General features: G+C 40.5%; 45 protein-coding genes and 1 tRNA gene (1 of these 46 running past the window's edge). 24 read left to right on the forward strand and 22 right to left on the reverse strand.

Translation table 11 applies throughout. The features are described 5' to 3' along the window. From ACM0OT_RS15910 to ACM0OT_RS15930, 5 genes are all read left to right on the forward strand, one after another. On the forward strand, positions 1 to 1,339 hold a 1,339-nt coding region (locus ACM0OT_RS15910), incomplete at its 5' end, for an NAD(P)/FAD-dependent oxidoreductase (protein ID WP_414565338.1). A gap of 58 nt (positions 1,340 to 1,397) precedes the next feature. Then, positions 1,398 to 1,937 carry a DoxX family protein gene (locus ACM0OT_RS15915; protein WP_414565339.1) on the forward strand — a complete coding sequence of 180 codons (540 nt, stop codon included), beginning with the start codon at positions 1,398 to 1,400 and terminating at the stop codon, positions 1,935 to 1,937. Between the two features lie 115 nt (positions 1,938 to 2,052). After that, positions 2,053 to 3,237, forward strand: a complete 1,185-nt coding sequence (locus ACM0OT_RS15920) for an esterase-like activity of phytase family protein (RefSeq protein WP_414565341.1) — start codon at positions 2,053 to 2,055, stop codon at positions 3,235 to 3,237. Between the two features lie 391 nt (positions 3,238 to 3,628). Then, on the forward strand, positions 3,629 to 5,224 hold the full coding sequence (locus ACM0OT_RS15925; protein ID WP_414565342.1) for a serine/threonine protein kinase: 1,596 nt from the start codon (positions 3,629 to 3,631) through the stop codon (positions 5,222 to 5,224). 156 nt (positions 5,225 to 5,380) lie between these two features. Next, positions 5,381 to 6,907, forward strand: coding sequence for a serine/threonine protein kinase (locus tag ACM0OT_RS15930; protein WP_414565343.1), 1,527 nt, complete (start codon positions 5,381 to 5,383; stop codon positions 6,905 to 6,907). A gap of 5 nt (positions 6,908 to 6,912) precedes the next feature. On the opposite strand, the gene ACM0OT_RS15935 is transcribed toward ACM0OT_RS15930, so the two are convergent. From ACM0OT_RS15935 to ACM0OT_RS15945, 3 genes are all read right to left on the reverse strand, one after another. Beyond that, positions 6,913 to 9,267: a hypothetical protein gene (locus ACM0OT_RS15935; RefSeq protein ID WP_414565344.1), complete on the reverse strand. Its 2,355-nt coding sequence runs from the start codon at positions 9,265 to 9,267 to the stop codon at positions 6,913 to 6,915. Positions 9,268 to 9,545: 278 nt separating this feature from the next. Further along, entirely contained in the window at positions 9,546 to 9,968 is a 423-nt protein-coding gene (locus tag ACM0OT_RS15940) for a hypothetical protein (protein WP_414565345.1), read from the reverse strand. A 1,090-nt stretch (positions 9,969 to 11,058) separates the two neighbouring features. Further along, positions 11,059 to 14,922: a DUF2157 domain-containing protein gene (locus ACM0OT_RS15945; protein ID WP_414565346.1), complete on the reverse strand. Its 3,864-nt coding sequence runs from the start codon at positions 14,920 to 14,922 to the stop codon at positions 11,059 to 11,061. 200 nt (positions 14,923 to 15,122) lie between these two features. Here ACM0OT_RS15945 and ACM0OT_RS15950 point away from each other — a divergent pair, with 200 nt between their 5' ends. Both ACM0OT_RS15950 and ACM0OT_RS15955 read left to right on the forward strand, forming a co-directional pair. Next, positions 15,123 to 16,388, forward strand: coding sequence for a FecR domain-containing protein (locus tag ACM0OT_RS15950; protein WP_414565347.1), 1,266 nt, complete (start codon positions 15,123 to 15,125; stop codon positions 16,386 to 16,388). 42 nt (positions 16,389 to 16,430) lie between these two features. Further along, entirely contained in the window at positions 16,431 to 18,086 is a 1,656-nt protein-coding gene (locus tag ACM0OT_RS15955; RefSeq protein ID WP_414565348.1) for an iron uptake porin, read from the forward strand. A gap of 219 nt (positions 18,087 to 18,305) precedes the next feature. On the opposite strand, the gene ACM0OT_RS15960 is transcribed toward ACM0OT_RS15955, so the two are convergent. Further along, positions 18,306 to 23,408, reverse strand: a complete 5,103-nt coding sequence (locus ACM0OT_RS15960; protein ID WP_414565349.1) for an eIF2A-related protein — start codon at positions 23,406 to 23,408, stop codon at positions 18,306 to 18,308. A 279-nt stretch (positions 23,409 to 23,687) separates the two neighbouring features. Between ACM0OT_RS15960 and ACM0OT_RS15965 the strand changes: the two genes are divergently transcribed. After that, complete coding sequence (locus tag ACM0OT_RS15965) at positions 23,688 to 24,881, forward strand: glycosyltransferase family 4 protein (protein ID WP_414565350.1); 1,194 nt, start codon at positions 23,688 to 23,690, stop codon at positions 24,879 to 24,881. A 162-nt stretch (positions 24,882 to 25,043) separates the two neighbouring features. After that, complete coding sequence (locus ACM0OT_RS15970) at positions 25,044 to 26,075, forward strand: cyanophycinase (protein WP_414565351.1); 1,032 nt, start codon at positions 25,044 to 25,046, stop codon at positions 26,073 to 26,075. Positions 26,076 to 26,120: 45 nt separating this feature from the next. Here ACM0OT_RS15970 and ACM0OT_RS15975 read toward each other — a convergent pair whose 3' ends face one another. Next, positions 26,121 to 27,287: a cysteine desulfurase family protein gene (locus tag ACM0OT_RS15975; RefSeq protein WP_414565353.1), complete on the reverse strand. Its 1,167-nt coding sequence runs from the start codon at positions 27,285 to 27,287 to the stop codon at positions 26,121 to 26,123. 240 nt (positions 27,288 to 27,527) lie between these two features. Here ACM0OT_RS15975 and pabB point away from each other — a divergent pair, with 240 nt between their 5' ends. After that, a complete protein-coding gene (pabB, locus tag ACM0OT_RS15980; RefSeq protein WP_414565518.1) occupies positions 27,528 to 29,684 on the forward strand; it encodes an aminodeoxychorismate synthase component I in 2,157 nt (718 codons plus the stop codon). On the opposite strand, the gene bcp is transcribed toward pabB, so the two are convergent. Beyond that, a complete protein-coding gene (gene bcp / locus ACM0OT_RS15985; RefSeq protein ID WP_414565354.1) occupies positions 29,624 to 30,121 on the reverse strand; it encodes a thioredoxin-dependent thiol peroxidase in 498 nt (165 codons plus the stop codon). The genes pabB and bcp overlap by 61 nt on opposite strands. 437 nt (positions 30,122 to 30,558) lie before the next feature. On the opposite strand from bcp, the gene ACM0OT_RS15990 reads away from it, so the two are divergent. The 9 genes from ACM0OT_RS15990 (at position 30,559) to ACM0OT_RS16030 (ending at position 37,993) form a co-directional block, all read left to right on the forward strand. After that, positions 30,559 to 30,837: a hypothetical protein gene (locus tag ACM0OT_RS15990; protein WP_414565355.1), complete on the forward strand. Its 279-nt coding sequence runs from the start codon at positions 30,559 to 30,561 to the stop codon at positions 30,835 to 30,837. A gap of 396 nt (positions 30,838 to 31,233) precedes the next feature. Beyond that, positions 31,234 to 31,461 carry a hypothetical protein gene (locus ACM0OT_RS15995; protein ID WP_414565356.1) on the forward strand — a complete coding sequence of 76 codons (228 nt, stop codon included), beginning with the start codon at positions 31,234 to 31,236 and terminating at the stop codon, positions 31,459 to 31,461. Beyond that, positions 31,451 to 31,867 carry a putative toxin-antitoxin system toxin component, PIN family gene (locus tag ACM0OT_RS16000; protein WP_414565357.1) on the forward strand — a complete coding sequence of 139 codons (417 nt, stop codon included), beginning with the start codon at positions 31,451 to 31,453 and terminating at the stop codon, positions 31,865 to 31,867. The genes ACM0OT_RS15995 and ACM0OT_RS16000 overlap by 11 nt, the downstream gene beginning before the upstream one ends. A 175-nt stretch (positions 31,868 to 32,042) precedes the next feature. Beyond that, positions 32,043 to 34,295 (forward strand): CHASE2 domain-containing protein, encoded by a 2,253-nt coding sequence (locus tag ACM0OT_RS16005; RefSeq protein ID WP_414565358.1) that lies wholly within the window; start codon positions 32,043 to 32,045, stop codon positions 34,293 to 34,295. 111 nt (positions 34,296 to 34,406) lie between these two features. Then, positions 34,407 to 35,435 (forward strand): VOC family protein, encoded by a 1,029-nt coding sequence (locus tag ACM0OT_RS16010; RefSeq protein ID WP_414565359.1) that lies wholly within the window; start codon positions 34,407 to 34,409, stop codon positions 35,433 to 35,435. Between the two features lie 110 nt (positions 35,436 to 35,545). Next, complete coding sequence (locus ACM0OT_RS16015; protein WP_414565360.1) at positions 35,546 to 36,088, forward strand: hypothetical protein; 543 nt, start codon at positions 35,546 to 35,548, stop codon at positions 36,086 to 36,088. A 360-nt stretch (positions 36,089 to 36,448) separates the two neighbouring features. Then, positions 36,449 to 37,192, forward strand: coding sequence for a hypothetical protein (locus tag ACM0OT_RS16020; protein WP_414565361.1), 744 nt, complete (start codon positions 36,449 to 36,451; stop codon positions 37,190 to 37,192). A 128-nt stretch (positions 37,193 to 37,320) separates the two neighbouring features. Beyond that, on the forward strand, positions 37,321 to 37,635 hold the full coding sequence (locus ACM0OT_RS16025) for a hypothetical protein (RefSeq protein ID WP_414565362.1): 315 nt from the start codon (positions 37,321 to 37,323) through the stop codon (positions 37,633 to 37,635). Continuing rightward, entirely contained in the window at positions 37,625 to 37,993 is a 369-nt protein-coding gene (locus tag ACM0OT_RS16030) for a pentapeptide repeat-containing protein (protein ID WP_414544390.1), read from the forward strand. The genes ACM0OT_RS16025 and ACM0OT_RS16030 overlap by 11 nt, the downstream gene beginning before the upstream one ends. 41 nt (positions 37,994 to 38,034) lie before the next feature. Here ACM0OT_RS16030 and ACM0OT_RS16035 read toward each other — a convergent pair whose 3' ends face one another. Continuing rightward, on the reverse strand, positions 38,035 to 38,850 hold the full coding sequence (locus tag ACM0OT_RS16035) for a DUF1838 domain-containing protein (RefSeq protein ID WP_414565363.1): 816 nt from the start codon (positions 38,848 to 38,850) through the stop codon (positions 38,035 to 38,037). A gap of 203 nt (positions 38,851 to 39,053) precedes the next feature. Beyond that, positions 39,054 to 39,126: transfer RNA gene (locus ACM0OT_RS16040), tRNA-Glu, on the reverse strand. 417 nt (positions 39,127 to 39,543) lie between these two features. On the opposite strand from ACM0OT_RS16040, the gene ACM0OT_RS16045 reads away from it, so the two are divergent. Next, positions 39,544 to 41,463 (forward strand): cation:proton antiporter, encoded by a 1,920-nt coding sequence (locus ACM0OT_RS16045; protein ID WP_414565364.1) that lies wholly within the window; start codon positions 39,544 to 39,546, stop codon positions 41,461 to 41,463. On the opposite strand, the gene ACM0OT_RS16050 is transcribed toward ACM0OT_RS16045, so the two are convergent. Then, positions 41,430 to 42,074 carry a cytochrome b N-terminal domain-containing protein gene (locus ACM0OT_RS16050; RefSeq protein ID WP_414565366.1) on the reverse strand — a complete coding sequence of 215 codons (645 nt, stop codon included), beginning with the start codon at positions 42,072 to 42,074 and terminating at the stop codon, positions 41,430 to 41,432. The two genes, ACM0OT_RS16045 and ACM0OT_RS16050, sit on opposite strands and share 34 nt — an antisense overlap. Before the next feature lie 100 nt (positions 42,075 to 42,174). After that, positions 42,175 to 42,870, reverse strand: coding sequence for an esterase/lipase family protein (locus tag ACM0OT_RS16055; protein WP_414565367.1), 696 nt, complete (start codon positions 42,868 to 42,870; stop codon positions 42,175 to 42,177). Positions 42,871 to 43,382: 512 nt separating this feature from the next. On the opposite strand from ACM0OT_RS16055, the gene ACM0OT_RS16060 reads away from it, so the two are divergent. Beyond that, positions 43,383 to 44,783: a hypothetical protein gene (locus ACM0OT_RS16060; RefSeq protein WP_414565368.1), complete on the forward strand. Its 1,401-nt coding sequence runs from the start codon at positions 43,383 to 43,385 to the stop codon at positions 44,781 to 44,783. A 110-nt stretch (positions 44,784 to 44,893) separates the two neighbouring features. Here the strand turns inward: ACM0OT_RS16060 and petJ are convergent, their stop codons facing one another. The 5 genes from petJ to mnmE all read right to left on the reverse strand — a co-directional run bounded on the left by petJ (position 44,894) and on the right by mnmE (position 49,588). Continuing rightward, a complete protein-coding gene (gene petJ, locus ACM0OT_RS16065) occupies positions 44,894 to 45,232 on the reverse strand; it encodes a cytochrome c6 PetJ (RefSeq protein WP_414565520.1) in 339 nt (112 codons plus the stop codon). Between the two features lie 41 nt (positions 45,233 to 45,273). After that, positions 45,274 to 46,668 (reverse strand): TldD/PmbA family protein, encoded by a 1,395-nt coding sequence (locus ACM0OT_RS16070; protein ID WP_414565369.1) that lies wholly within the window; start codon positions 46,666 to 46,668, stop codon positions 45,274 to 45,276. Positions 46,669 to 46,746: 78 nt separating this feature from the next. Then, entirely contained in the window at positions 46,747 to 47,076 is a 330-nt protein-coding gene (locus ACM0OT_RS16075; protein ID WP_414565370.1) for a hypothetical protein, read from the reverse strand. Positions 47,077 to 47,249: 173 nt separating this feature from the next. After that, a complete protein-coding gene (locus ACM0OT_RS16080; RefSeq protein WP_414565371.1) occupies positions 47,250 to 48,020 on the reverse strand; it encodes an SDR family NAD(P)-dependent oxidoreductase in 771 nt (256 codons plus the stop codon). Between the two features lie 176 nt (positions 48,021 to 48,196). Further along, on the reverse strand, positions 48,197 to 49,588 hold the full coding sequence (mnmE, locus tag ACM0OT_RS16085) for a tRNA uridine-5-carboxymethylaminomethyl(34) synthesis GTPase MnmE (protein ID WP_414565372.1): 1,392 nt from the start codon (positions 49,586 to 49,588) through the stop codon (positions 48,197 to 48,199). A gap of 154 nt (positions 49,589 to 49,742) precedes the next feature. On the opposite strand from mnmE, the gene ACM0OT_RS16090 reads away from it, so the two are divergent. Next, positions 49,743 to 49,943 carry a hypothetical protein gene (locus ACM0OT_RS16090; protein WP_414546107.1) on the forward strand — a complete coding sequence of 67 codons (201 nt, stop codon included), beginning with the start codon at positions 49,743 to 49,745 and terminating at the stop codon, positions 49,941 to 49,943. Positions 49,944 to 50,008: 65 nt separating this feature from the next. On the opposite strand, the gene ACM0OT_RS16095 is transcribed toward ACM0OT_RS16090, so the two are convergent. Beyond that, positions 50,009 to 50,647 carry a glutathione S-transferase family protein gene (locus ACM0OT_RS16095; RefSeq protein ID WP_414565373.1) on the reverse strand — a complete coding sequence of 213 codons (639 nt, stop codon included), beginning with the start codon at positions 50,645 to 50,647 and terminating at the stop codon, positions 50,009 to 50,011. Between the two features lie 29 nt (positions 50,648 to 50,676). On the opposite strand from ACM0OT_RS16095, the gene ACM0OT_RS16100 reads away from it, so the two are divergent. Next, positions 50,677 to 50,952 (forward strand): hypothetical protein, encoded by a 276-nt coding sequence (locus tag ACM0OT_RS16100; protein WP_414565375.1) that lies wholly within the window; start codon positions 50,677 to 50,679, stop codon positions 50,950 to 50,952. Positions 50,953 to 51,163: 211 nt separating this feature from the next. On the opposite strand, the gene ACM0OT_RS16105 is transcribed toward ACM0OT_RS16100, so the two are convergent. From ACM0OT_RS16105 to ACM0OT_RS16125, 5 genes are all read right to left on the reverse strand, one after another. Continuing rightward, a complete protein-coding gene (locus ACM0OT_RS16105) occupies positions 51,164 to 52,144 on the reverse strand; it encodes an aldo/keto reductase (protein ID WP_414565376.1) in 981 nt (326 codons plus the stop codon). Positions 52,145 to 52,149: 5 nt separating this feature from the next. Continuing rightward, positions 52,150 to 53,079, reverse strand: a complete 930-nt coding sequence (locus tag ACM0OT_RS16110; protein ID WP_414565377.1) for an alpha/beta fold hydrolase — start codon at positions 53,077 to 53,079, stop codon at positions 52,150 to 52,152. Positions 53,080 to 53,108: 29 nt separating this feature from the next. Continuing rightward, positions 53,109 to 53,933: an SDR family oxidoreductase gene (locus ACM0OT_RS16115; RefSeq protein ID WP_414565378.1), complete on the reverse strand. Its 825-nt coding sequence runs from the start codon at positions 53,931 to 53,933 to the stop codon at positions 53,109 to 53,111. Between the two features lie 85 nt (positions 53,934 to 54,018). Continuing rightward, positions 54,019 to 54,693, reverse strand: coding sequence for a pentapeptide repeat-containing protein (locus ACM0OT_RS16120; protein WP_414565379.1), 675 nt, complete (start codon positions 54,691 to 54,693; stop codon positions 54,019 to 54,021). 465 nt (positions 54,694 to 55,158) lie between these two features. Next, on the reverse strand, positions 55,159 to 55,653 hold the full coding sequence (locus ACM0OT_RS16125; RefSeq protein WP_414546114.1) for a hypothetical protein: 495 nt from the start codon (positions 55,651 to 55,653) through the stop codon (positions 55,159 to 55,161). Between the two features lie 730 nt (positions 55,654 to 56,383). Here ACM0OT_RS16125 and aroF point away from each other — a divergent pair. Next, positions 56,384 to 57,256 carry a 3-deoxy-7-phosphoheptulonate synthase gene (gene aroF, locus ACM0OT_RS16130; RefSeq protein ID WP_414565381.1) on the forward strand — a complete coding sequence of 291 codons (873 nt, stop codon included), beginning with the start codon at positions 56,384 to 56,386 and terminating at the stop codon, positions 57,254 to 57,256. Positions 57,257 to 57,418: 162 nt separating this feature from the next. Here the strand turns inward: aroF and ACM0OT_RS16135 are convergent, their stop codons facing one another. Then, on the reverse strand, positions 57,419 to 57,671 hold the 3' end of the coding sequence (locus tag ACM0OT_RS16135) for a cation:proton antiporter (protein ID WP_414565382.1). Its footprint extends 1,829 nt past the window's final position; 253 of the gene's 2,082 nt are visible here — the last part of the coding sequence; the start codon falls outside the window, past its right edge; it ends in the stop codon at positions 57,419 to 57,421.

Below are 57,671 nucleotides of genomic sequence, written 5' to 3' on the forward strand. Positions count from 1 at the left end.
GATGGTTGTTTTACTGAAGCTCCGGTTTCAGCGAAGCAAGCCGGAGTACTTCACTATCTGTAATCACGCAAACTTCATGAAAAGTCCCCGCATTGTCATTGTTGGTGCTGGATTTGGTGGATTACAAGCTGCCCAATCTTTAGCTAATTCTGGAGCAGACGTATTATTAATTGATCGTCATAATTATCACACTTTTGTCCCTCTGCTGTATCAGGTTGCTACAAGTCAATTGGAACCAGAGTATATTGCTTATCCTATCCGCACGATTTTGCGGCGATTTTCTGGGAAACGACACAACGGTAAGCCCAAAGTCCAGTTTTGCATGGCTGAGGTGGAGAGAATTGATTTTACCGCGCAAATTGTGAAAACAGATCATGCAGCGATCGCTTATGATTTTTTGGTAATGGCTACTGGCTGTCAAGCTCAGTTTTTGGAGGTTCCTGGAGCCGCAGAATATGCTTTTGCTCTGAAAACTTTAAAACAGGCGGTGGCATTACGCAACCAAATTATCTCTTGTTTTGAACGCGCTAGCAAGGAAAAAAATCGATTGCGGCAAGAACAACTACTCACATTTGTGATTGTCGGCGGTGGTGCTACTGGTGTAGAAATGGCGGGAGCCTTAGTAGAAATGTTCCGAGGTAAGTTACGCCAAGATTATCCCACACTAGATATAGAACAAGTGAGACTGTTTTTAGTGCAATCAGGCGATCGCTTATTAACGGAATTTCCCCAAAAATTAGGAGTTTATACTTATAAAAAGTTACGCCAGTTGGGAGTAAAAATTTACTTACAAACCAAAGTCAGCGAAGTCACCCCAGGATCGGTGCATTTGCAAAACCATGAAGTGATTCCCAGTGCTACCGTAATTTGGACAGCAGGTTTAGAAGCCAACTCACCGGAAACATCTGAAGAACTAGCCACCGCTAAAAAAGGTAAATTGGTAGTTCATCCCACCCTGCAAGTGTTAGAGCAACCCCATGTTTATGCTATTGGGGATTTAGCTTATTTAGAGCAAAATGGTAAACCACTATCTGGGGTAGCACCAGAAGCACTGCAACAAGGCGTTGCGGTGGCGCGCAATATTCAAAAGCAGCTACAAGGTAAAGCACCAAAACCCTTTAGCTATTTCAACAAAGGCCGATTAGCAATTATTGGCTGTCACTCTGGTGTCGGCAAAATTGGCAATTTCACATTTACAGGCTTTTTAGCTTGGTTGATGTGGCTAGGAGTCCACCTAGTATACCTACCGGGATACCGTAGCCGCTTGCTAGTATTACTCACTTGGCTTTATACCTATTTATTAGGCGATCGCGCTGTGCGTTTACTTCTGTCTATGTAAACATTATTCCTGCAATTGCCGTCAATCAAATTGAATTCCTAGAGTCGGAGTTAAGTTAATGAATGAACACAAGCCATACATTAGTCTGAGACAAAAGGATATTGCGATCGCTTATTTGTTGTTGCGTATTCTCATCGGTGTAAATTACTTTAATCATGGATTTACTCGAATCTTCGACATTCCAGGATTTGTAGAACAAACAGTAGAGCAACTAGAAAATTCTTATTTCCCAGAATTTTTGGTAAGAATCAACTCTTACCTAGTACCCCCAGTTGAATTAATCGTAGGCGTGTTAATCACAATTGGGTTAGCAACTCGCGGTTCCCTCATAGCAACCTTTATCTTGATGATTATCTTAAAATTGGGTGTTACCTCAGTCCAGAACTGGGGTGCAGCTACATCAATGATAAGTTACGCTCTGGTACTATTTATTTTACTAGCGGCAAGCAGCTTCAATATTTATTCAATTGATCATTGGCGAAAAAACAAACTACCCAGCGTTGAATCTGCAACACCTTATGAACAAAATAGAAACAACTTTTTTACTTTCAAATTTGGTAAAAAGCGTCGTCGGCACCGTTTACCCACTCAATACTAGTTTTTAACTAACTTTTTTATTGTGGAACAGGCATCTTGCCTGTTCTAGACGCATCTGGTAGATATTTTAGAAGAGGCGATCGCCTAAATTAATAAATTAATTAGCAATTTTCTTCATGAAGCTAATCAAAAAAATTTTCAAGTTTCCCCGAATTATATATTTTGGGATTACAATTTTAATTCTTAGCATTTTACTCATAAATTTATCTACAGATGCCGTTGAAATTAGTGGTATAGAATTTATTGGTGAAGCAACTCTACCCAAAGGATTAATTTTCCAAAAAACTGAAGTTGGTGGCTTATCAGGAATTACCTACGATGCCAAGAACGATTTGTATTATGCCATTTCCGATGATCGAGGACAAAAAGCACCAGCCCGTTTCTACACTCTGAAAATAGACTTAAGCCAAGGTTATCTAAAAAATGGTGATGTTCAGCCTGTAGGTGTAACTACTTTGTTAGATCAAAATGGTCAAACATTTCCTGCGGGTGAAACCGACACAGAAGGTATTGCTTACACTAATCGAGAAACTGTCTTCATTTCTTCTGAAGGCGATGTCAGACAATTAATTGATCCTTTGATTAAAGAATTTTCTTTATCTTCTGGGAAGCTACTAGCAAAATTACCCATACCAAATAAATTCTTACCCGATAAAAATGGTAATCAAGGTATCCGCAACAATTTAGCTTTTGAAAGCCTCACCATTACCCCCAACAATCAGCATTTATTTACAGCTACCGAAAATGCTTTAATTCAAGATGGGCCAGCCGCTAAACCAAACCTTGGTAGTCCTTGCCGGATTTTGCAATATAATCTGCTCACCCATCAGCCAGAAAAAGAATTTCTGTACCAAACAGAACCAGTCCCGCAAATTTTAAATTTGACTGGTAGGTTTGCTAGTGGATTACCTGATTTATTAGCTTTGGATAATCAAGGACACTTCTTAAGTATAGAGCGGTCTTTTGCTGGTTTGGGATTTGCTCTTTCCCTGTTTCAAGTTTCTTTAGAAGGCGCTGATGAAATTCAAAATATCAATAGTCTTTTAGCAGATGAATCTGCAAACATCCAACCAGTCAGTAAAAAATTGTTATTAAATTTGAGCAAGTTAGATGTATTGTTAGACAACATCGAAGGTTTAACTCTCGGCCCTCGGCTACCAGATGGACAGCGCGCATTAATTCTTGTTAGTGACAATAATTTTCATTCATTACAACGTAACCAAATTCTTGCTTTTAAACTCAAAATAGAATCACCAATTATGAAATTCATCCGGCGTTTATTACCCAACTTACAGCCCTAAATTTATCCTACCAATTTGATATTTTTAATTTTGGATGAGAAAATTTTTCTTTCAATCTAAAATATTCGCTATGTTAACGTCAATTTAAAATTGTTTGACCGTGGATTTACTGTTATGACTAGGCAATTTGATCTAGTTGATTTATTGGTTCAGTGAATTTCCTCATACGCTTACTATAATCAATATGTTACATAATATTTAAGACTTTTTGCATAAGGATACGTAACATTTTTATCAAAAGTTAACCTAGGATTATTTTAATCTTTATCTTAGATGATTTATTTTATAAGTCTATTGAGATATTCGTTGATTACAATAAAAAGATTAAAGGTATGCTTCTATACCTGTTGTTAGGGTTAACAAATTATTTTATAGCGTAAAATTTCCCAAGATGCTGAATCCCAAAACTGAAGTAGACGTTTATATTGGAAAATTTTTAAATAATCGCTATTTAATAAAAGATTTGATTGGCAAAGGGGGAATGGGTAGAGTTTACTTGGCAGAAGATGTAGCCAAGGGAGGGATGCTGGTTGCTGTAAAAATTTTGATGATGAGTTTGGGAAATCAGCAAATATCCCAACGTTTTGCTAGAGAAATTTTTATTGGCGCTCAACTTGGTCGTAAAAGTAAAAATATTGTCCGAGTTTTGAGTTACGGCGTTACAGAAGATAAAACGCCCTTTTATGTTATGGAATATCTTCAGGGAAAAAATTTAAAAAATATTCTTAAAACTCAGCCACTAACACCATCAAAATTTTTAGATATTGGTTCTCAGATTTGTTTAGGTTTACAGTGCGCTCACCAAGGTATTAGCCTCAAAGGTGAGATTTATCCGATTGTGCATCGAGATATTAAACCAGAAAATATATTTATTACTGAAGATGCCAAACAAGGCGAAATTGTGCGGATTCTTGATTTTGGCATTGCTAAGTTCTTAACAGAACGTAGTGGTATGACTTTAACCGATTCTTTTATTGGTAGTTTACCTTACTGTTCTCCAGAACATATGGAAGGGCGCAAATTATTAGATGTCCGCTCTGATATATATAGTTTGGGAGTCTTAATGTTTGAAATGCTCACAGGAAAACATCCGTTTCAAACACAAACTAATTCCTTTGGTAGTTGGTATCAAGCCCATAGGTTTCAACTGCCTCCTACATTTGAAGAAGTAAACCCCCAAGTTAAAATACCACCAGAACTACAAAAATTAGTCATAAAATGTTTGGCGAAAGAAGTAGGCGATCGCCCGCAAAATATTGGTCAAATACTAGACGATTTAGAAGCAATTAAAGTTAAAATTAATACAAAAAACAATAGCGATATTGATAGTCAAAAACCTGTAGTGCCATTGCAATTAGTACCGCTAACTTCTGTCACTGAAAAAGAGTGTTTACAGAAAACTTGGCCTAAAAACAAACCAATTGCGCCTATAGGATTTCCTCATTTATTGCATAGTACTCAAGGCATTTTACCTACTTTTTGGGCAATGCTACCCCAACAGGAAATCGCCAGTTTCTTAGAAAAAACTCATAGTACTGAATTTATTGCCAAAATGAATATATATCCCATGTTAATGTGGGTAACAGTGCTATATGATGCCCAACTTTCTCTAACACGTTGGTTATCTTATTTTCTCGATATGAAAGATAATCGAGGGCAAAAAATAGTGAAGATTCTAGCAGATACAGGCTATTATCACTTATTATTCTTTGCCTTGGAAGAACCGACGCGTTGCGCCCACGTCATGACTTTAACTTTAACTGCTGTCCAACGTCAGCAACTTACAGATTGGTTAATGCTAAACCAAAAATCAAATGCCTTAATTTCTGCAAGCCAAGCTAAAACTCTTTTAAAATCAGAGTATGAAAAATTAAAAACGGAAATTATGAAAAAATTGTCAGTCAATCACCCAATTCAAAGGAATGATTTTAAAACTTGGGTGGCTAAAATATTCGGGAGATTTTTAAATTTCATTAAACATGATTAATCAATATGTGTAGCAATCAGAATATAAAAATTCGGATATGTAAACATAAAAAATAGCAAAAATCCAGAGGATATTTTCACAACTCATTGGGAAATGCTATAGAGAAAATTTTATCTGATGAAACTTTAAAATGCAGCGACAATAGAGGTTGTACAAGTGAATCAAAGTGCATTTACTTCTCCACATAATACAGGGTTGCTGGCCAAGCGCTATCAACTCAAGCACTTAATTGGCAGGGGTGGTATGGGAGAAGTTTTTTTAGCAGATGATATTTTACTAGGGGGAATACCCGTTGCCATTAAATTCCTTTCTCAAACTGTTTCGAGCGCCAAAATGAAACAGGACTTTGCCCGTGAAGCCTTAATGAGTGCAGCATTAAGTCAAAAAAGCCTACATATTGTGCGCGCACATGATTACGGCATCAGTGAAGAGGGGAAACTTTTTTATGTGATGGAATATCTCAATGGTAAAAGTTTAAAAGATTTAATTCCCATGCCTTTGCCTAAGTTTGTCGCCCTGGCGCGTCAGATTTGTTTGGGGTTACAGTGCGCTCATCAAGGTATTAATATCGATGGAAAAATTTATCCTTTAGTTCATAGAGATATCAAACCAGCTAATATATTAGTTGTCCCCGACCCGATATTAGGTCAGTTAGTCAAAATCCTAGATTTTGGTATAGCAAAATTTTTAAACTCTACTGCTACTATTAGCACCAACAAAGGCTTTAACGGCACTTTGCCTTACTCATCTCCCGAACAATTAGAGGGTAGCGAATTAGATAGTCGCTCTGATATATATAGTGTGGGAGTATTGATGTTTGAAATGCTCACCGGTGCTAAACCCTGGGAGCCAGAAACAGATTTATTTGGGGCTTGGTATAAAGCACATCATTTTGAAGCCCCGCGAGCGATCGCAGAGGTTAATCCTCAACTGAAAATACCTCAGCAGCTGAATAATTTAATTATGGCTTGTCTGGCGAAAATACCAAGCGATCGCCCCCAGAATATGACTACCATCTTACAAGTATTAAATAGTGTAGAAAAGTCTATTTGTCCTGGTTGGCCCACAACCTTAGCTACCCCATCCACCCGTAATATACCTGTAACGACTGGATTACCTATATTCAGAGAAAAAAATTGCAAGCAACTTGCATGGCCACAAAATAAACCGATTCAAGAAATTGTTTTTCCTCAGTTGCTAGATACTGCACAAGGGAGTATGGCCACACTATGGCTGATGTTGTCTCAACAGGAAATCCAAAAACGTGCCGATTCTCAGGTTTGTCACCAATTTATATTCATCACCTCTCCACATCCGATGCTGTTGTGGGTGACAGCACTTTATACTCTAGCACTAGGCCCGAAATGGTTACCCTGTTATCTGGATATGCAAAATCTCCAAAATCAAGCATTGGTGTATGCATTAGCCAACAAAGAAAGCTACCCTTTGATTTGCTTTACCTTAGAAGCGCCCCATTCCTGCGTCAAAGTTCTTAGTAGTCAAATAGATCCTCATCAGCAGCAAATGTTGAAAACCTGGGTAGCACAAAGTAAAGGTTTACCACCTTCATCTCAAGCTCATTTGAGCAAAAACTTGTTAAAGCAGCAGTATAAACAAATGCAAACCCAGATGTTAAAACAAATGGCATTAAATCCTCAGGTTGTAGTCACAGTTTCTAAGTAAGTCGTTCAAAAACGACCCCTCACAAATATACTGAAGATATTCTCCTTTGCTGCTAATTGATTACCCGAACTATCAGTGCCATAGTCATACTCATTATTTCTCCACGATAGATTGAGTGTGGGACTATTCTGATTTTGTCCGAGTGTAAAACTTGCTGTTGTACCATACACAGAGCGTCCAGCATTTTCATTAATCGGTGCATAATATGCGGATAAGGCAAAGTTGCGGTTAAATTGAATACCCAAACTTGTGACTAGAGTATTTTTAATTGAATCGGGGACAACATCTCCCACGTAGCTAGTTAACGCCAACCAAGTATTACCTAAATTGACTCTTGTTCTCAATGTCAATGAATTCACAAAGTCGTTGGGGCGAGTTTCTCTATCAAAAGCATAATTAACTCCAGTGGATAGGACTAAATTGCTATTTCGACTCAAGGTGATGCGTTTAGCGATATTACCTACGACTTGACTGTAGTAGTCAACATCAGGATTAACATAGGCAATTACACCACCGGAAAAACTCCATCCATTGGAGGTATTTTTAGTAAAATCTGCACCACCATAAGCTTTAATTTGGTCGGCACCTATGATACCAGTGTAATATCTCAAAACATCCTGTGTTCCTGTAATATTTCCTGTAAAACTGAGATGTGGTACATATTTGGTTGCTTCTCGATATCTGTTAGATGTTACATTATTAACTTCTTGATTTAAAATAGTCACATAGACTTGAGCATAAAAGTTTTGTAATTCTGCTGTGGAAAAATTTTGATTATTAATAGTAGAAGCAAAACTCACATTAGAGTCAAAGCCACCTTCTTCACCACCCTCAGATAAAACTGTCTGGGGACTAATTTGTTCAAAACGCGTACTAAGTTCAGAACTACGTTTAATTACAGGAGAAGCACCTAACCAGATACCATTAAAATTAGCAGCAGGTATTTGAGTTAAATTTGTTGCTTTGGACGGAACACTCTGCGCTCGCCCGATCCCTCCATGATAAGCAGTAAAACTATTAGCAGGTAGCCGGACATTATTAGCAGCTAAAAATAAATTATTATTGACATTAGAATTGACTCGATTCGCTGATCCGGCAATGCTAGGGTTAATATCTGGAAACAAACTATATCCTAGTTGCAAGGCTGTATTTAGTAAAGTATTTTCGTCATTCAAGATGAATCCAAATCCCCGTACTGTACGCCCTATCACAGCTTCACGATCATTAACTTTGATAATTTGTCTAATTCTAGAATAAACTGCTGCTGGTGTATTTTCTATTTCTTCCCTTCTGGTGATAGAAAGTTGATTACCAGTACTATTACCAAGAAATGAACCTGTGTTGGGTAAAGATAAGTTTATACCAATTTCTTGTCCATTAGCCCCAGATTGAAAACCCGGTTGCTGAATTGCAGCTAGTGTTTCTGGCGCTACTACATCACCTACTGTTGCAGTTTGAAAAATCCGATTTGGTATCAGGGTATCAGGGTTAATATCAGTAGATGTTAAGCCAGGAGTATATGTACATATATCATCTGGGTTAGTATCCGGTAAGAGACAAGAAGCAGTCAGGCTTAATTGGAGGTCTGTACCTAATACAGTTTGGGGTTCTTTGAGATTAACCATAATCTCTCTGGCTTTTCTCACCGTTTGCAGTTGTAGATATTCTCCTGTTTGGTCTACAGTAAAAATATTATTGGTTGTCAAATTTTCTTGGACTTGGCTATTAAGCTTGATAATTCCGTTAACATTAAAAGTAGTATTTTGAAGATTACTAAAGCTTGAACCTACACCTAGTTGTCCTTGAGTTAAATGATTAATTAATACACCATTAAGAGGGATGCTAGTTGTGCGTGGACGTATTTTTTGCGGATCAGCGACTCTGGGGGGAATAATATAATTTTGATCTATTTGGGGTGGTTCTTTTTTGGGAGATATTTGCTCAACTTCTATTTCATCAGCTTGAGGCTGTGGATCTGATGGTGGCTTTAGTGGATCTAGTTGTCTAGTATTCGATTCTGTTTGACTAAGTTTATTAGGAGTACAAGATTGTAGCTGAGAATTAATTTGATCTAAATCCGTAACTGCGTTAAATTCTTGTTGTCGGGCGTGGCTGGTAGTACAAGACGGAAACTGAGAATTATTTGGTGCTAAATCTGCTACTCTTAATGTTTGATTGTTATTTTCTGCTTCAGAGGTTGGTGACAAGTTTAATTTGCCATTACTATTTAAACCGTCCAACTCTAATGTATTTGTAGATATCTGAGCGCCAACTGCTTTGGAAAAAAATATTGTTGCTGAACTAAATAAAAGTACAAATGCTAGTTTTAAATTTTTGCGAAGCGAAATACTTATAAACATTTGTAACAGAAGTTCCAGAAATACCTGGAAAAATCAAATTTTCAGTCTACTTATAAATGAAACTGCACTACTGCTATTTAGCCTATGTGACTAGCATTTCTGAGTGTTTTGGATACAATAAGCTAGAGACACGAGGCTATCGTGTCTCTAACAGATAAACACAAAAGGGTTGGGGTAGAGAGAATTTTAGGACAGTATCAGTTTGTCGCCTTAATTCTTGATACCCTGATCATTTTCTGGTATTTCCCGGAAAAATGGATATATTTTGCCTAACAAAACTAAAATCCAGTTTCAATAGATCCAATGGGGGTTTCGGTGAAGGTAGCAATGGAGTTAGCTTGGCTGTCTCCTAAAGCTGTATCTGCGCCACCTGTGAGAGTAACGTTGCTGTAAACTTCGCTCTCACTAAAATTAGAGTCGGAGTAGGAATACAATCCGTTATCGCTGAGTAATTCGATGACGCCAGCGCTACCCAAAGCGGAAGCTGAAACAATACCACCGTTACCAGCAGCTGTAGCAGCTGCATCATTTTTACCGACAGCTCCAGCAGCAGCCATTTCAGTTACCAAACCATCAGCGTCAAGTGTAGCTGCTACAGCTCCAGCTGCACCACCTTCACCAGCAGAGGCTACAGAACCGAAGCCAAATACACTAGCGGAAACTGCAACTAACGCGATCGCTACTTTTTTGTTGAATTTCATCGACTTCTATTCCTAATTATTTAAACTTCAATGTGCTTGTGATGTCCGCATCTGACATTTGTGCTGGAGAAAATTTCACTATCTCAGTTACTGTTAGCAAAAATTGTTTGTTCAACGTCAGAAATATTGAATTTAAGGTGTGGTTACTCTTCAGTATCTGAAGTGAAATAACATTATATTTCGGCACAAATTAGGTTAAGTTTTGGTTAAAACTTGCAGTGCGTAAATCTGATGACAGAGTTATATTACTTAAAAGCAATTACTTAGTCAAGCGGTTAAAAATTAATTTAAATTAATTACGTATTTAAGCAATCAACTAGCTGTTCTTAACCTGATTTTAAAATACAAAAAAACAATTTTTGATAATTAAAACTAAACATCAAAAAATAAATAAAATTAATTGCAAGCTATCAATATTGAATGAATTCAAGAATAATTAGAGAAAATCAGCCTAATTTTTGGTTTTTTGCCTGAGAGGCAGCAATTGCTATCAATGGTATTTGAGTAATTTTTTGTATTCTCTACAACAAATAATAGCTATAGTAGCTCGATCCGATTTGTGAGTATTATTAATAGCCAAACACGTTGAAACTGTCAAGTCAAGCAAGAAACAATTTATAAATTCTTGATAAAATATAGACGCATCGCTAATGCTGTAAACGATTTAAAAATGGATAAAGGCGGAAAGTTTTTTACATCGTCTTTAAATTAATTGCATCAAAGCACTTACTAAGACCCACTATTTGATGAATATTTTAGGTTAAAAAAACATTAATAAAAAAGAAAGCTTTGGTTTGTATTTCTATATATTGCTGATTGTTAGCGAATAAAATCGTTCTGCATCACAAAATAGGGCACATTAATCAAAATGTACCTTAATATTTAACGTGAGTTCGACGGAACCTAACCCCAACCCCTTCCCTACGAGGGAAGGGGCAAAAAATCTACAGTTTGGTACGAAAAAATAGTGTTTTTAAGCCATCGAACTCACGTTAATATTTAAACTTGACGACAACTGAGGTCAGGCATTGCGATCGCACACGCCAGAAATCGCCGCCGCCATGCGGGTGATATTGACTAATCTAGTACATTAGTCCCATTCTTGAAGTTCATCCTTGATGTTGCGAACAAACGAACTTATTTGAGTCCGATGAGTTTCAAAGTTGGCAGCAATGGTAATCAGGATAATACCCACTAGCAAGCCCACAACCCATTTGGCGAAGGAGTAGCGTAAGCTAAAAATCACTAGTTGATCAATACTGATAATAAAGAAAGTAGCTGTACCAACATAGAGAAAAGCCCTGATTCGTAAAGCTAATCCAGTAAAAATAGCCACAAGGCTAAAAATTCCTGGTATCCAGGGTGTGCCTCGATTAAATAAAATTGCCCATCCACAAATTACACCAATGCCGAGTATGCGTAAACTGTGGCGCACTGTTTTGTATTCTGGTAACTTCAGTTGAGTGTCTACTTGGGCAATATACAGCAGTGATAAGCCAATGGGTGTCACATACCATAAATCATCACTCAAGAGTAAGTCATTAAACCAACGCCACAAAGCCGCATTAATTAATGCCACACTGATATATGTCCAGCGAATATTTTCACCCACCTTGGCCAAGAAGATATAAAAGCCAGCCGCTAGCAGTAAGGTAATGGGATAAACTTGCAGTCTAGTTTCCCATAAAATGATTAGCGGTATGATGTAGGCGACTTGTTGCCAAGGTCTTTTCGACCAACCCCAACGCTCCCAAGGTATGATGTAGAGAAAATAGGCAACTACGCAAGCGATCGCACCGTTCCAAGGTACTAAGGGGCCACCTAACCATTGTCCAACGGCTGTTTCGCGCCAGTAAACTCTCATGGCTGCTACCTGTAATAATCCCAGGTAAACCCACATTTCTCCGATGGTAATGGTGCCAAAAAAGCGCGGGACATCAGGCGATCGCCGTCCTTGAAAGAAGGCATATCTAATCAAAAATGCCCCAGTTGCTAATCCCACCAAACGGTTAACATCGATAGGAAGGGGAATGGCCGCCATTAATAAGCAGCTACTCCACAACCAGTGGACATGGGCGATACCTTTGAGTTCTTGGTAAGTCAGACGTAAGTAGCTGACAATCCAGGGGGTGAGGATGCGATAAGCATACATGATGCTAGTGCCTAGAGCAGACATGGCAATTAAACCATCACCTAATCCGCCACCTGAGGCTTGCAACATCTGATAAAACAGCAGTTCATAAGCAGCAAGGGAAACACCAATAATTCCTAAATACAGCAGCGGTTGGAAATTCTCCCTTCTTCTTCCTACGCCAATGAGAATCAAAGCTACGCCTAAAGTACACAACCCTGTCCAGTTGGTAAAAGTATCTAAACGCAGCACCACACTAAATGCACCATAGATTAAGGGTAAAATGTGGAAACTACTAGGTAATCTTTCTAGTTGGTATCGTCGTCGCCACCATTCGCCTAGCAGTTGAGTGATTAAACCTAAAGCAATGTTAGCGATAGCAATGTGAATAATTGCCTGTTCCCCAAAACCCAGCACCTCGGCGATGAACAATTCCACACCCCAACCGATGCCATAAAATGCCCAATTGCTTGGTGATTGCCAACTGCGGTAAGTAATTGCGGCTAAAGTGATTGCTATGGCAGTTAAGTACCATAATCCTGGTGTACTTATTCCCTGATAAACCAACGTCGAATGTAACGTCATCCCCAATAACTCAAGGCTACACAAGGCGATAGCCCATTGATCACTGGCGACTGCATATATAGTTGCCAATTCCCCATCACGTCGATTTAGTGTTGTTTTGGCTAACCATAAACAGAAAATAGCGATCGCACCCGCAACAAACCACCCGGCTATTGTCAGGCGAACGGGTATACTTGCCCACAATAAGGCCCCGATAAAACTCAGAGCAAAACCGATAGTCAGTTTCGCCGTTGCTGGATTTCTTAAATAACGCGTATTGGCGAACATCACCGCCGTAGCTACACCCAAACCAATCAATCTGGTTGTTGGTAAAGGTAAAGTCAATAGCTGGGTCATAATGACAGTTATGACACTAAAGAAAGTGGTCATCGGGCGACGCTGTGTATTTGTCCGACTAGCTAAGGCTGTAAGAGTCACAGGAGTAAGTAACCAAATTACACCCCAATCAGCCCAAGGGTTAACATTGCCATACCAAACTAATTCAGCGTTGAACCACAAGAGGGCGAAACTGAGAGTGGCTAGTGCTAAACCGATATACCATGCACTATATCGCCATAATCCATCGCCACTAAAGGCAAATACCCATTCTGCCACCATGAGTGTCAACAAAATGCCTGCCCAAATATGTACAGCCAGAGTTGGCCATAACCAATGAATAGTCGAAGCAAGTGTGAGTACTCCCACGATATGGGTGAGAAACACCAAAAAGGGCAGAGAACGGCGTTTGGTGATCACTGCGAGAGTGATGGTAGAAAATAGTAAATTAAGCGTTAACAGTGTGGGATTAACTAGGGCAATTGTGGTTAAGCAAATGCCCAATAACAAACTTAAAATTTCGCCAAATCGAGCTAATTGGGGCTTTTGGGCGCGATGTAGTCGGTCGGACACCGCCACCATGAAAATTAAGTAGGGAAATAAAGCTACACTCAGCAATGCCCAAGGTTCATTTTGAGCATAAGTGAGTTGGGTACCCACGGCGATCGCTAATTTCTGGAACTCAGCCGGGACTAATCGCCAACCCAGCCAAACTGTCTGTAAGCCAATAGCAAAAAATGCCGCCAAGTCAACCCGCAAGTTATATCTGTGCAAGCGACTACCGACAAACCACAAACCTAATCCGCTAACAGCTATGGCTTGTCCCGGATGATTGAATACTGTCACCAACCAACCGAGAACAAGTAAAATTCCCCCCAGAGATTGCCAAGGTATTTGGGGGGATGTGGGTTGTCTGTGTTGTGCTAACCACGTTACCAACCAACCACAAATGCCAATGGCTAAACCTAACTGAGTTACATCTACTCCATTAACAAAAATTGCCCGGACTAATAATAATCCCAACGCATAGATAATTACGGCAGCAAATAAACTCATCCCCAATGTTGGCTGCTGCTGACTTTGATTAGCTGGAGTGTTTGGGGGCTGCTGTTGGTAACGATTGTGATAAATAGTAATAATAGTTGTACCTATCATTGCCACGTAAATAGCAATTACAGGAAAGTTGGGTAGTTGCCAACCCCAATGCAGATAACTCAGTCCTAAAATATTGAATAAAGGTAATTTTCCAGGTGGTAAATGGGCAAAAACAGCCCGATTTTTGCAGAGTACAACAGTAATTAATGTCAGGATAGGACAGGCGATCGCCAGTGTCAACCAGTCCCCAGGATATCGCCACAACTGAAAGCTATCCATTGCCCAAAAGTTCACTGGTACTAACAACAGGGTGACAATTAGCAATGTTTGCGCTGTTAAGTTGAGATTATTTTGCCTGTTAGCCCAAAAGCTAAATCCCCAAAAACTCAAGGTATAAGCGAATAATACCCCATACTGTCCAGAGGCAGGAAACCTTTCCCACTGACTAGCAGCCAGTACGCCAGAGGAAACCACAACTAAAAATAAACCTAAAAACAATAGCCAACGGACACTTAATTCTGCCCCTAGCGATTGCAACATTGAGGTGACAAAGTTGGGTTCTGGTGGTGGTTTGGGAGTTTGTCGGCGGCTATTAGATGTTAAAGCCTCTACAGGTAAAGGTTTTACAGCATCAGAAATAGCTGTTTCCGGTTGAACTTGGGGGATGAATATTACCGGACAGACAAGAAACTCTCGGCATATTTGCCTGACTTGGGTATCCGATATCAAACCTAAGCGTAGCCAGATATCCAATCCTGCCAATAGCTGGGGATGGGAAGATGGTAGCCTGAGTTCAATTTTGACAAGGTGGTCAAGAGGCGATGACATAAGCCAACTGTATCGGTAGATACTTCTATCTTCATGGGATTAACATAAATTTATGCGATCGCTGTGCCACTTATTTTTGCTTACATCTACTCTCCAAGAAACTTAATATATAGGATTCCGGAAAAGCGCTATTAGTATAAGTAGTATAAAATTAACAAACTTTTAAGCGCACTCAACATTATTACTCAAGGTAGTCTGTGATGAAGTGGCTAATTCGGTCATTAAATCAGAAGCTAATTATTAGCACTCTGTTAACTTTATCTTGGATGACTCCAGTACTGGCAGAGTCAGACCAGTTATTAACCCGTGCTGAAGTCTATAAGCTGATTAAGATTGTAGAACTGCTACTGCATAACCAAACTGCACGCCCAGCCCAACCACAAGATGTGATAGTACCGCGAGATGCAGTCAGAACAGGTGAAAATTCGGAAGCGCAATTATTTTTCAACGATAAGTCTTTAATTCGGGTGGATCAAAGTAGTACTTTTCGCTTTGAACCAGGGTTACGTCGCTTTAAATTGCGGAATCTCCTGGCTTTGAATGAAATGATCTTTAAGCTGGAAAATGGTACAGCTTTGGTTTTAAGTCCGCCAGGTAGTGTAGGTACAGAAGTAGAAACCCCAGAAAGTCAAATTCAAATATTGGCAGTCCGTCCCACAACTGCACAGAAAAATAATACATTCATTGCTGCCAACAAAAACAATAAAATCAGCCAAAATAATCTATTTCTCCCTGCACAAAAGGCTAGTGCTGTCATGGTGATGCATGACCAGACACGCAACGCCACACAGGTATTTGCTTTAACTGATGGAGATATTAAAATATCCGACCAACAAGGTAAAAAAACTGTAGCTTTACAAGGTGGTCAGACGGTAGCCGTGAGAAATGGTGTGGTGGGTAACGTCCAGGAATTTGACTTGCAAGGTTTTTATCGCAGTATTTCTTTAACTACAGGTTTGGGGCCAGGACAAGAAAATGTTGTGGCGCAAGAATCAGTTCCAGTCCAGGAGACACTCAAAGCAGTACGAATTGAAACATTAGCTGCTTTAAGAAATCAAGCCCAAAGATTCCGGGGTTTTACTAGAACATTCCTAGCGGATGCACTGAATGGTTCAGAAGGCGATTTAAATCCGCGTCCACCAGTTTCTGTGAGAATTACTAACCCTCAAGTAACTAATGGGACTTTTGTGAGAAATCAAGATAATACTGTAAATTTTACCCCAGATGGTAGTTCTGTTACCCAAACTAATATCTCAGTTGATTTTGACGAGAACACAGTCACCATTGATGGAAATACAGGTATTAGTAATAACGCGGGATTAAGTGGCAATAATGCCAGTGGTTCAGTGATTAATGCTAACGGTCAAATCACCCAAATAGAAGTGTTTGGAGTCAATGGAGAAGCCCCAGGAGTGGGTATTCCTTATCGTGGTAGTTTAACTACTGGGATTGCACGCGATCGCTAATTTTTAAATATCCTTTTTTTATATCAGGTGTGGGTGAGATTTATGAATAAAAAAGCTTTATTGCTTCTATCGGGAGCAGCAGTATTTTGCTTGACTGAAACTGCATATGCAGAAAATTATCATCCTCTGACAATTGCCTCAGATGTATCTTTTTTTGAAAGTGACCAGGGCAATTTTTTTTCTGTGGATAATGTAAATTTTGTAGTTACAGATGTAGATAATTCGGTAATAGCTCAATCACCCGATAGTAGCTTAGAGCAAGTGACATCAGTATCACAATTATCGGATGTCCAACCGAGTGACTGGGCTTTTCTCGCCTTGCAATCTTTAGTAGAACGTTATGCCGTAATAGCTGGTTATCCTGACGGTACATTTAAAGGCGATCGCGCCATGACTCGTTATGAATTTGCCGCCGGATTAAATGCTGTGATGGCTGCCATTGAGACAGGGTTAGGAAGTAGTGCATTCATTAATTTAGCGAGACAAGAAGATTTAGAAATTATCAAAAAACTGCAAACAGAATTTGCCCCAGAATTAGCAGTTTTAAGAAATAGAATTGATAATTTAGAAGCGCGCACCGCCAACATAGAGGCACAGCAATTTTCTACTACAGTAATTTTAGGTGGACAAGCAATTTTTGGGTTAGCAACTGGTTCTGGTGGCGACCCTCCGGGGAGGGGTGAAGCTAACACAATTTTTACCCATCTCACCCAACTACAACTAGCTGCTTCCTTCACTGGAAAAGACCGTTTTCGCTTGGCTTTAGTATCAGGAAATTCTGCCAATGATAGCTTTGGCAATCCTAATGCGTTTAACACCAACATGGCAAGATTGTCTTGGCAAGCAGATTATGACAATGACGTGCGGTTAGATTCTCTAGAATATCGTGTTGCGGGATTAGGCGATCGCGTGGTTTTTACCTTTAAACCTGTAGGCTTTAGCTTAAGTAGTGTTCTCAGTGTCAATTCACCTTATGCGGGTGCTGGTCAAGGTGCGATTTCTTTATTTGCCGGTTCCACACCTGTATTTAAAATTGGGAGTCTGGGTGCTGGTGTAGGCTTTGACTGGTTAGCATCTGATACCATCCGTCTACAGTTTGCTTACGGAACAAGAAACAGCAACGATAGTAACGGGGGTTTATTTGGTGCAGACCATAGTGCTTTGGGAGTACAGGTACTTTACAAGCCAAATCCTTCATTAATTACAGGTTTAGCTTATGTGAATGCTTATTCTAAAACTGGTCAATTAGATACGGGTACAGGTAGCAGTAATGCAGATACATCTGGTGGGATTAATGAACCTGCTCAAATCCATGCTCTTAATGGTAGTCTGCAATGGCAGTTAACTGAGAAAGTAGTTTTTGGTGCTTGGGGTGGGTTAATGGTGACTGACTCTGTTGTATCTGATGCAGCTGTTCTCAGTAGTACCTATTTATTATCTTTGGGTTTATATGACCCCTTTGGGAGAAAGGGTGATTTGTTTGGGTTTCTGGTTGGTTTACCGCCAAAATTGAATGCAGGTTTTTTAATTCCAGCGGTTGATACAGGTAATTCTACTCATTATGAGGTGTTTTACCGTTATTTAGTGAATGATAATATTGCCATTACTCCTGGGTTTTTTATTGTGACTGACCCTGGTCATATTTCCCGCAATAATGACATCTTTGTGGGTACTATTCGGACTACTTTTAGTTTTTAGTGGGTAATAGTTTCATGCAAAGAATTATTCTGTCATGCAAGGTAACGTGATTAAACGGACTTGAAATGAGACAATTTAAGCAGTGATACCTGCAATGGGTTACGCCTACGCATATTTTTAAAAGTGCATTTTGACCCTCAGAATCAGCATCATACCTGAAAGCGGGCGGTTCAACAAATCAAGCTTTTCAGCAATTTTTGCGTACCTGAAGATGATTCATCACTTTCGACAAATCAAGCGATCGCCTGGACTAACATTGGCATTATGCTGAAGATAATTGGCAATCCGATCACATCCTTGCTGCATCAAATCATCTAAATCGAGATTCCACCGCATCACACCCGCATCATCACCACCACTCACCAATGCTTTACCATCGGGACTGAAACTCAAGCTGTTAACTTTACCCGGATGTCCCAAGAGAGTTTTTAATAAACTACCATCTTGAATACTCCATAACTTGATAGTATTATCAGCACTACCAGAAGCCAATGTTTGACCATTAAAACTCAGACTAGTTACACCATCTGTATGTCCAGTCAGGGTATGAAGTAACTCACCATCAGCTACACGCCAAAGTTTAATGGTATTATCCCAACTAGCGGTAGCCAAAAGTTTGCTATGTGGACTGAATTTTACAGAGGCGATCGCTAATGTATGGTTAGTTAAATTTTTTACTAAATTACCATTCACATCCCATAGCTTGACTGTATTATCAGCACTCCCAGAAGCCAGTAAATTACCATTAGAACTAAAACTAACACTTGTCACTTCATCAGTATGCCCAGTCAAGGTGTTTAATAATTTACCACTATTAACTTGCCATAGCTTGACTGTATTATCAGCACTCCCAGAAGCCAGCAAATTACCATCAGAACTAAAACTAATGCTAGTTACTCTATCTTCATGACTCGTGAGGATTTTGATTAACTGTTGATGATTGCTATCCCAGATTTTAATAGTTTTATCAGCACTAGCTGTAGCTAACGTTTTGCCATCTGGACTGAAAATTACTGCATCAGCAATATCATTATGTGCTGAAAAATTATTAACTATCAATGCGTCTTTTTGCCAAATTTTAATATCACCATTCCAACTTGCAGAGGCGAAAGTTTTACCATCTGGACTGAAGCTAATACTGCGAATATCGTTAACTTGTACTTGTTTATCTTGTTTTAGTTGCCAAAATTTAATAGTGTGATCAGCACCAGCAGAAGCGATAATTTGACCATCAATACTAAAGCTAATATCTCTAACTGCTTCACCATGTCCTTGAATTGTTTTTAATAAGTTACCATTTAATTGCCATATTTTAATAGTTTTGTCACCACTAGCAGAAGCTAAAATTTGATTATCTGGACTAAATTTAATACTGTTAATTTGCTCACTGTGAGCTTCTATATTTTGTAATACTTCACCTTGATTATTCCATATTTTAATAGTTTTGTCACCACTGCCAGAAGCTAAAACTTGATTATCTGGACTGAATTGCACCCTGGTAATCCGTCCTTGATGTCCTCTTAAGACTGTAATTAAATTACCATCATCTACTTGCCAAAGCTTTACTAAATTATCTTCACCACCAGAAGCAATAATTTTACCATCAGGACTAAAGCTAACTGTATTTACCCAGCCATCATGAGCTTTCCATGAATTAATTAACCTGCCGTCAGTTTGCCAGATTTTGACAGTATTATCCAGGCTTGCTGAAGCCAGTATTTTGCTATCAGCGCTGAAACTTACATCAGTAACAATATCATTGTGTCCAGTTAAAGTTTTGATTAATTGACCATGAATATCATAAATTTTAATATAATTATCAGCATCAGCAGCAGCTAATAACTTACCATCAGGACTAAATGCAATAGCTGTAACTCTGCTTTTATTCCCGGAAATAGTTGTGATTAAACTCCCATTTTGATGCCACAATTTAATAGTTTTATCATCACTTGCAGAAACTAAAATTTTACCATCAGGACTAAAAATTACGGCATTAACTTGTTGATTGTGAGCCGGAAGCCGATTAATTTCTTGAGTTTGGTAAATAGCTTGTTGAAAGGTCGCCGCTGTAGATAATTTAATTTCTGGTGATGGTAAAAAAACTTGTTTAATTTCTCGCCCTGCTTTAACACTAGCAATCACAGCTTCTAATTGTTGATGAGATAATAAAAAGGCTTGGGACGATGCATTTAAAGCTGCAATTTCTCTTAATTGAGCCGTTTGCTTTTGGAAATAAGCCAAACCGCCAAAACCACTAGCAAAAATTCCTAAAACACTGATAACTGTCACCGCTATTTGAGCTTGTCGCAGACGCTTTTTTTGTTCACGTTGTTGATGTTCTCTAGCAGCTAAACAAGCAGAGATAAAATATTGCACATCAGCAGATAATTCATCTGTATATTTGACAAAAATTTCTTCTGCTTCCGCCAAACGGTTACCTTGTAACAAAAAATCTGACTGCTGCTGATTATGTTGCCACAAAGCTGCTGATTGTTCAATTTGACGCTGCGATCGCAATCGACTACGATTTTCTTCTAACCACCAGCGTAATGTTGACCAGTGGCGGATGAGGATTTCGTGAGCAACTTCAATAGTGACCGCCCCAGATGCAGTGATAGAGTCAACTTGTTCGCCTTTGCTACCCTCAACTACAGCCTCATCTTCTAAATTCACTACAATTAATTTCGCCGCAGTTAAAGTGACAAGAGTCCTTTCTACCAAAGCCTTTGGATATTTCTGCACAACCAACTCAGATTTCAAAACTCGCCTTCTTGTGTCTTCTGTACCTTCCCCTAATTGTGTGAGTGAGAGAAAAATCCAGCGCGCGCATTCTTGGGCTGGACTATCTAAACTTTCGTAAACTTCTTGGGCTTTGCGTTCCAATGCGCCTTTAATACCACCAATTTGCTGTTTATGAGCAGCTAAAGTTAATTCACCTGCTTGACGAAACTCCCATAATTGCTCCAGTACAAATTCCAATAGTGGTAAATCACCCGCCGAGTGGTTTAACTCTTGTAAGAGAACTTCCACTAGTCCCGGTTCGACCTTTAACCCCACTTGTTCTGCTGGGTTGAGCATCACACGACGGTAGTCTTCATCACTCAACTTGGGTGGTACTAACACACTTGATTCTTGCAATAACTGAGCCAGTGCGGGTATTTCCAAACAAGCAGCGATAAAATCAGCCCGCACAGTCAACACTAATTTAAACTTATCAGCCGCATATTTGATTGCTCCCAACAACAAATCTAAAAACCGTTGTCTATCTTCACTGGGTGCAAGGGTGAATAATTCTTCAAACTGGTCTACTACCAAAACCACCATCGGCTCAGGGCGGCTACGTAGCCAGTAGACAAAGCCTTCTACTCCCTGGTAGAGCATGGCTTCCAGGATGTGGGAAGAGGAAGGGTGCAGGGGGGAAGTTTCCCAGTCCCCATCGCCCCGAGTTCCATACTCCCTACTCCCCACTCCCAATGCTTCCACAGGACTTGTACCGGGACGAATGTTGATAATTAACCAGGAATCACTACCAGGGAGTTGTTTACCCAGGCGCAACTGAGCTATTAGTCCTGCTTGGACTACAGAAGATTTACCGCTACCGGATGCGCCGACTACACCCAGGAAGGATTTATGAGCCAGTTGACTTAGTAACTGCTGAGTTAAGGATTCTCTACCGTAGAAATATTGGGCGTCGTCTTCGCTAAAGGCTTTTAATCCCCGGTAGGGGCAAATTCTTAAATCTAATGTGGTTTTTTTGTGGTTATATGAGCTACTGGGGGGGATGATTTCTATGACGCCTTGGGTACCAGATAGCCAAATATGCAGTGGTGAGGGGGTAAATTGTGTGTGTGTGGCTAAATGAATTTGCAATTGGGTAATCCAAGCTGCTACTGATAAACCATCGGGTTTCTTTGCTGCTTTTAAAGTCTCGGTGAGTGCTTGGGTAAATAGTTCTGAGTTGTTTTTGGGAAAAGTCGCAGCAATGATGCACTGTCCTTTTTCCGTATCAAGTTGCAAGTCTTCTACCCAATCTTGTAGGGACACACTGTGGGAACCCAATGGACAATCTAAAATAATGATTTGCTGGATAACTGAAGAACGCCGTAACTGCTGTCTTAACCAAGAACGACTTAACCAAATCTCATCTAACAATACTATTGCTGCTTCTCCTGATGGGGTTTCTTCGATTCGCCCACGCAGATATAACAATACTATTGCTGGTTCTGTGGTTTTCGGTTGCTGTGATTGATGGGTGGAACGCAAACAGGTTTTGATGGTTGCACAAATATCTTTAGCTGTGGTGGTTCCAGAACGGGGCAAATACTCTAACTCAAAGGCTCCAGCATCACCCAAAACTTTACTAAAATCTAATGCTGCTTGCGAGCCTCTAATGCCTTCTAATACTAATGCTATTCTCGGGGGTAAAGATTCTGCGATCGCGGGGATATTTCCTAAGATTAATTCGCCAATACCTTCAACAATGCGTTTAGGCGTTTGCAGAGGATATTCACTATAAAGTTGAGTATCTCCTTTGCCGCGTTTTTGCTGGTTGATTAATCTTAACTGTTGATTAGTTTTATCAATATATTGCAAGGTTTGGTGATACACATAGCGATAAAGTCCATCAGCCGAAATTACACCTTGAGCATCGGCAGCACCTCCATGCAAACCCCGCATTAAATAATAAGTAAATACCCCATGTCCTAGTTCGGGAAACTCCCAAGATTGCTGGTCTGTGTCGCAAGAAAGTAAAGCATAAAAACCCCTACTTTTAGCAGCGCGTTGCTGTAATACTGCCACCAGTTGCTGTGTGGGGTTTAGTCCTCGTAATGTCATGCCCCCACTATGACAAGCATCCAGCCAGATTAGCTGATTTTGGACACCACTATTAGCTAATAATTGTAATAATTCTTGAACAGCTAAACCTGTGGTTTCCAGATGATCTTTTTGTGTATCTGCTAAACAAAGAAATGCTTGCTGAGTATGGGCTTGCAGCATTCCATGTCCAGAAAAGTAAAACAGAATTGTATCCTGTGGTTGAGCTTTTGTAGTGATTTGCTGTAAGCTGGCGCGTACTGTTGCTAAAAGCGGCGGTTGCGGAGCAAAATCGTGATAAATATTAATATTTTTTTGAGCGAATTGCTCTTGAGTGGCGCTGGTTAAAGCTGCTGCTAATACTTGACAATCAACTGCTGAGTAACGGAGACATGGTAATTGCTCATCTTGATATTGATTCACTCCCACCAATAACAACCACAGTGTAGGAGTAATTTTAGGTTTAGTTTGAGTTGAACGACCGGTAGCAACACCAAGTGGGGGCATTTTGGAGATGAGGGAGGAGGGGATGAGGGGGAAAAGACCTGATTGTTTTTCCTTATATATTATTTAGGATTGATTTGTACATGATCATGCACGTGATCGCTAGCATAGTCTACTTAAAAGTAGAAGTTTTTCCTCGTCTTTCTATGGTTATGTTATTTTGATTGATTAGTTTCATCAAAAAAATGGAGTAAATATACTCATTAACATTCCTGTGTAACTTGTATTTTGAGATAAATGTAGTTTTTTTAGATATTTTTAAATTACCGGAGAGATTAATAAATGAAGATACTGGCGCTAAGTTGGGAGTTTCCACCGAGGATAGTGGGCGGAATTTCCCGCCATGTGGCAGAGTTGTACCCAGAAATAGTCAAGCGAGGGCATGAAATTCACCTGATTACCGCAGAGTTCGGTCAGGCATCAATGTATGAAATAGTCGAGGGTATACATATACATCGGGTACCTGTGGCACCTAGTAACGATTTTTTTCACTGGGTAGTCAATCTCAACCAAAGTATGGGACATCATGGTGGGAAGTTAATTTTGGAGGAAGGGCAGTTCGATGTCATTCATGCTCATGATTGGTTAGTTGGAGACGCGGCGATCGCTTTAAAGCATAATTTTAAAATTCCCCTAATTGCGACAATTCACGCCACTGAATCTGGGCGCCATAACGGTATTCACACTGACACTCAACGATATATTCATGACAAAGAAAATCTTTTGGCTTACAATGCTTGGCGGATTATTGTTTGTACCGAATATATGCGACGGGAAATCGAACGAGCGCTACAAAGTCCAGGGAACAAAATAGATGTGATTTATAACGGCATTCGTCCAGAAAAAAAACAGCACCGCCGCGAAGATTTTCATGCTCAAGATTTTCGTCGTCAATTTGCTGCCGACCATGAAAAAATTGTCTATTATGTTGGTCGCATGACATATGAAAAGGGTGTATCTGTATTACTTAATGCTGCGCCCAAGGTACTTTGGCAAATGGCGGGTAACGTTAAATTTGTGATTATCGGTGGCGGTAATACCGAACATCTCAAGCGTCAAGCCTGGGATTTGGGAATTTGGCATAAATGCTATTTTACTGGTTTTATTTCTGATTCATACTTAGACAGATTTCAAACCATTGCAGACTGTGCCGTTTTTCCTAGTCTTTATGAACCCTTTGGTATTGTGGCTTTAGAGAGCTTTGCCTCTCGCGTTCCCGTAGTGGTTTCCGATACAGGTGGATTCCCAGAAGTAGTGCAACATACCAAAACAGGCATTGTCACTGGAGTCAATAACCCTGAATCTCTAGCTTGGGGAATTTTGGAGGTTTTATATAATCCAGGTTATCGGCAATGGTTGATTGATAACGCTTACAAAGATTTAGGACAACGCTTTAGCTGGCCAAAACTAGCCAAGCAAACAGAAGCAGTATATCAGCGAGTAGTCAAAGAGCGATCGCAAACTGACTGGCTGTAAAACTTACAAGCAACGCGGAGATTTTCAGCATATAACCAAGAGAATTAAAGATTACTCATGGCTATTAAGCGTTAACAAACAGTACAACCCATGTACGCTGGAAATTCTCCCCTTTCTGGTGCGAAAGTGAGCAATAATTGTGGTTTGCACCAGCAGATTTTTATGACAAAGGTATTCCCAAACATAGCAAAGTGGTTAAGGAATCTCGGAACCAAGTTGATGCAGATGGGAACCTCAATCATTGCCCGTCTTCGAGCATACCTGATACCCGACGTTCCCAACAAAACTTTCGATCTTCGTTTTCCCTCATCCAGTCCTTTAGCCGGCCCCGTGCATATTTTAGGTGGGGGTGGCCCCGATGTGGAAGAAGCAATCCAGTGGATGATTCATCAAGTTAGGGGATCTACTAGCTACTCCACCAAAATAAATGTTGTGGTACTTCGCACTTATGGTAGCGATGATTACAATCGGCTAATTTACAATATGCAGGGTGTGAATCTTGTTGAGACACTGGTTATTAGTAATCGCCGAGATGCCAACAGACCTGACATTCTTGAGAAAGTGAGAAATGCCGGCGTAATTTTCTTTGCTGGTGGCGACCAATGTGAATACATCCGCAGTTGGAAAAACACCAAATTAGAAACCGCCATCGAATCAGTTTATGCCAGAGGCGGTGGCATTGGTGGCACTAGCGCGGGTGCGATGATTCAAAGCGATTTCGTTTATGATGCTTGTGCTTCCTCCGAAGAAGGCATTGAAACCAGAGACGCCCTCGAAGACCCTTACCGAGATATTACTTTTACTTACGACTTTTTCCCCTGGAGTCATTTGCGGGGAACCATTATCGATACCCACTTCGACAGGCGCAAAAGAATGGGGCGAATTATGGCTTTCATCGCCCGTCAAATCCAGGATGGCATATCCAAAAGCGCCTTAGGCGTAGCCATTAGCGAAGAGACATCAGTTGTAGTCGATAAATACGGTCAGGCAAAAGTCATGGGCCGGGGTGCAGCTTATTTTGTCTTAGGAGATCATCCACCCGAAGAATGCAAACCTCGAACACCGCTGACATTTACCGACTACAAAATTTGGCGCGTTCCCCGTGGAGACACCTTTAACCTGAGGAACCTACCCACAAGAGGTTATTACCTTAGAAGCGTGAAACGGGGGCGGTTTGATTCAGATCCTTATTAGGGGAATGGGGACTGGGGACAATAACGAAAATAGTTCCCATTTCCCCTATACCAAAATTGCCTGTTTGCGTAAACTTTCAATGGTAGCGATCGCATGTTTGGCGACAGTATCAATCTCTGCTTGGGTGGTAAATCGTCCAATGCCAAACCGCACTGAAGCATAGGCGAGTTTTTCTGAGTGTCCCAAGGCTGTGAGAACGTGGGAGGGGGCTGTGGTGGCTGAGGAACAAGCCGAACCAGAAGATACAGCCATCACTGGTTGTAAGCCTAGCAGTAGCGCCGCCCCATCTACCCCCTCAACACTAATATTCAAATTTCCCGCTAATCTTTGAGTAGGATTTCCATTGAGATGAACACCTTCTAATTGCGAAAGCCCTTGCCATAATCTTTGCCTCAGTTCAGTCAAACGTTGGTTTTCCGTGACTTGTTCTGCTAAAGCAATTTCCACAGCCTTACCAAAACCCACAATTTGCGGTGGATACAAAGTCCCAGAACGCATTCCCCGTTCATGTCCACCGCCATGCTGCTGGGCGGCGAGTTTCACTCTGGGGTTACGTCTTTGCACATACAACGCCCCAATTCCCTTAGGCCCATACACCTTATGTGCTGTCAACGACATTAAATTAACATTCATCGCCCGCACATCCAAAGGAACCTTACCAATAGCTTGGGCGGCATCCGAGTGAAAAATAATATCACGATGACGGCACATTTCTCCAATTTCTGCCAACGGCTGCAATACACCAATTTCATTATTAGCAGCCATCACCGACACCAAAATAGTATCAGGACGTAAAGCCTTTTCTAACTCAATTAAATCAATTAATCCATCTTTTTGCACAGGCAGAACAGTAATATCAAAACCCAGAGTTTTTAAATAATTACAAGGGTCAAGAACCGCACTATGTTCAGTAGCCACAGTAATAATATGCTGTCCTTGAGAACAATATGCTTCAGCCACACCTTTAATCGCCAAATTATTAGCTTCTGTTGCGCCACTAGTAAACACAATTTCTTCCGGCGTAGCATTAATCGCTGCTGCTACAACTTCCCTAGTTTGTTTCACCGCCGCTTCCGCTTCCCAACCGTAAACATGACCAATACTAGATGGATTACCAAAATGCTCTGTAAAGTAAGGAAGCATTGCTGCCAACACACGCTCATCCACAGGTGTAGTAGCGTGACAATCAAGATATATAGGACGAATAGACATAATTTAAATTAATTCGAGTTAAGTTTTGTAAAATAAAATCATATAGACTTATTTATAGCAGATTCAACAACAAGCATCTCCAATTTACCAAAACATATAAGACTCATGCAAAAATCCTGTTAAAAACTCTTACCTCTGCGTCCTTTGCGTCTTGGCGGTTGGTTTTTCAATTCTTCGGGATACTAGCGAATAATCCCCATCACATACTCACATTAAACTAATTTCTTAAATCCAAGAATGATCCAAACACTAATTATCGATAACTACGATTCTTACACATTTAACCTTTATCAAATGTTAGCAAAAGTCAATGGCAAAAAACCCCATGTAATTCGCAATAATCAAATCAACTGGCATCAACTACAAGAACTCAAATTTGATAACATAGTCATTTCTCCCGGCCCCGGTCGCCCAGAAAAAACCAAAGACTTTGGCATTTGCCAACAAATACTACAAAATCATCTTAATATACCATTATTAGGTGTTTGCCTTGGTCATCAAGGAATCGCTCACTATTACGGTGGCAAAGTCATTCATGCACCAGAAGTCAGACACGGAAGATTAAGTGATGTCTACCACAATAACAACAGTTTATTTAAAGAAATACCTACACCTTTTCGTGTAGTCCGCTATCATTCATTACTAGTCGCAGACGAATTACCCAACTGTTTAGAAAAACTAGCTTGGACAGAGGAAGGACTCATCATGGCATTACGCCATAAACATCTACCATTATGGGGAGTGCAATTTCACCCAGAGTCTATCTGCACAGAATATGGATATAAACTCTTACAAAACTACCAAGAAATTACTCAGCAATTTATCTCAAATAATCAAGCAGAAACAACAACAAATAAAAAAATAATTCCACCTATAACTACTAAAAATTTACCTGCCCAACCAAATCAAGACTTGATAGTTTATAATCAGAAACTTAATTATTATCCTGATGCAGAACAGACATTTGTACATCTTTTTAGTCAAGAAATTAACGCATTTTGGCTAGATAGTAGCCGAGTAGAAGCAGGCTTATCACGTTTTTCATTCATGGGAGGAAATGGTGGAAAACACAGTTTACTTGTTCGTTATTCCATCCAAAACCAGGAACTAATTATTAATCAATCTGGTAAAATAACCAATATTAAAAAAAGTATTTTTGCCTATCTCAAACAGCAAATTAATTGCCGAAACTTCCAGTCCGATGATTTACCTTTTGATTTTAATTGTGGATTTGTAGGCTACTTAGGTTACGAACTTAAAGCTGAATGTGGATCTAATTTAGTACATCCATCATCTCTACCTGATGCCATTTTTCTCTTAACTGACCAAATGATAGTTTTTGACCATCAAGAAAAAACTACTTATTTAGTTTATCTTACTACCAAAGACGCGAAAGCCGAAGCAGAATCTTGGTTTAAATTAATTACACAAAAACTCTATACACTGCCTCCCCTCACCCCACTAGTAGCCGATATCAACTCCCATCCTGTGACTTTTCACTTAAGTCGGTCTTACCAAACATACAAAGATGATATTTATAAGTGTCTCCAAGAAATTCATGAAGGAGAAACATATCAAGTCTGTCTAACTAATCAACTATACACAGATACAACGCCTGATCCTCTGACCTTTTATCGCAGGTTACGCCAGGTTAATCCAGCACCTTATTCTGTCTTTTTGCGCTTTGGTGACATTAGCATTGCTTGTTCTTCACCAGAAAGATTTTTGCGAATTGATTCATCAGGATGGGTAGAAACTAAGCCCATTAAGGGAACAGTGAAGCGGGGACATACTCCCGAAGAAGATTTCTTGTTACGGGAACGTTTACGTAATAGTGAAAAAGACCAAGCAGAAAATCTCATGATTGTGGATTTATTACGCAATGACTTAGGCCGCGTATGTGAAATAGGCAGTGTTCATGTACCAAAATTAATGGATATAGAAACTTATGCCACAGTACATCAAATGGTGACGACTATTCGGGGTCATTTATCTCCAGAGATGGCGGCTACAGACTGTATTCAAATGGCATTTCCTGGTGGTTCAATGACAGGCGCACCCAAACTGAGAACAATGGAAATTATTGATAAACTCGAACAAGAACCACGGGGAGTTTATTCAGGTGCTATCGGCTTTTTGAGTTTGAATGGCGCAGCAGATTTAAATATAGTTATTCGTACCGCAGTCTTTACCCCCGATAAAACAGCTATCGGCATGGGGGGTGGTATTGTGGCTTTATCTGATGCCGAAATGGAATTTCAAGAAACTCTCCTCAAAGCTAATGCTTTAATTGAGGCGATGCTGTTGACGGTTCATGGAGAGTTTCATCCTAGTTTTTATGAGATTGTGGGATTGGAGACAGCTGATAATTCTTGTAATTTAGTTAAGACTGCTTGAGCATGACCTTTAGTTTTCACATTAGGCCAAGCATAGGCAATGATTTTATCAGGTGAAATCAAAAAAGTTGACCGGGCAACACCCATATATTCTTTACCCATAAATTTTTTCAAGCGCCAAGCACCATAAGCTTCAATGAGATGATGTTCGGGGTCACTTAACAGGGTAATTGATAAATTATGTTTGTCAATAAATTTACAATGCGCTCTACCAGAATCTGGACTGACACCTAGGATTTTTGCTCCCAAGACGTTAAATTCTGCCTGCAACTCGGTAAAATCTTGAGCTTCGGTAGTACAACCGGGTGTGTCATCTTTCGGGTAGAAATAGATAACCAGCCACTCACCACTGAAATGATCTAGGCTGACAAGATGATCATTTTGGTCAGGAGTAGAGAAATTAGGCGCGGGTTGTCCAGTTTGGGGAATGTTGCTCATGATAGTTTGGAAAAGGCGATCGCCTTTTTATCTAAGTGTAAGAAATATTGTCCGGGAGTGAATTTATTTTACACAGCTACTTAACTGGTGGTGGACTGTCTCAGCTAAAATGTTGCATTAAATTTATCTTCTAGGATGGGCGTCCGGTGCAGGCAAGATGCCCGCACTACAAGAGTTATATCTATCACACCATCATTCCACTACTTGTGATTAGATCATTTATGTGTACACCGTAGTGGGGAGGGAAACCGAAGTATCAGGATGAGGACATAGTGTTTTTGGTAGAATGCCCCAAAAGAGAACCAAGGACACAGAGCAGTCATCGGTTCAGGTAAGATGTTAGCTTTACCTTAATAATTGTGGTTAAGTTGAACATCAAGTATCATGCAAGCTGGTTACCCTATTGGTAGGGTAGTTTACACGCGGAGGATGGAAGAATGAGGGTTTGGCTGGCCTGTTTTTTAGTATTGTTTGCATTGGCAGAACTGTTTGACTGGTTAAAAGCCTTTAATCTGCCGTTGCCTATTTACATTTTGGGTGGAGCATTTTTAGCTGTTGCTTCTAACTATGACAAAATCATTGGCTCTTACTTTAGTGATACAAGAATCAACGCATCGCCTGAACAACCACAGTTAAATGCACCGAATCAATCCCTAGACGCGATTTCTTTTGCTAATTCTGTAAAACAAGTGCAACAATCGGAAACACAACTTTAGATATTGCTGTGTATTTAGACTTTAATGCCATCACTTACTTTACCCGTTGCTTTTTCATAACATATATAAAGCTCAAGGATAATTGAACCAGCAGATGAGGATATTACCCTAACTTGGGGCTAGGTTGAATGCATAATTCATACAGCACATTTGGTGTCGACGAGGTACATAATGGCAGGCAAGATGCCTACCCTACAAGATTTACAATATGTAAGTTTGTACTTCATTTATTTGCAAAAAGCTGTAATTAAGGAAGTTTCAAAGCTTTGAAACTGACGTAAGCAATATTGTTAACTCATAACTCCTATAGTTTGCCAGATTTATTGCTATCCCGTAGTCAAAAGTATTACAACTCAACCTGAATATAAAACCCATCCTCTAACTCCAGAAAACACCATGAATCAAAAGACCTATCAACTACCTCTGACTTTTGAGCAAATCCTGAATCTGGTCTTACAACTTCCAGTACAAGAACAAGAACAACTCATTCAAGAAATAAAGAAAAAATCTCCAAAAAATAAAGATGAAGATTTCCTGCGTGTTTTTGACAGCATCGGCAGAAATGCTCAAGCCAAAGGACTAACCGAAGAAGTTCTAGAAGAATTACTCGCCGATGAATCATAAACTAATTGTTATTGACACAAATGTTTTAATTAGTGCTGTCCTGAGTCCAGAAGGAACAGCCCGTAAAGCCCTAAATAAAGCCTACGAAAAATTTAAAATTGCTCAAAGTGATGAAACTTATCAAGAATTAAAGACACGAATTTACAAAGATAAGTTCGATAAATATATCTCAAGTGAAGACAGACAATATTTTTTGGACATAGTAAAAAAATACAGTCAATTTATAGAAGTCAAATCTCAAATAAATACTTGTAGAGATCCAGACGACAACAAATTTTTAGAACTCGCTAAAGATGCCAATGCAGAGTTTCTAATTACAGGAGATCAAGACTTGTTATCACTCAGAACCATAGCTGAATATCAAAACCAGATTATTACTCCCAAAGACTTTCTAGCCATTGATTAATTCACATTGCTTTTAAGCTCGTTTTGACAATCAAATCACAGCGATCGCCTAGAATCATCTGGGAATTGCTAAATTAGATCAAGTTTGATTGAGTTAATTAGCTTTTAACCCTGATTCCGGTACTTTCGTTCCGGGTGGGCAACATCTACTAAATTTAGGCTTTTGCCGCAACACCGTGATTAATGGAATATTAGAACGACTCCAAACCGCGTTTGCCAAAGATAAGATTTACCGTGATCCTGCTCCCCATAAGAACTGGTTACAAGTGATTTTAATCACCAGCCTGGGAGTTACAGCCTTGGTATGGGGCGTTAGAGAACTCAAGTGGTTACAGTCTGGGGAATTAAAAGCTTATGATACAATGCTGCGATCGCGTCCGGTGGAACCACTCGATTCTCGCATCTTATTAGTGACAATTACTGAAGAAGATCTAGTAAAACAAAAATGGCCCTTGTCGGATGCCACAATCAATCAACTATTAGTCAAACTAGAATCTTATCAACCTCGTGTCATTGGTTTAAATTTTTATTTACCAGAGCCAGAAAATTTAGCGGAGAACTTGCAAAGTCAAGATAATATCATTGGTACATGCTTATTCAGCAGTATAGACAGAGAAGAAATTCCCCCGCCAGCCAATTTACCAATCGAAAATATTGGTTTCAATGATTTAATTCCTGATCATGAAGCAGAGCAAATTATTCGCCGCAGTTTATTATTTGCCACTTCCCAAGACAGTCAATGTAAAACTTCTTTTTCATTTGCGGCCTTATTAGCCATTAATTATTTAGAAAAAGCGGGTTTTAAATTAGATTTTACTGATGAATATAATTTCGCAATAGGTAACACTCACTTTCCCACACTGAAAGCTAATTCTGGTAGCTATAAAAGATTGGATGCCGCAGGGTACCAATTATTATTGAATTACCGCCATCCTGATAATTTGGCACAACAAATAACTCTGACACAAGTTCTCAATGGTCAAATTCAGCCTGATTTGGTAAAAGATAAACTAGTAATTATTGGCACAACTGCTGCCAGTCTTCATACGGGATTATATACACCTTATAGCGCTGCAAATGACCAACCAAGCAGAACACAATCTGTATTAATTCATGCACAAATAGCCAGTCAGATTATCAGTAAAGTTCTAGATGGTAGACCTTTAATTTGGTACTGGACTGAGTGGGCGGAAATTTTATGGTTATTTAGTTGGTCAATTATTGGTAGTTGTTTAGGCTGGCGATGGCGACATCCTTTATTATTGCTAGTAGTGGGAGGTACAACCTTAGGCGGCTTGGTGGCCATCTGCACTGGTGTATTATTTCTCCAAGCTGGTTGGATACCCCTAATTCCCCCGGCGATCGCTTTAGTAATGAGTGGTTTGGGTACGATAATTTACACTACCTACCAAACTCAGCAGCAAACGCGGGTAATTCTGTTACAAGTTGAACAACAACAAGAAGCAATTGAACAGTTAAATATTTTATTAAAAGATACTATAACTACAGCAATTCATGACGTACATTTTCATACTGCATCTACAACTACAACCCCAGGAAAAATAACTGGGGATTTGCTATTGGGTGGACGTTACCAAATATCTAAAGTGCTGGGAGCGGGCGGATTTGGTCGGACTTATTTAGCAAAAGATACTCAGCGTCCGGGGTATCCAATTTGTGTAGTTAAACAGTTAATGCCAGCACGTCGGGATACAAGATTTTTGTCAGTTGCTCGCAGGTTATTTAAAACTGAAGCAGAAATTTTAGAAGTGTTAGGAAAACATCAGCAAATTCCCGAATTGCTAGCTTATTTTGAAGTTAATGAAGAATTTTATTTAGTCCAAGAATACATTTCTGGACATACTCTGAATGAAGAATTGCCTCCTGCGGAGATTGTCAAGAATGAATCTGGTGTCATAGATATGCTCAAAGGAATTTTAGAAGTTCTGGTATTTGTGCATGAACATCGGGTCATTCATCGTGATCTGAAACCAACTAATATTATTAGATGTGCTGAAGATAATCGACTAGTATTAATTGATTTTGGTGCAGTTAAATTAATCCAACCGCCGACTAGCGAAGAAACAGAATTGGCAACAGTCGCTATTGGTACAAGGGGTTATGCACCACCAGAGCAATTTGCTGGTCATCCCCGCTTGTCTAGTGATATTTATGCTTTGGGAATGATAGGCATCCAAGCTATTACGGGAATACCACCTCAAGAGCTTCAATTAAATTCAGAAACAGGCAATGTTATGTGGCGACAAACAGCACAAGTTAGTGATGAATTAGCTGAAATATTAGACAAAATGGTACGTTATAATTTTAGCGATCGCTATCAATCAGCCGCAGCAGTTATTCAAGATTTAAATCAAGTTGCCGGGAAAATATCTAAATCTTCTGGCGGTATTTCATCAAGGGAAATGTAAAATATCTCTGCAAATTTAAATTTTCTCAACAAATAAGAGTTTACATTACCAAAAAACTCTAATATTTTGGCAAAAGCTTTATTTGTGTTGACCTAGTAATTTTAAATTTGTATGACTCAGGGGCAAGCAGCTACAATTGCAGGCATCTATGAAGTATGTATTGGCGTTCCCGACCCAATTTTTGCAATTCAATATTGGGATAAATTTGGCTATCGTATTGGTCAAGTGGGTGAATTATCCGCAGATGCAGCCTATCAATTATACGGGGTGAATTCTGCTTTACGTTCGATTCGCCTTTATCACCAAAGTGCAGATCATGGTTTGATTCGGTTGATGGTGTGGCAAAATCCCACAAATCAGGGATTAGGTTTAGCATCCATGAAAGTTAAAGGAAATCGCTGGGCAACTACTTTAACGGCTGATGTGTTAACTATTTTAAATCACGCAGAGGATGCAAAAGCTGGAAATTGGGCGATTAAATATACCAATCCTCACTGGGAAGTTATCTACAATAAAGAACGCAAAAGCCGCCCCTTCACCGAGCCTGCGGTGGGGGTGCGAGAAATGCTACTACTGCAACCTTTAACTCGACAAGTTTTATTTCAAAGGTTTGGCTATTCACTGCCGAATTATGGGCAAATCAATAATCATGCTGCTTTCAAAACTAGCCAGTTTACCCACATGGGGATGATTGTGCAAGACGACAGTAAGCAAATATTGAAATTTTATGAAGAAGTTTTGGGTTTGCTGCGTGTACGTGATGATGTCGAAACTAGTTATGAATCTTCACCAGCCGGTCGGGAGATGTTTGACCTCAAGCCAGGAGAAAAATTTATTGTTACTGCTTTTGATGAACCTCGTTCCTCCGCGACTGACTTGATGGCTGCGCGTAGTGGCAGACTATATATAATTCGCTTTCCCGAAGCTATTGATTTAGAATCCCGGTTTGAAGCATCGCAACCAGGCTGCTTAGGGATTTCACTCTACACCTACCGTATTCGGGAGATAGAAGAATATTGCGATCGCATTCAAGCAAGTTCAGTACAAAAGTATACAAATATCGTGGAAAATGAATTTAGAGAAAAGAGTTTCTCCTTTGTCGCACCAGATGGCTACTTCTGGAATTTGCTAGAAGGATAACTGCCATAGCATTGGACATTTTCATTTCTGTCCCATGTTAGCGATCTCAACCCGGAAGGTAGATCGAAATACTTGAATAAGTACCAGTAACTGACCAACAAATTTTGCCAATGAGAACCTGGACTGCAACAGTTGTACTAACTTTTTCTGGGCTGATATCTGGGTTCATAGCTTCTGAGCCTATCAATGCTACTTTGGCTGTAACAGATAACGCCCTAGCATTATCTCATGTAATCTCTCAGTCTCCTATCAGACCAATTACTGTCAGCAAAGCTGAGTTTGGCGTGCTGAGAACTGACTCTCAGGGTCAAGATAGCTTTACTCGTACCAACAGAGTCATCTTAAATCAGACTGGCAAATACGGGTGGCGCATTCAACTAAAGGGTTACAAAGGTGAAGTAACCTGGCGAGAAGTCCTGCAATTGCCAAAACCTCCACAAACATGGGCTACAGAAGATGGTGAAAATTTTTCATTATCTCAAAATGGGATTGAAGCTGTAACGACGCGTACAGAATTCACTTCAGATGGTGTGATTGAAAATTTTTGGACAATCGTTCCCGGAGATCCAAGCGGTAAACATAGAATACAGATTTTTATTGATAACCTTTTGGTTGCTACTTTCGATTTTGAGATTATTTCCTTGAGAAAATAATCAGGCTACTGATTTACAGATTGCATCTCTAAAATTGCTAAATTATTCTCATTTTTGGGTGTAATTTTTATAGATTGAGCATTTTAGAAATAAGTAAGTCGGCGCTAATATTTCGAGCTATGTTACAAAATTTCAATGTAGAGTTTATCGTCGCGTAATGCAACGCACCATCCATCATCAATTCTAGAAATTTTCTCACTTTGATTTTGTGGGAGAGAGGCTAGAGAATAGATGGTGTATTTTATCAACTTCTGGGCTTGTACTAAAATCATTCTCCCTCATCTCCCCTCTCTCCACCAAAATGATCGTTACAGTAAAATTCGCATATTTATATAACTTGGAGATTATCAAAGTTCTCTGATGACAAAACTTTCTCCAAATTTATTTCTATTTATTTTTGTAGTTGTTATTAGTTTTTTAGCTGTATCTTTTTCAGCTTGGTTATCTCCTCAACCATTTATTTTCAAACCTTTTGGACTGGATGATATTATACAGTCACTTCTTTTTTTATTTTTTATTTCTTTATTGTTAGAACGTTTTTTAGAAGTTTTCATTACTACTTGGCGGGGAGATAAAGCTGCACAACTAGATATTATCATTCAGCAACAGAAGTGGTTGATATCCGAAAGAAGAAGATTTATCGCCGAACAAGACCAGCAAAAACCAGTTGATTTTTTAGAATCAAATCAAATTAATGATTTACCACCAGAGGGAGTGAGCTTAGAACAGCATATTATTCAAAAATTTATCCAAAGCCAAAAACAATATAACCCGCAAATCGAAGATTTAAATACAATAATCAATGAACTCAATGAACAGGAACGTAAAAAAATAGCATACAAATCTGATACAAGAATTATTGCTTTATGGACATCTTTATTATTTGGTTTTTTATTGAGTGGCATAGGTATTCGCTCAATTGAGCCACTTGTCGTTATTGATTTAAATAATCCTATACAAATAATTATTTTTCGTTGTTTAGATGCTTTATTAACAGGAGGAGTAATTTCCGGAGGTAGTGAGGGTATTCATAAGCTTATACAGGTATTTATCAATTTTATGGAAGCTACTTCTAGACAAATTAAAAATCAGAGATTTTCTTGAATCAAAACTTTCAATCATGTGTGAACACTAAAAACGCGGGGTTATGCATTCTGCTCGTCAAATATCACTAATTAGTAAACTGCGGAGTATCTTAAAGATAGAGGTTTGACAATTGTTGAGTAGCAATCATGAATACACAGGAATTCCTGCGATTGATTGAGAAGCAGCGCTCATGCCCCCAGACACTACCAAAAGCGCTGCAAGCAATGTGGTACGAAAAACAAGGTAATTGGGACAAAGCCCATGAAATCGTCCAAAATGCCAGTGATGCTGATAGCGCCTGGGTTCATGCCTACTTACACCGCCAAGAAGGTGATTTGAGCAATGCCCGTTACTGGTACAAAAAAAGTAATCAGCCAGAATTTTTTGGGGATATTAACCAAGAATGGGAAGAGATTACATCTTGTTTATTGCAAAAGGCCAACACAAATCATGGATGCTGAAGAACTGAAGCGACGTTATGCTGCTGGAGAGAGATACTTTCCAGGAGTCAATTTAATTGCAGCTAAACTGATAGCAGCCTACTTACCGGGAATTAATTTGTGGGGTGCAGATTTGAGTGCGGCTAATTTAGCTAAAGCTAAACTTTGGGGTGCAGACTTAAGTAGAGCTAATCTAGCCAAAGCAAATTTGACTAAAGCAAATTTGTGCGGTGTAAAACTGCATGAGGCAAATCTCAGGGGAGCCAAACTTAATTTAGCCAAGTTGTATGGAGCAGATTTAAGTGGGGCTTACTATGATGAAAGCACAAAGTTTTCTAGAGGTTTTGACCCCCAAAGTAAAAACATGCAAAAATTTTAACTGCATACTTGTTTGCGTTTACTCTAGGGATACTACTCTAATTACAACTCCTGTTTTTCAGGCAACGGAAATATATCACCAGCTAAATAAGCCGGAAAATGCTTTTGAAAATAGAGCCAAGATGTCATATCTTCCCCATCTAAAAAAGCTGTTGGGGCTTGCTTGTACACAGGAACACGGGTATTAATTTCATCTTGAAGTAACTGGGGTAATTCAGTAAAACCATTGACTTTACTACCAGATGCACTGTAGATGAGATAACCCAGGCGATCGCCCATCTTCATCCAGGGCAGCCATTGACCAATTCTATCCCAACTAAGTCTGAGTTGAGACACAGAAACCAGTTCTGAGTTAAATAAATCGGCAGTGGGTACAGCTAGTTTGAAAAGTTCCGTCGCCTGATATGTGGGATATGGACTATATTCAGCAAATTTGGCATCTTCTGCCAACGGATTAGGATATGTGGGAAAAATATCGAAAACAAAGGTTGTCGTATCTCCGTCCACTTGGGCGGGGAACTTGCCTGCAAACTGTCCCTGCACAGGATTATTAGCAACGTGCATCACAGGCACCATTTCACCTGTCCAGGGGTTTTCCCATTTCCTTAAAATCTCATTTGTCTGTGGGTTCAGGTAATAAGTCAGTTCCCTAGAAGTAAAATCCCAACTACCCTCTGCTGTGGGAATACATCTACTAACGCTGACTCCTGACATTTTAAATAAAAGTTTTCTCTTCTCGCCAGGAATAAAGCTGTAAATCTTACCTGTCCAGATCAAAAATGTAGATTGGGTAGGGTCAAGGGAAGATCGAGTTTTCACCCATTGCAAGGCATCTAATTCTTGGACTTGGGCAACCATAGCTTGTCTCCTTAGTCATTGGTTATCCCCCTCATCCCTTTCATCTTCCTCACTCCTTACACCTATTAGAAACTAGGGACTGGGATCTAGGGCAATGCGGACAGGGGACTGGGATTTTTGATATATAACTAATCAGCCTCATCTAGATGCATAAATGTCTAGAAAAGGCTGATCAAAAAAGTAATTTAATTTTATCCTTGAAATACCCCCAGGGGAATTCGAATCCCCGTCGCCTCCGTGAAAGGGAGGTGTCCTAGGCCTCTAGACGATGGGGGCGTAAGACTCAGACCTTTTATAAAATAACGAATTTCCCCATTGATGTCAACAACTTTGCCAAAAAAAATTTTAGTAGCTCAAATTGGCGGCAAGATATTATGCGACTGCTGATTTTTTCTAGTGCTGATGAACAATCTGTGTCGATAAATTTGTGCCTTAAGTACACAATGCCGCAGCATAGGCAGCAATTGATTTAGCTGTGAGATTTTTTTTTGTGTTTGATACTAGCAAGTAGTTCCCCCTCAAAAACCATGCAATGTAGCAGCAAACGTTGCAAAATAGAGTAATATACGAAACCAAATATGAAAAAAACTCTGAACTTAGCTGGGGACAGAGGATGTGATGTTGTACTCTGTAGAAGTAATATTTACTATTCTTTACAAAGGATTTTGAAATACATAGCTCAAAATCTACAACATGGAAGCATCTTTTGAAATCACCCTCCAAATGGTGAGCGTTGTTGTTGCAGGTATTAGCGCCCAAGTGCTAGCTGCATACTTTCGCTTGCCTAGCATTGTTTTGTTACTGTTATTAGGTATTGTGCTTGGCTCAGATGGGCTGGGCGTGTTGCATCCTCACATGCTAGGTACAGGGCTGGAAGTAATTGTTGCCCTAGCAACGGCAATTATTTTGTTTGAAGGCGGACTCAACCTGGATTTGCGAGAGTTGGGCAAAGTTTCTGTGAGCTTGCAATTGCTTGTGACTCTAGGAACATTAATCACACTCATTGGCGGTAGTATGGCAGCCCACTGGCTGGGCGAATTTCCTTGGAATATAGCTTTTCTCTATGCCTCTATCGTTGTGGTTACAGGGCCCACGGTTATCAGTCCCCTGCTCAAACAAATTAATGTAGATCGACAAGTAGCGACAATCTTAGAAGGGGAAGGAGTTTTAATCGACCCAGTGGGAGCGATCCTTGCCTTTGTGGTTTTAGATACGATTATGAACGGCGATGCCGACCCCGTTAATGCCATCGTCGGGTTACTAATGCGTTTAGGAATTGGTGGAGCCATTGGTGCTGCTGGCGGCTACTTGATGAGCTTGATTTTCAAACGCGCCAATTTTCTGTCATCCGAGTTAAAAAATTTGGTAGTATTGGCGATTCTTTGGGGTCTGTTTTCGTTAGCACAGACGATCCGCAGTGAATCGGGAGTCATGACTACAGTCATCGCCGGTGCAGTGTTTGCCAACTCTTCGGTGCCAGAAGAACGCTTATTACGGAGTTTTAAAGGGCAACTGACAATTCTCAGTGTCTCTGTACTATTTATTCTGCTAGCGGCTGATTTATCCATTGCGAGTGTGTTTGCCTTGGGCTGGGGCAGTTTATTTACTGTTTTGGTTTTAATGTTCGTTGTGCGCCCGATCAACATTCTCTGCTGTACTTGGAACAGTGACTTGAATTGGCGACAGAAATTGTTTTTAAGCTGGGTGGCGCCTAGGGGAATTGTTTCGGCATCTGTGGCGTCTTTGTTTGCGATTTCGTTGACACAGCGCGGGATTAACGGTGGTGATGCTATTAAAGCTTTGGTCTTTTTGACAATCATCACAACTGTGGTTTCCCAAGGGTTAACGGCTGGCCAAATTGCTAAGTGGCTACGCATCACCTCTGAGGATGTTACAGGGGCGGTAATTGTCGGTTGTAATCCCTTGAGTTTGTTAATTGCTCGCTTCTTCCAGGAACGGGGAGAAACAGTAGTGATGATTGACACTGACCCGGAACGCTGTGCAAAAGCGGCAGAGCAAGATATTCGGGTGATTTCTAGTAGTGCGCTGGAAGTGAGTGTTTTGGAGGAAGCTGGATTGGCTTCTTTGGGAACTTTTTTGGCGATGACCAGCAATGGTGAGGTGAATTTTGTTTTAGCTCAAAGAGCAGCTGAAGAATTTAATCCACCCCGTGTTTTAGCTGTTTTTCCCCGTGACCCTCAAACTAATTCCAGTTCTCAGAATAAAGTTCACCAAGCCTTTGCTACAGATGTAGGAATTAAGACTTGGAATGAATACATTAATGATGGCAGAGTGAAATTAGGGACAACTACAATCAATGATGAGGAACTTTCTAACCAAAAAAATCGCATTCAGGAAAAGATTCGGACTGGGGAATTAATTCCACTGCTGGTAGAACGAGCAGAACGCTTACAGGTAATGCCAGCTAATCAAGAATGGCAAGTAGGCGATCGCATTATTTATTTATTGCATGACCCCAGACCTAATCTGTTAAAACGTCTCTCTGGTAGTAGCCAATCAACTCGCCTGGCTCTGGAAACTTTACCAGAAGTTGAAGAAGTTCCATTGGCAAAATTATCTCAATTGTTCACCAGTGAAGCATCAGAAAGTTGAATTTGGGCATCTGTGGCGGCTTCTGCATACATTTGCTGTTCTTGCCAGATCAGGGCAGATAAATGTACCACAGCCAAAACAATGGCAATCACCGAAATAATATAACTATTGATGGTGTAAAGGTGTTCCACAGTGATGGTGTTAATGGCTCCACCACCTGTGAGAATATCTCGGAGTTGTCCACCGACCAAAGGAATGGCTTCAATGGTTCCTAGTTCAATGCTAAAACGCCAGTATCCTTCTTGAGTCCAGTCTAAAAGCATGGCTGTCCAATCTAAGGCGATGGCACTGAGAGTAAACAAAATCCCACTAATCCACGCAGCCAGCCAACTTTTACTAAATTGCCGACCTAAAAACATCACCACAATTTGAATTAGGGCAACTACAATCATGGCATTACCCGCCAGATCATGGGTTCTGCGGAATAACCAGCCGTATGGTATCTGTGTATTAATCGTTTTCAACGATCTATAAGCACCACCTGCTGTTGGTTCGTAGTAAAAAGAAAGTAAAATTCCCGTAGTGATATAAATCAAGCACAGAGTGACAATTGCCACTGCTAAAACCGTCGCTAATCGTCGCAAAATTCGATCAAACTGGGTGCTTTGCATAATTCACCCCTCCTGTTTGGAGTTAAGTATGTATTTTTATTACGATCTTAACCAAGAAATATTAATATATTTTACTTTTCTCAGAGAAAGATAAAATTTTCTAAAGTAAATATTGCATCCAAGCTTGTAATGGTTCTGGTGAGCCATACCAAATACCAGGACTTCTAGGAGAATGTCGGACTCCAGCAATCACAATGTTTTCTGCCCCTTCTAGATGAGCGGCGGCAATGGGTGTAATCCCATCACCCCAAGTGTTACCTTGACCACAGGTTAATTGATAACTGCTGTAAGCTAACCAACAGCCAGGTTTTCTAGCACCAAAGATGGTTTTCCCGGCGACGCAAACGTAACGCACGTCTTTGTAAAATGCCCCAGGGTAGTTATTGGTGACAAAATCCAGATTCCAGCGAGTCCAACGTTCTTGGCTCATATGGGGTGTACCTAGAGTAATTAGGCTAGCCACCAAAGGATAAGCTTTCCAGCAGGAGGATGTTACTTGATCACGGGCTGCATAAGGCTGTTCTCCCAAATAAATCCGGGAAATCCAACCTCCTGCTGAATGACCAATTAAGTTGACTTGAGAGGAGTGATGTTGCTGTAACATCTGTTTTACTGTGCGGTCAATTTGCTGCACAATCGGTGTTACAGGTCTGCCACCAATAGTAGGTAACCAATCACGCCTCCTGAGAGGTACTGTGATTGTGGGGATACCCAACTGTAAAAGAGATTGTTCTAGTTGACAGTAGGCGATCGCAGTTTCTAAATATCCAGGCACAATGATTGTAGGTAATGGCATTTTGGCAGAGAAAGAGGTAGGGCAAGGAAAAATAAGAAAGCAAAAGGGATTGCCAGGTAAACAGCAAATTTCGCTACATTTAGCGACTTAGTTGATGTGGTAGAATCGAGTTTAACTATATTCTGTTCTTAATAATCAGCTGCATATCCTCTAGAGGAATGTGACTGAAGAAAAGATAGTCGGCTAATAGATCAAGCAACACTCAACAGACTTATAGTTATACATTCAGACTGATGCGATCTCCACCAGTGGCAACTATCCTAGATTCCAGTCCGCATTGTGCAACTCCTCATAGAAACCGCAATTCAACAGAATCATTTTCCAATACCTCTTTAGCAAGTGCAATTTTATTGATTGCTTCACTGAAAAATTAGAAACCTGAAATCAGCCTATACTGTCGTTTTTAATTACCAGCGTAGGTAGTTATGATTTTAGAGAGACGCATCTCTTGTAATCAAGATAAAATTGCTTTGCTAGTCAACTGCAACCGAGCCGAGTGAACGATAACAGCTATGACTTACGTCTCCCTGCTAAAAAATATACCAGAAATTTTAAGCCAGCCCACTGGGATAGCAGCTCTAGCCTCTCTTGGTATTCATGGGGCTATTGCCTTGATTGTACCCTTGATGCCTGTGGATTCTGAGCAATCTCAAAAATCAACATTACCAAAGTCAGTCGGTATCTTGGAATTAAGCCAAGCTGACCAAAACCGTCTGCCACAAACACCAGGTACATCCCAGTCGCCAGTTGCTCTGCAACCACAATTACCAGTACAACCAGGATTTTCCTTCCAACCACAGTTGCCCATGCAGCCGCAACAGCTGCCGCCAAATCTGGATACTCAAAGAGCGACATTGCCACCTTTGCCACCATCGCTGTATAGGCAGCAGCCATTGCCACCAATTGTCAGGCCTAACATTTATCGCAATCCCTCTAATACTACGGCTTCTTTACCTGAAAGACAGCCTGCGGCTACACCTCCAAGGGAAGAATTGCAATTTGATAATTCTGGTTTCAACGCTGCTGATAAAAAGTTCACCCCATCAGCGCCTGTTTTTAATGCCGATGAAATTAGAGTAGCCGTCCAACCACTACCTGTAAACAGGCTACCACAAGTAAATGCGGCGGCAAGACCTAATAACTTACCAAATACCCTACCACCTGTCACAGCGACTACTCCCACACCTCCAACCCCTCAGCCTAGTAATAATGCAGCGCAAGTTGCCAGAAATCAGGCATTAATAGCGCGTATCCAACAAACTCCACAAGCTGGAGATGAACTAAACCTAGCTAATGAAAGTATCCCGAAATGGCAGCAGGGTTCTGCACCTAAAACACCTGAGTTGCCCTTAGCGCCAGTCAATGAGCCACAGACTGAACAAACACTAGTAGCTAAACTCACCTCATACGAAGACTTGAGAGCAGCAATTCAGCAAGAATACCCCGGCGCCACACAAAAAGCAGTTATTCGAGAAACTGTGGCGACAAACAAGCCCAGCGCTGAAGGTACAGTTTCGGGTTTCTTGGTGATAGATACTGATGGTAAAGTTTTAGACATTAAATTCCAAGACAAGTCGGTTTCTCCGGAATTGCAAGTCAAGGCCAGAGAATATTTTAATACTAAGTCTCCCAAGGCAGATCAACAAATTAGCAGTTATCCATTTAACCTGCGTTTTGAAAACAACGGTAACACTGCTGAGACTACTCCACAGCAGAAACCCGCAGCGGTTAAACCAGCACCCACGCCAGCTGCTAATGTCCAACCATTGCCCGATTTCCAAATCAGAACTGAAAGTCCAGCACCTGCGCCAGTTGTGATTCCCCAAACATCATCGGCAGAGGAAACCAATGGAGAAGGTAGTGAAAAACTTATACAAAGGTTGCGTCAATCGAGAGAACAAAAACAAGAATAAGGAATGAGGGAATCGGGAGTCGGGGACAAAGGCAAGGTTTCATGTCCAGTCCCCATTACCCCTTTTGCCCCTGATCCCCAGAGGGGGCCCCGAGTTCCCCAGTCCCTCTTTCACCAGCCTTGTTCGGCTTTTTGGAAAATGTAAGCACCTACTTGTAGGATTTCCTCAGTAGTTAACTTGTTTTTAAAGGCGGGCATAGCATTTTTGCCATTTTTTACTTGACAGATAATTGCCTGAATAGAGTCACTGTTGTAATTATCCAGATATTTAGATAATGCCTCTTTTTTCAAGGTTTTCTGGGGAATGAGGACGTTACCACCGCCTATATGGCAAGAAGCACAGTTGGCGTTGAAGATTTTAGCAGCGTTGACTGTTTCGGCAGCTAGGGCGGGGGGAATAACTGTTAATTGCCATAGAGCAAACAGTACTATTAACAAAAATCTTCTCAATATATTTTCCTCACAGCCAACCTCCAGCAACTGAATATCATTCAAGTTTCTCCGCCAACTACTACATTCCGAATTCGCAGACTGGGACCACCACAACCTACAGGTAAGCCGTTCTGTCCACCTTTGCCACAACCACCGGATTCATCCCAGTAAAAGTCATTACCGATGGCTTCAATATCTGCCAGGGTTTGAAAAACATTACCGGAAAGCGTCACATCCCTGACTGGTTCAGCAATTTTGCCGTTTCTAATCATCCATGCTTCCCCAGCACTAAAGGTGAACATTTCGCCATTAGTCATGCCACCTAGCCAATTACGGGCATATACTCCGGTTTTTATACCTGTGAATAAGTCGGCAATTGGCGTTTTTCCGCGCTCAATCCAGGTGTTTGTCATCCGGACAATGGGGTTAAAGTGATAATCAAGACAACGAGCATTGCCTGTAGGTGTCTCATCTAATTTGCCTGCGGTTTCCCGTGAATGCAAGCGTCCTACCAAAGTGCCATCTTTAATTAGTTGGGTAGTGGTAGCTGGTGTACCTTCATCATCATAAAAATAGCTGCCGCGATGTCCTTCTGGGGCTGCACCATCAAAAATTTGTAGTTCTTCTGGGCCAAATCGCCGGCCAATGGTCATGACTTCTAGCAAGTCTGGGTTTTCGTAGGCCATATCGGCTTCGGAAAGATGTCCAAAGGCTTCGTGAACAAATAAACCCGTGAGAATTGGGTCAATTACCACGGTGTAGGTATTGCCTTTGACAGATGGTAGCGATAAAGCAGCGATCGCTCTTTGGGCTGAACTGACAACTTGTTCATCTAAAGCAGTTAAGTCTTCGTACGCGTTGCGAGAACCAGTGGTTTCCCTACCGGTTTGCACAGTTTCACCGTTTCTGGCTGTGGCGGCAAAGCGCATTTCCATATCTACCCAAGATTGCTCAATTAGAGTACCTTCTGAGGTGGCAATAATCACTTTTTGAGCGCTGTCACCGTAGCGGACTGAAGTTGTGGTGATGCGATGGTCAAAACTTTTGAGTAAATCAGTATAGCGATCGCATAATTCTTTTTTCTGCCACAGGGGAATTTTTCGGGGGTTAGTACCTGTCAGGGGTAGTTCGCAGATTGCTTGCACTGGGTCAATGGGAGCTAGTAAAGTTTCTTCATCACCAACCATCCGGGCGGCGGCGATCGCTTCTTCCATACGCTCTTTAATTGTCCCCAATTGGTTAAAACTACTTAATCCCCATCCACCTTTATAACAAGCGCGAATGTGGCCACCAATGGAAATGCCTTCACTCAGAGTTTCCACCTTGTCGCCGCGCAACAAGATATCAGTCGCTTCTGATTGTTCAAGGCGAATCATCAGATAATCTACACGCGATGAGTAGCCAGTGATGAGGTCAGATAGTAAGTTTTGGACGTCAGCAAGTGTAGTCGGCATTTTTAGGTAGTCACCATGTCGAACTCCATTTATTTTGCAATTAATTGGGCCCTATATGCCAGCGCCGTGTAAATTCGTTCAATTATTGCCAGTCTCGGAAAAATAGATGGCTATAGATTGAGGATTTTTTTCAACCACCACAGGCTCTCCCCTGACTGCTCCATGAGTAAGAGTACAAATTTTATACACATTTTCACAATCAAAGATTGCTAAAACTAACTCTTTTCCTGTTAGGTAATGAGATGGTAAAGTTTTTCCTACCTCACATTCCACATTCATCTGTTGATCATGCCAACGTAATTTCCAAATCCGCTTTTCAGTAATTGGTGCTTGGGCAAACTTAGCAATATTTTTATAGACATCTTCGGCTCTAGTATGGTCGTTGGCGGCGGGAATAAAAAATTGCATAGATTTTGGGAATAAGGAATATGAATTAAATAACATGCAAGTCTAGTTTTTGACCTCACCCCGCCTTTGACTTGCGTCAAAGTCTCCCCTCTCCTTGGTAAGGGGGTTGGGGGTGAGGTTCTGTCTTTTATTAAATCCACATTCCTAAGTTGCTTGTTCAAAATTTAGTTTACCTACCAAGGTAACTTATTGCCATCCCATGAAAAAAACTGACCACTGTCGCCTTCTTGAAGTTGTTCGATGACACTAAGCAATTGAGTTACAGTACGTTCCACTGAAAATAGTTTTTCTGGTGGTACATTGCCTTGGAAGGGCCGGGAAAGACGTGTATCTGTTGTTCCTGGATGTAAAGTTACGACTAATGTTTGAGGACTGCTTCTTTTATACTCAATTGCTGCTGTTCGCATCAACATATTTAGTGCCGCTTTAGAAGCGCGATAGCCATACCAACCACCCAATTGATTGTCACCAATACTACCTATTTTTGCTGAAATACTAGCAAATACGCTAGGTTCACGATGACGGAATAAAGGTAACAAATGTTTAGCTAGCAGCACTGAGCCAATACTATTAATTTGAAAGTAACGGAGTAAATTTTCAGAATTAATTTGCCTTAAGTTTTTTTCAGGTTGTAAGTTGCCTTCATGCAATAGTCCTACACAGTTAATCACTAAATGCAATTTATTGACTTCGTTTTTAATCTCTTGGATAACGGCAACGATTTGAGCTTCTTCAGTAATATCCATTGATAAACAAATTAGTTTACCAGAATATTTTTTGGCTAAGGTTATTAGTTCTTCGGCTGACTCAATTTGACGATAGGTTGCATAAATTTTGGCAATTCTTTCATCGTCTAGCAATTTTTGGACAAAACCTAGACCAATGCCTTGGCTAGCTCCCACGATTAAGGCGTTAGCATTATTAATTTCATTTATGAAAGACATATGCTTAATTTTATATAAATAGTGGATATATCTGAATATATTAATCTTAAATGTTTCACAGGCGATTAAAAATCACAGCTACACAAACGAAGTCCGCCTACGCGGACTCAAAGAAGTTAATTATCTGAGTCTCTTGGTGTAGGCAAAATTTAAAATTCCCAATAAATAATTTAACTTTATTTACCAATACAAAATTTACTAAAAATTCTATCAAGTACTGATTCTGTGACTTGTTCGCCAGTAATTTCTCCCAAGGCATTAATTGCACCACGTAAATCAATTGTCCAGAAATCAAGGGGTAATTGATCAGCAATCGTTACTTGTACTTGATCTAAACATATTTTAGCTTGAGTTAATGCTGCTGCTTGCCTTTGATTAATTGCTAAATCCATATCGGCAACTTGTACTTTTTCGGTTTGCATTATTTCTAAAATTGCTGTTTCTAAGCTATCAATACCTTGATTTTTTGCCGCTGCTGTGGTGACAATTTGGTTAATTTGCTGAGGATATGCCAAAGATGTCATAGATGCTGGTTCTATCAAGTCAATTTTATTGATGACTAAAATTAATGGACGATGTTGTACCTGTGTATAAATTTCTTGGTCATCTTCAGTCCAACCTGCGGCAGCATCGATAGTTAACAGTACTAAATCAGCAGCACTAGCAGCACGGCGCGATCGCTCGACGCCAATTTTTTCTACTTGGTCGATTGTTTCCCGAATGCCTGCTGTATCTAGCACTTGCACGGGAATCCCCCCCACCACTAGCTGAGATTCCACTACATCGCGGGTGGTACCGGGTAAATCAGTAACTATGGCGCGATCGCTCTGACTCCAAGCATTCAATAAGCTGGATTTGCCAACATTTGGTCGCCCGACAATGGCCACTTTTAAACCTGTCCGCAGCAGTTCACCTTTGTCTTTGGTGGCTAATAATTTGGTAATTTCTGCGGCAATTTTATCAATATCTGATATTATGCCTTTACTATCCAGCGGCGGTAAGTCTTCCTCAAAGTCAATTCGGGCTTCGATTTCCGCCAAAATATCCAAACAGTTGGTGCGTAACTGTCGGATAGGATGAGCTAATTTTCCTTGTAAACCAACTAAAGCTGTTTGGGCTGCCTGAGGCGATCGCGCTCCTACTAAATCGGCTATGCTTTCGGCTTGGGTCAAATCTAATCGCCCATTCAAAAACGCCCGGAGAGTAAATTCTCCTGGTTGAGCTAGCCTAGCGCCTGTTTCTAAACACAGTTGTAATACCTGCTGTACTGCTATAATTCCCCCGTGACAATGAAATTCCACCACATCTTCACGGGTGTAAGAACGGGGTGCTTGCATAATTAATAACAAAGCTTCATCCACCAATTGTTGTGTCTGGGGATGACGAATATAACCGTAGAGAATGCGATGACTTTCCCAAACTTGATTTCCAGGGGCGTAAAAAAGAGCTTGAGCGATGGCCATTGCTTGGTCACCAGACACCCGCACAATACTCACGCTACCCTGTTGGGGAATCACAGCAGTTGCGATGGCGGCGATGGTTCCAGTAATGGCTAAGAGTTCCGACATGAGCGCCTTTTTGAGAAAAACATTGCTATGTATATGCTTTTAGCGTAGCAGGAGTTTTATCATGGTCAATTAAGTGGTCATGGGGAGGTGGGGTAATCAGGGAATTTTACCCAATGACCAAGGACTAAATTATTTTAAGAGAGAGGGATTCACTGTGGAGCAGAAAATTAATTGCGCTGAAGCCTGCGTTAATGGTTGTGTGTTGGGGGATAAATGCCCCAATATCGAGTTTAGAGAAGCCACATCTAAATTTATTGAGGAGACTTCTTTAGACAAAATGCTGGAAATGGCCGAAGAACGACTGCGGAAAAAAATGACAGAACCGCCTAAGTGGGTTTTTCCGGAAGATTCTTAAAGTAAGGGAGTGGGGATTAAATAAAAACCCCACGGGTAAGTGGGGTTAGTGGAGTTATAGTTTCCTTATATACTCTTGGCAAAGTCGTATTTGCCTCCACGTTCAAGGGCGCGTTTGTAAGCCGGTCGTGCATGGATGCGCTCGATAAATTGCTGAATCTTTGGTCGGTTTTCTACTTGTTGGGCTTGCATAACGCCAGTTTCCAGAGGAAAGCTCATTTGGATATCAGCGGCGGTGAATTCTTCGCCTGTAAACCACGTACTCTTACCAAGTTCACCTTCTATGTAATCAAAGTGAAGCTTAATTTGGGGCGCGATAAATGCGTCATTGGCGCTGCTGTCCCCTGTCCCAAAACGGTTAAAGATGAGGTTCATAACCAGAGGTGGCATTGCTGAACCTTCGGCGTAATGCAGCCAATAAGTGTAACGCAGCCGTTCTGGTGTACCGGATTCTGGGATTAGCCGACCATTGCCGTAACGCTCTACTATGTATTCGATGATAGCGCCCGACTCAGCAATAGTTTTTTCTGCATCTGTGATCACTGGTGACTTGCCAAGGGGATGGACTTCGCGCAGTGATTTCGGTGCCAGCATCGTCTTGGAGTCGCGTTCGTAAAACTTGATATCGTATTCAATACCTAATTCTTCAAGTAGCCATAGTACACGTTGTGAGCGGGAGTTATTGAGATGATGGACAACGATCATAATAGCTACTTTTTGTTTGTTATCTGCTTTTGCTCATCTCAAAGTATCATCAGTTTGCCCACTCTTCATCTATCTGCTGGTTTTTCTTGGGTGGGTATGCGATCGCACTTACTCAACTTGTAGGATTTTGGCGCTTAATAGGTTTAGGCTTAGGAATCGGTTTAGGAATTGAGGTAATGTTTGTAGTCAGTGTCAAGCTTTCAACGGCTTGGGCAATTGCCTGTACTTGCATTGGTGTTAAACAATCAGGAGAACTATTTATCATTTGTAGCAGTGCTATCAAAGCCCCCAAATCAAGCAGTTAATTATCAATAGGACTTACGTACCTTATACGCATTCTTGGCGTCCTTGGCGTCTACAGCCCTTACGGGCATCGCTGCGCGCGGGCGGTTCAACAAATCAAGCTTTTCAGCAATTTTTGCGTAAGTCCTGACCAAATTTCTTCATCTCAAACATTTTTGGGTAGTGGCAAATGTGCATCATTACCAAGGGCATTTTCGTGAACAACTACGTAACTTATCGAGTTTGAAAGATGTTTTGCACCATTTTTTTATCTGTATTGGCAGCAGCTTGATCTAATTCGGCAATCTCACTAGCGTTTAAATGCCAACCTAAAGCACCAATATTCTGCTTTGCTTGTTCTACACTCTTAGCGCCGGGGATGGGGATGGTTCCCTTGCAAATACACCAGTTAATTGCTACTTGGGACATGGTTTTTTGCCTGGATGCAGCTATCTCTCCTAAACATTCTAAGAGCGATCGCACTCCCGGTAATAGCTGTCTAAACAATAAACCCCGGATGCCTTGGGGGAAAGGGCCTGTTTGTGAGTATTTCCCGGTTAAGATGCCTAATGCCAAGGGACTATACGCAATTAGCTTGATTCCCAATTGATCACAAACGTCTTTTAAACCAAGTTCCGTTACAGGATATGTGGATAGCAAAGAGTACTGTACTTGCAGGCTGGTAATGGGTACCCCGCGCTCAGAAAACTTTTTATACACATATTCCAGCCGTTTCGGGCCGTAGTTAGATAAGCCAACGCCTTTGACTAATCCTTGTTCGTAAAGGTCAGCCAAACCATCCAGCAACCCTGATTCTTGCCAAGGCGCATAATTGGCTGTTGACCAGTGCATTTGGACTAAATCGACATTTCTGCCCAAACGTTGAGACGAGGACTGACAAGCCTTTACCATTGATTTACGTGTCCATCTCCAAGGGTAAGCAGCCAGCTTAGTAGCAATGCAGATATTGTCTTGATTTACACCTTGGTATGCTTGAGAAAATTTGCCTAACAGTTGTTCACTGCGACCATTTAAGCGGCCTGTTCCGTAAGAATCACCTGTATCAAATAAAGTTACACCGTTGCTAACACACAGGTTAAATACGGATTGTAACTGCTCATCCATGCTTTCATCGTATCCCCAAAGCAATTGGTTACCCCAGGCCCAAGTTCCACAGCCCATGCTGGGGAGAGATAGTTCTTGGCTATTTTGCATATTTATTAGAGTTGAGAGTTTTTTGATAACTGGCTGATAAAAGGTGCGATCGCCTGCACAAATTCAGTAGTAGACTCGTAAGGTAAAACGTTACGCCCCGGTAATTTAATTCCCTCACCTTGCGGTAAACAAGCAAGATAATCGGCTAAACGTTCATCTGGTGTTTCTTGTTTACCTTCTTTGCTAATACTGGATGCGGTTTCTCCCACGACTACTAGTGTTGGTTGCTGAATAGAAGCCAGGTAAACGCTATAATCTTGTCGCCAAAATCCAGCCAAAAACGAAAATACGGCATGGCGACTAGCAGGATTCTCTGCACCTGCTGCTAACATAGTTAACCATTCACGGTCTACAGCCAGTTCTGAACCAAACAGTTGACGTGTGGAGAAAGAACGCAAAAATTTTTCGGTACGCGCATAGCGATAAAAAGGTTTACCAAAAGGTGAATCAAATAAATTCCACAATATTTTTTGTTGCCATGCTGATGACTCTTTGGTAATGACTGGCCAAGCAGGAGGCCCAGCCAAAACAAGCCCAGCAATTGAATTTAATTCTTTTTTAACTAATTCAATGGCAACTGGTAATAAAGCACCCTGTACTATGACAACAACGGGTGTTTGTATTTCTGTTTGTAAAAAGTAAGATAATTGCTCTGCCCAATCTTTCGGTGTATAAGCTACATGGGGCATATCACTTTCGCCACACCCTAACAAATCGGGATTGTAAATGGTATTTTTCTGACCTGTTATATACCATTGCGTGCGGAATCTCTGCCAAAATTGCCGCGATAAACCCACACCAATGGGATGAATTAAAAGTAAAGGAATACCCTCACTTTGAGAACTAGGTGGTTGATGAGTTTCGTAGGCACAGCGATAATTTTGCCAGGTGTAAAACTGGGTAGGAGATATGGTGATATTGAGTGTATTAGTCATATCAAGTATTTAATTTTTTTCTAGAAAACCTAAAATATTATCTGGGGGTGAATTAACTTATATCCAGCTTTTTTAATTTTTTGATTAGAGACTTTGGCGTTATGGGGGCGGTTACTTTTGGTCGTATGATCCCATTGTACCTTGGGCAAATTGTGTTCTTCAAATAATCTATCAAGTAGTTCTTTACTAGTAAGGTAAGCATCATCAACCAGGTTATAAATACCTTGCAAGTGTTGCTGACGCACAAATTCTATAGCCCCAACAATATCATCTAGATGAATCCAATTATTTATTTGCTCGCCATTACCAGGACGGGTTGTGCCTGGAGCTTGTCTAAATATTTTTATTAGTTCTCTGTTAGGGCCATAAATGCCCCCCAATCTTAAGATACAAACGCGGAGCTTTTCACTAGATGCGGCTAACAATACTTCTTCGGTTGCTTTGAGAATTTTTCCGTTATCATTTGTTGGTATAGCTGCTGTATCTTCATCTACCCAATCACCATTTTTATCACCATAAACTGAATGACTGCCTGTATATATCAGTTGTTTAATACTAGGAATCTGTGGTAGAATATCAACTAAGGTTTTGGCAGTATTTAAATAAGTTTCTTCATATAAGTTTGCCCCTTTTGCACCCACACTCAAAATTATAATATCTTGATTTTGTAAGACAGATTTTAATTTTTCTGGGTCATTTCCTGGAGTGACGAAAACTTTTTGAGCTACTGCTTGTAGGGTAGGGACGCGCTCAGGGGTAGTTGTGGTAGCGGTGATCATAAAAGTCATTTTGCGCTGCCAATACTGAGCAAGTGTATAACCGACATAACCACAACCAATAATGGCAATATTCATAAATAAAATTGATGTTTCCAGTTAAAAGCAAAGACATGATTAATTATGTCTCTACATTAACTTTACTGTACTTACGTATATTTTTTTAACTATGGATGGCGCCATCAGGCATAATTGCACCAGTCAAGTTAGCTCCAATCAATTTTACCAGTAGGCGATCGCCTGAACGAATCCGCGCTCCTGTAAAGTCGGCTCCGCGCAAGTCAGCGCCACTGAGATCTGCACCAATCAAGTTAGCAGAACGCAAGTTAGCTTCTCTCATATCAGCCAGTAGTAAGTTGGCTCTAAACAAATTTGCTTCTGACAAATTCGCTCCTCTGAGTATGACTTTATGCATAAAGGTGTCACTGAGATCAGCACCACTCAAGTTAGCGTAGCTTAAGTTTCTGCCAGATAAATCTTTGTTACTTAAATTAGACTTGCTGAAGTCTTTACCACTCAAATCTTGGTTTTGCTTGGGTGGTTTGTATGTACTTTCAGGGGTTTTTTTGGATTGTGGTTGTGGAGTCCGTCGAGGCTGGGGCGCATGATAACTAGTATAACTAGTCTGTTGCTTGCCATTTAATGATCGCAATTGATCACGGGCTTCATTAATTGCTTTCAGCTTTTCTTGGGCTTTTTTGTGTAAGCGAACATTGTCTAGAGGAATGCGATCTGGATGCCAGACAAAAACCAAGTCTTTATAAGCTTGATTTACTTCCTCAAGTGTTGCTCCAGGGTCTAATTCCAATACTCTATAATACTGCTCCAGATCGCTCATAAGACGTTTAGGTGGATAATCAAATTAGTTATGAGTGATGCAGCCTGCTATGGGCTTAATTGTCGAGAAAATATCTTTGTTATTTAGATAATATATAACTCGGAAATTTTCCATTAAATTGATAATGACAAATTTGTTAGCTACTGACATTTTGCTGCTATTGCGGTTCCATGACTTAGGCTCTCACTTGGACTGGAAACATGGGGACTAGAAATTATTGTACTGATATTTAAATATTATACAGGCGTATTTTAAATAATTGAGCTTATCAGTAACCTTGTTGTTGACAAGCTCAAACTTGCTATATCTTTTTGGTATATAACGCGATTACACTGCGATCGCTATGTTAAACGTGTAGTTTTGTGTCGATATAGTTTGTTTTTATTCAAACTTATGGGTGATAAAACCTTACCTTTTAACTCTGATTTTTGACTTTGAGAATTGTTAGTTTTATCTTTTTATTTTCTATCTTCCCATGACCCCAGTTCTCCACCGATTTATGGCTCTCAAATATGCGACAACTGGTATTTGATAAACCTCAATAAAAATCCACCCAATAATTGATAAATGTGACAAAAAAGTTAGTATAGTCCAAATGTATGGTATCCACGTAATGGGAGCATTGACACTTGGCGGAAAATAGTAAGCGACAATGCCAATTAAAGTGGTTGGTAGCAAAACAAAACTAATTGCGGCGAGTACATAACCCCAACCCAATTCCACACCTTCCAATTGCGCTTCTGTCCAATTAAATCCATTCCAGCGCCAAGTCAAGGGAGGTTGTCGAGAAGGCATCTTGATTTGTTGCTGTTCTGGGTTAACGGTAAATATTTCATGGCAGAAGTCACAACCCATAGCCTCCATCATAGGCATCTGAGAAATTTTACCTATGCGACATACGGGACACGGGTAATCTCCTTTAATGTCGAAAGATGTGCTTAATATTTTGGAACTGGGCATAATCAAACTATATTGTGCTTAAGAGTTAATCGGTTCAAGGCAAAATAAGCTACAAATCATCTGATTTATCAAATTTTTCAGTATTCATCACTGGTGATTCTGATTACTGTTTACCAACTATGCCTAAATACTATTTTAGATTTTGCGTATCGTTAAAGCGAAAGCTCCGAAGATCGCATAGCGTGACAAAGACAAAAGTGGTGTGGGCGGGTTTCCATACTTAAGCAAACTTTTCCAGACAGATTTTAGACTGGGAATCGCCTTCTGAATCCAGATTTGTCAAGAGTTTATCGTTTTTTTAGGGATTTTGCTGGTATTGACGCTGGCGATACCTTCTGCTAATGTGGCTTTATTAGAAGTGTATATTCAATTATTAACTTAACGCTACACAAATGTTCAGCAACAAACACTACTTTTATTTTTGGCGTCAGGCGGTTCACGGGCAGTGAATTAAGTTTCCTCATGGAAGCCGCCCAGTGAACCGTAGAGAAGACTCTGCGGTTTTTGTTTTTTCAGGAGTAAAATTTCATCATGACGAACTATTTCGGTAACTGGTTTTATAGCTTTTACTTTTGGCCCAGCGCAAATTCCGGGTAAATAGCGTCATGTTGATAAATTCACAACGCGCCCGGAACTTTGAAGTTTCGGGCTTTTTTAATGAAGAAATGGGGGAAATGAGGAAGTTTTCTGATCCCCATTACCCCTTATCCCCAATCAGGAGAATCAAATTATGATTAACGCCAAACTTGCTTCACAATCTCATTCTGAACACCAGACAATCGTTAAACTCTCAAAAACAGTTGCTTTCGGTGGTGATGAATTAGTAATTATCGGTGGCCCTTGCACTGTGGAAAGCTTAGAACAAATGCAGATGGTTGCGGAAACTCTATCTGCTGCACCTGTCCAAGCTTTACGCGGTGGTGTTTATAAACCCCGGACTTCTCCTTACGCTTTCCAAGGTATGGGTGAAGCTGGATTGGATGTTTTAGCAAAGGTGCGATCGCAGTACAATATTCCTGTTGTCACCGAAGTGATGTCAATTTCCCAAATACCGATAGTGGCGGCTCATGCTGATATGCTGCAAGTGGGTAGCCGCAATATGCAAAACTTCGATTTACTTAAGGCTTTGGGTGAAGCTGGTAAGCCTATTTTACTCAAGCGTGGATTAGCCTCGACTATTGAAGAATTTGTCATGGCAGCCGAATATATTTTAAGTCACGGCAATCCAGATGTGGTTTTGTGCGAACGAGGTATCCGCAGCTTTGATAATTACACCCGCAACGTTTTAGATTTAGGGGCTGTAGCTGCACTCAAGCAAATAACTCACTTGCCTGTGATTGTAGATCCTTCTCATGCTGTGGGCAAACGGGAATTAGTCGCACCTCTAGCAAAGGCGGCTGTGGCTTGTGGGGCTGATGGTTTAATTATTGAGTGTCATCCTGAACCAGAAAAATCTGTTTCTGATGCACGTCAGGCGCTTTCTTTAGAAGATATGCTGAGTTTGGTAGATTGTTTAAAGCCTGTAGCAGTTGCTGTAGGACGGAGTATAGCCATTAAAACTGGGGTGGATGTTAAATCTGCCCCTATTTTTTGTGCTGCTTAACTTTTTGCCGATAAGCCGAAGGCTTGACGCTACGCGTATCGCATTTACCCAGGATATAACAAGGGGGATGCGATCGCACTATGGAAGCAAACTCTGTAACAGAATATAAAAATGACAAAACCCTTGGTATCGCTTCGTGGTACCTCATCACAATGACTTAGTTCAAAGATGCGCCTCTCCCAACAACACAATAGAACATGTCAATTCTTCAATCACTTCGGTTGTTACTTGGCTAACAGCTAATCCACCTGTAGTGCGATAACGGACGGAACGTAACACTGCTAAATCAAATGCTTCAGCTTCCTGAATTATCGCTTTAGCAACATCATCATTGATAATAATTTGAATATTTGTTCTCACTTGTAACTGACTTTTAGCAACAATATCAGACAATTGAGTTGTAAATTGTTCTACT

The organism is Anabaena sp. CCY 9613 (assembly GCF_963920895.1).
Lineage (GTDB): Bacteria > Cyanobacteriota > Cyanobacteriia > Cyanobacteriales > Nostocaceae > Cyanocohniella.

Excerpts from the sequence above, each read along its gene's own strand:
- ACM0OT_RS16035 (WP_414565363.1), bottom strand. The coding sequence starts at position 38,850 with ATGGTTGCCCAAGTCCAAGAATTAGATGCCTTGCAATGGGTGAAAACT.
- ACM0OT_RS16060 (WP_414565368.1), top strand. The coding sequence starts at position 43,383 with ATGACTTACGTCTCCCTGCTAAAAAATATACCAGAAATTTTAAGCCAG.
- ACM0OT_RS16055 (WP_414565367.1), bottom strand. The coding sequence starts at position 42,870 with ATGCCATTACCTACAATCATTGTGCCTGGATATTTAGAAACTGCGATC.
- ACM0OT_RS16025 (WP_414565362.1), top strand. The coding sequence starts at position 37,321 with ATGAATACACAGGAATTCCTGCGATTGATTGAGAAGCAGCGCTCATGC.
- ACM0OT_RS15960 (WP_414565349.1), bottom strand. The coding sequence starts at position 23,408 with ATGCCCCCACTTGGTGTTGCTACCGGTCGTTCAACTCAAACTAAACCT.
- ACM0OT_RS16010 (WP_414565359.1), top strand. The coding sequence starts at position 34,407 with ATGACTCAGGGGCAAGCAGCTACAATTGCAGGCATCTATGAAGTATGT.
- ACM0OT_RS15995 (WP_414565356.1), top strand. The coding sequence starts at position 31,234 with ATGAATCAAAAGACCTATCAACTACCTCTGACTTTTGAGCAAATCCTG.
- mnmE (WP_414565372.1), bottom strand. The coding sequence starts at position 49,588 with ATGTCGGAACTCTTAGCCATTACTGGAACCATCGCCGCCATCGCAACT.
- ACM0OT_RS15975 (WP_414565353.1), bottom strand. The coding sequence starts at position 27,287 with ATGTCTATTCGTCCTATATATCTTGATTGTCACGCTACTACACCTGTG.
- ACM0OT_RS16000 (WP_414565357.1), top strand. The coding sequence starts at position 31,451 with ATGAATCATAAACTAATTGTTATTGACACAAATGTTTTAATTAGTGCT.
- ACM0OT_RS15935 (WP_414565344.1), bottom strand. The coding sequence starts at position 9,267 with ATGTTTATAAGTATTTCGCTTCGCAAAAATTTAAAACTAGCATTTGTA.
- ACM0OT_RS15950 (WP_414565347.1), top strand. The coding sequence starts at position 15,123 with ATGAAGTGGCTAATTCGGTCATTAAATCAGAAGCTAATTATTAGCACT.
- ACM0OT_RS16110 (WP_414565377.1), bottom strand. The coding sequence starts at position 53,079 with ATGACTAATACACTCAATATCACCATATCTCCTACCCAGTTTTACACC.
- ACM0OT_RS16125 (WP_414546114.1), bottom strand. The coding sequence starts at position 55,653 with ATGCCCAGTTCCAAAATATTAAGCACATCTTTCGACATTAAAGGAGAT.
- aroF (WP_414565381.1), top strand. The coding sequence starts at position 56,384 with ATGATTAACGCCAAACTTGCTTCACAATCTCATTCTGAACACCAGACA.
- ACM0OT_RS16045 (WP_414565364.1), top strand. The coding sequence starts at position 39,544 with ATGGAAGCATCTTTTGAAATCACCCTCCAAATGGTGAGCGTTGTTGTT.
- ACM0OT_RS15955 (WP_414565348.1), top strand. The coding sequence starts at position 16,431 with ATGAATAAAAAAGCTTTATTGCTTCTATCGGGAGCAGCAGTATTTTGC.
- ACM0OT_RS16050 (WP_414565366.1), bottom strand. The coding sequence starts at position 42,074 with ATGCAAAGCACCCAGTTTGATCGAATTTTGCGACGATTAGCGACGGTT.
- ACM0OT_RS16070 (WP_414565369.1), bottom strand. The coding sequence starts at position 46,668 with ATGCCGACTACACTTGCTGACGTCCAAAACTTACTATCTGACCTCATC.
- ACM0OT_RS16095 (WP_414565373.1), bottom strand. The coding sequence starts at position 50,647 with ATGATCGTTGTCCATCATCTCAATAACTCCCGCTCACAACGTGTACTA.
- ACM0OT_RS15990 (WP_414565355.1), top strand. The coding sequence starts at position 30,559 with ATGAGGGTTTGGCTGGCCTGTTTTTTAGTATTGTTTGCATTGGCAGAA.
- ACM0OT_RS16080 (WP_414565371.1), bottom strand. The coding sequence starts at position 48,020 with ATGTCTTTCATAAATGAAATTAATAATGCTAACGCCTTAATCGTGGGA.
- ACM0OT_RS16030 (WP_414544390.1), top strand. The coding sequence starts at position 37,625 with ATGGATGCTGAAGAACTGAAGCGACGTTATGCTGCTGGAGAGAGATAC.
- ACM0OT_RS15940 (WP_414565345.1), bottom strand. The coding sequence starts at position 9,968 with ATGAAATTCAACAAAAAAGTAGCGATCGCGTTAGTTGCAGTTTCCGCT.
- ACM0OT_RS15965 (WP_414565350.1), top strand. The coding sequence starts at position 23,688 with ATGAAGATACTGGCGCTAAGTTGGGAGTTTCCACCGAGGATAGTGGGC.
- ACM0OT_RS16075 (WP_414565370.1), bottom strand. The coding sequence starts at position 47,076 with ATGCAATTTTTTATTCCCGCCGCCAACGACCATACTAGAGCCGAAGAT.
- ACM0OT_RS16020 (WP_414565361.1), top strand. The coding sequence starts at position 36,449 with ATGACAAAACTTTCTCCAAATTTATTTCTATTTATTTTTGTAGTTGTT.
- ACM0OT_RS16015 (WP_414565360.1), top strand. The coding sequence starts at position 35,546 with ATGAGAACCTGGACTGCAACAGTTGTACTAACTTTTTCTGGGCTGATA.
- bcp (WP_414565354.1), bottom strand. The coding sequence starts at position 30,121 with ATGAGCAACATTCCCCAAACTGGACAACCCGCGCCTAATTTCTCTACT.
- ACM0OT_RS16120 (WP_414565379.1), bottom strand. The coding sequence starts at position 54,693 with ATGAGCGATCTGGAGCAGTATTATAGAGTATTGGAATTAGACCCTGGA.
- ACM0OT_RS15915 (WP_414565339.1), top strand. The coding sequence starts at position 1,398 with ATGAATGAACACAAGCCATACATTAGTCTGAGACAAAAGGATATTGCG.
- ACM0OT_RS15970 (WP_414565351.1), top strand. The coding sequence starts at position 25,044 with ATGACAAAGGTATTCCCAAACATAGCAAAGTGGTTAAGGAATCTCGGA.
- ACM0OT_RS15920 (WP_414565341.1), top strand. The coding sequence starts at position 2,053 with ATGAAGCTAATCAAAAAAATTTTCAAGTTTCCCCGAATTATATATTTT.
- ACM0OT_RS16115 (WP_414565378.1), bottom strand. The coding sequence starts at position 53,933 with ATGAATATTGCCATTATTGGTTGTGGTTATGTCGGTTATACACTTGCT.
- ACM0OT_RS15945 (WP_414565346.1), bottom strand. The coding sequence starts at position 14,922 with ATGTCATCGCCTCTTGACCACCTTGTCAAAATTGAACTCAGGCTACCA.
- ACM0OT_RS15925 (WP_414565342.1), top strand. The coding sequence starts at position 3,629 with ATGCTGAATCCCAAAACTGAAGTAGACGTTTATATTGGAAAATTTTTA.
- ACM0OT_RS16105 (WP_414565376.1), bottom strand. The coding sequence starts at position 52,144 with ATGCAAAATAGCCAAGAACTATCTCTCCCCAGCATGGGCTGTGGAACT.